This window comes from Bosea sp. 124 (genome assembly GCF_003046175.1).
GTDB lineage: Bacteria > Pseudomonadota > Alphaproteobacteria > Rhizobiales > Beijerinckiaceae > Allobosea.
On the sequence record NZ_PZZM01000001.1, the window covers coordinates 4,544,893 to 4,601,686 of the forward strand.

The 56,794-nt window shown below is 66.2% G+C and carries 51 protein-coding genes and 2 tRNA genes (2 of these 53 running past the window's edge); 32 read left to right on the forward strand and 21 right to left on the reverse strand.

The window, feature by feature from the left end:
* Together C8D03_RS21565 and C8D03_RS21570 are read right to left on the reverse strand one after the other, a co-directional pair.
* Window positions 1–936 carry the 5' portion of an ABC transporter substrate-binding protein gene (locus tag C8D03_RS21565; protein WP_108049561.1) on the reverse strand. It extends 657 nt beyond the left edge of the window, so 936 of the gene's 1,593 nt are visible here — the first part of the coding sequence; the start codon lies at window positions 934–936; its stop codon lies off the left edge, out of view.
* Entirely contained in the window at window positions 933–2,372 is a 1,440-nt protein-coding gene (locus C8D03_RS21570) for an amidase family protein (protein ID WP_108049563.1), read from the reverse strand. The genes C8D03_RS21565 and C8D03_RS21570 overlap by 4 nt, the downstream gene beginning before the upstream one ends.
* Window positions 2,373–2,492: 120 nt before the next feature.
* Here C8D03_RS21570 and C8D03_RS21575 point away from each other — a divergent pair, with 120 nt between their 5' ends.
* Window positions 2,493–3,116 carry a TetR/AcrR family transcriptional regulator gene (locus tag C8D03_RS21575; protein ID WP_108049565.1) on the forward strand — a complete coding sequence of 208 codons (624 nt, stop codon included), beginning with the start codon at window positions 2,493–2,495 and terminating at the stop codon, window positions 3,114–3,116.
* A 210-nt stretch (window positions 3,117–3,326) separates the two neighbouring features.
* Here C8D03_RS21575 and C8D03_RS21580 read toward each other — a convergent pair whose 3' ends face one another.
* Window positions 3,327–7,052, reverse strand: coding sequence for a vitamin B12-dependent ribonucleotide reductase (locus C8D03_RS21580; protein WP_108049567.1), 3,726 nt, complete (start codon window positions 7,050–7,052; stop codon window positions 3,327–3,329).
* A gap of 563 nt (window positions 7,053–7,615) precedes the next feature.
* Between C8D03_RS21580 and C8D03_RS21585 the strand changes: the two genes are divergently transcribed.
* From C8D03_RS21585 to C8D03_RS21595, 3 genes are all read left to right on the forward strand, one after another.
* Window positions 7,616–8,248, forward strand: a complete 633-nt coding sequence (locus C8D03_RS21585; protein WP_146170255.1) for a hypothetical protein — start codon at window positions 7,616–7,618, stop codon at window positions 8,246–8,248.
* An 89-nt stretch (window positions 8,249–8,337) separates the two neighbouring features.
* Window positions 8,338–8,748 carry an NADH:ubiquinone oxidoreductase subunit NDUFA12 gene (locus C8D03_RS21590; RefSeq protein ID WP_108049571.1) on the forward strand — a complete coding sequence of 137 codons (411 nt, stop codon included), beginning with the start codon at window positions 8,338–8,340 and terminating at the stop codon, window positions 8,746–8,748.
* A gap of 119 nt (window positions 8,749–8,867) precedes the next feature.
* Window positions 8,868–9,518 carry a DUF2155 domain-containing protein gene (locus C8D03_RS21595; protein ID WP_108049573.1) on the forward strand — a complete coding sequence of 217 codons (651 nt, stop codon included), beginning with the start codon at window positions 8,868–8,870 and terminating at the stop codon, window positions 9,516–9,518.
* A 10-nt stretch (window positions 9,519–9,528) separates the two neighbouring features.
* Here C8D03_RS21595 and aat read toward each other — a convergent pair whose 3' ends face one another.
* The 5 genes from aat to C8D03_RS21620 form a co-directional block, all read right to left on the reverse strand.
* Complete coding sequence (aat, locus tag C8D03_RS21600; protein ID WP_108049574.1) at window positions 9,529–10,209, reverse strand: leucyl/phenylalanyl-tRNA--protein transferase; 681 nt, start codon at window positions 10,207–10,209, stop codon at window positions 9,529–9,531.
* A 179-nt stretch (window positions 10,210–10,388) separates the two neighbouring features.
* Window positions 10,389–11,753 carry an acetyl-CoA carboxylase biotin carboxylase subunit gene (accC, locus tag C8D03_RS21605; RefSeq protein WP_108051877.1) on the reverse strand — a complete coding sequence of 455 codons (1,365 nt, stop codon included), beginning with the start codon at window positions 11,751–11,753 and terminating at the stop codon, window positions 10,389–10,391.
* Between the two features lie 26 nt (window positions 11,754–11,779).
* A complete protein-coding gene (gene accB, locus C8D03_RS21610; protein ID WP_108049576.1) occupies window positions 11,780–12,241 on the reverse strand; it encodes an acetyl-CoA carboxylase biotin carboxyl carrier protein in 462 nt (153 codons plus the stop codon).
* A gap of 85 nt (window positions 12,242–12,326) precedes the next feature.
* Window positions 12,327–12,785 carry a type II 3-dehydroquinate dehydratase gene (aroQ, locus tag C8D03_RS21615; RefSeq protein WP_108049579.1) on the reverse strand — a complete coding sequence of 153 codons (459 nt, stop codon included), beginning with the start codon at window positions 12,783–12,785 and terminating at the stop codon, window positions 12,327–12,329.
* Between the two features lie 114 nt (window positions 12,786–12,899).
* Window positions 12,900–13,736 carry a DsbA family protein gene (locus tag C8D03_RS21620; protein ID WP_248308565.1) on the reverse strand — a complete coding sequence of 279 codons (837 nt, stop codon included), beginning with the start codon at window positions 13,734–13,736 and terminating at the stop codon, window positions 12,900–12,902.
* 192 nt (window positions 13,737–13,928) lie between these two features.
* On the opposite strand from C8D03_RS21620, the gene C8D03_RS21625 reads away from it, so the two are divergent.
* Together C8D03_RS21625 and C8D03_RS21630 are read left to right on the forward strand one after the other, a co-directional pair.
* Window positions 13,929–15,131: a pyridoxal phosphate-dependent aminotransferase gene (locus C8D03_RS21625; RefSeq protein WP_108049582.1), complete on the forward strand. Its 1,203-nt coding sequence runs from the start codon at window positions 13,929–13,931 to the stop codon at window positions 15,129–15,131.
* Window positions 15,132–15,298: 167 nt separating this feature from the next.
* A complete protein-coding gene (locus tag C8D03_RS21630) occupies window positions 15,299–17,494 on the forward strand; it encodes a mechanosensitive ion channel family protein (protein ID WP_248308721.1) in 2,196 nt (731 codons plus the stop codon).
* A gap of 8 nt (window positions 17,495–17,502) precedes the next feature.
* Here C8D03_RS21630 and C8D03_RS21635 read toward each other — a convergent pair whose 3' ends face one another.
* Entirely contained in the window at window positions 17,503–17,856 is a 354-nt protein-coding gene (locus tag C8D03_RS21635; protein WP_108049586.1) for a hypothetical protein, read from the reverse strand.
* A 72-nt stretch (window positions 17,857–17,928) separates the two neighbouring features.
* Window positions 17,929–20,730 (reverse strand): ribonuclease E/G, encoded by a 2,802-nt coding sequence (locus C8D03_RS21640; protein ID WP_108049588.1) that lies wholly within the window; start codon window positions 20,728–20,730, stop codon window positions 17,929–17,931.
* Window positions 20,731–21,457: 727 nt separating this feature from the next.
* Here C8D03_RS21640 and C8D03_RS21645 point away from each other — a divergent pair.
* From C8D03_RS21645 to C8D03_RS21670, 6 genes are all read left to right on the forward strand, one after another.
* Window positions 21,458–22,678 carry an N-acetylmuramoyl-L-alanine amidase gene (locus C8D03_RS21645; RefSeq protein WP_108049590.1) on the forward strand — a complete coding sequence of 407 codons (1,221 nt, stop codon included), beginning with the start codon at window positions 21,458–21,460 and terminating at the stop codon, window positions 22,676–22,678.
* 141 nt (window positions 22,679–22,819) lie between these two features.
* Complete coding sequence (locus tag C8D03_RS21650) at window positions 22,820–25,267, forward strand: penicillin-binding protein 1A (RefSeq protein WP_108049592.1); 2,448 nt, start codon at window positions 22,820–22,822, stop codon at window positions 25,265–25,267.
* 180 nt (window positions 25,268–25,447) lie between these two features.
* Window positions 25,448–26,576 (forward strand): peptide chain release factor 2 gene (gene prfB, locus C8D03_RS21655; RefSeq protein WP_108049594.1). Its coding sequence is split into 2 segments (ribosomal slippage): window positions 25,448–25,516 and window positions 25,518–26,576, totalling 1,128 coding nucleotides; the frame shifts between segments, so codons are not numbered across the junction.
* A 209-nt stretch (window positions 26,577–26,785) separates the two neighbouring features.
* Window positions 26,786–27,316: a CDP-alcohol phosphatidyltransferase family protein gene (locus tag C8D03_RS21660; protein WP_108049596.1), complete on the forward strand. Its 531-nt coding sequence runs from the start codon at window positions 26,786–26,788 to the stop codon at window positions 27,314–27,316.
* Between the two features lie 113 nt (window positions 27,317–27,429).
* Entirely contained in the window at window positions 27,430–28,539 is a 1,110-nt protein-coding gene (locus tag C8D03_RS21665; protein WP_108049598.1) for an AI-2E family transporter, read from the forward strand.
* Window positions 28,532–29,242, forward strand: coding sequence for a P-loop NTPase family protein (locus C8D03_RS21670; RefSeq protein WP_108051878.1), 711 nt, complete (start codon window positions 28,532–28,534; stop codon window positions 29,240–29,242). Before C8D03_RS21665 ends, C8D03_RS21670 begins: the two co-directional genes overlap by 8 nt.
* 6 nt (window positions 29,243–29,248) lie before the next feature.
* Here C8D03_RS21670 and C8D03_RS21675 read toward each other — a convergent pair whose 3' ends face one another.
* A complete protein-coding gene (locus C8D03_RS21675) occupies window positions 29,249–30,499 on the reverse strand; it encodes an acyl-CoA desaturase (RefSeq protein ID WP_248308566.1) in 1,251 nt (416 codons plus the stop codon).
* Window positions 30,500–30,770: 271 nt separating this feature from the next.
* On the opposite strand from C8D03_RS21675, the gene C8D03_RS21680 reads away from it, so the two are divergent.
* Together C8D03_RS21680 and ppx are read left to right on the forward strand one after the other, a co-directional pair.
* Window positions 30,771–32,966 (forward strand): RNA degradosome polyphosphate kinase, encoded by a 2,196-nt coding sequence (locus tag C8D03_RS21680; protein ID WP_108049602.1) that lies wholly within the window; start codon window positions 30,771–30,773, stop codon window positions 32,964–32,966.
* On the forward strand, window positions 32,902–34,479 hold the full coding sequence (gene ppx / locus C8D03_RS21685) for an exopolyphosphatase (protein WP_282568604.1): 1,578 nt from the start codon (window positions 32,902–32,904) through the stop codon (window positions 34,477–34,479). The genes C8D03_RS21680 and ppx overlap by 65 nt, the downstream gene beginning before the upstream one ends.
* A gap of 50 nt (window positions 34,480–34,529) precedes the next feature.
* Here ppx and rnd read toward each other — a convergent pair whose 3' ends face one another.
* Window positions 34,530–35,669, reverse strand: a complete 1,140-nt coding sequence (gene rnd, locus C8D03_RS21690; RefSeq protein ID WP_108049604.1) for a ribonuclease D — start codon at window positions 35,667–35,669, stop codon at window positions 34,530–34,532.
* Window positions 35,670–35,825: 156 nt separating this feature from the next.
* On the opposite strand from rnd, the gene aspS reads away from it, so the two are divergent.
* Genes aspS through C8D03_RS21715 form a run of 5 tightly spaced genes read left to right on the forward strand, consistent with a single transcriptional unit; the run spans window position 35,826 to window position 40,282 of the window.
* Window positions 35,826–37,604 carry an aspartate--tRNA ligase gene (aspS, locus tag C8D03_RS21695; RefSeq protein ID WP_108051880.1) on the forward strand — a complete coding sequence of 593 codons (1,779 nt, stop codon included), beginning with the start codon at window positions 35,826–35,828 and terminating at the stop codon, window positions 37,602–37,604.
* Window positions 37,605–37,609: 5 nt separating this feature from the next.
* A complete protein-coding gene (locus C8D03_RS21700; protein WP_108049606.1) occupies window positions 37,610–37,981 on the forward strand; it encodes a hypothetical protein in 372 nt (123 codons plus the stop codon).
* A gap of 21 nt (window positions 37,982–38,002) precedes the next feature.
* Window positions 38,003–38,302 (forward strand): hypothetical protein, encoded by a 300-nt coding sequence (locus C8D03_RS21705; RefSeq protein ID WP_108049608.1) that lies wholly within the window; start codon window positions 38,003–38,005, stop codon window positions 38,300–38,302.
* 43 nt (window positions 38,303–38,345) lie between these two features.
* Window positions 38,346–39,230 (forward strand): glycosyltransferase family 2 protein, encoded by an 885-nt coding sequence (locus tag C8D03_RS21710; RefSeq protein WP_108049610.1) that lies wholly within the window; start codon window positions 38,346–38,348, stop codon window positions 39,228–39,230.
* A 5-nt stretch (window positions 39,231–39,235) separates the two neighbouring features.
* Entirely contained in the window at window positions 39,236–40,282 is a 1,047-nt protein-coding gene (locus tag C8D03_RS21715) for an acyltransferase family protein (protein WP_465246481.1), read from the forward strand.
* Here the strand turns inward: C8D03_RS21715 and C8D03_RS21720 are convergent.
* Window positions 40,254–40,865, reverse strand: coding sequence for a CatB-related O-acetyltransferase (locus C8D03_RS21720; protein WP_108051881.1), 612 nt, complete (start codon window positions 40,863–40,865; stop codon window positions 40,254–40,256). The genes C8D03_RS21715 and C8D03_RS21720 overlap by 29 nt on opposite strands.
* Window positions 40,866–40,969: 104 nt before the next feature.
* A complete protein-coding gene (locus C8D03_RS21725; RefSeq protein WP_108049614.1) occupies window positions 40,970–42,793 on the reverse strand; it encodes a hypothetical protein in 1,824 nt (607 codons plus the stop codon).
* A gap of 275 nt (window positions 42,794–43,068) precedes the next feature.
* Between C8D03_RS21725 and C8D03_RS21730 the strand changes: the two genes are divergently transcribed.
* From C8D03_RS21730 to C8D03_RS21760, 7 genes are all read left to right on the forward strand, one after another.
* Window positions 43,069–43,536, forward strand: a complete 468-nt coding sequence (locus C8D03_RS21730; RefSeq protein ID WP_108051882.1) for a DUF192 domain-containing protein — start codon at window positions 43,069–43,071, stop codon at window positions 43,534–43,536.
* Between the two features lie 87 nt (window positions 43,537–43,623).
* A tRNA-Pro gene (locus tag C8D03_RS21735) sits at window positions 43,624–43,700 on the forward strand.
* A 105-nt stretch (window positions 43,701–43,805) separates the two neighbouring features.
* A complete protein-coding gene (locus C8D03_RS21740) occupies window positions 43,806–44,111 on the forward strand; it encodes an ETC complex I subunit (RefSeq protein ID WP_108049616.1) in 306 nt (101 codons plus the stop codon).
* A gap of 38 nt (window positions 44,112–44,149) precedes the next feature.
* A tRNA-Arg gene (locus C8D03_RS21745) sits at window positions 44,150–44,226 on the forward strand.
* Between the two features lie 581 nt (window positions 44,227–44,807).
* The gene (gene istA / locus C8D03_RS21750; RefSeq protein WP_108045076.1) at window positions 44,808–46,307 is read left to right on the forward strand and encodes an IS21 family transposase; all 1,500 of its coding nucleotides are present in this window, start codon (window positions 44,808–44,810) and stop codon (window positions 46,305–46,307) included.
* Between the two features lie 20 nt (window positions 46,308–46,327).
* Entirely contained in the window at window positions 46,328–47,170 is an 843-nt protein-coding gene (gene istB / locus C8D03_RS21755) for an IS21-like element helper ATPase IstB (protein WP_108045077.1), read from the forward strand.
* Window positions 47,171–47,616: 446 nt separating this feature from the next.
* The gene (locus C8D03_RS21760) at window positions 47,617–48,684 is read left to right on the forward strand and encodes an NAD(P)H-dependent flavin oxidoreductase (protein WP_108049618.1); all 1,068 of its coding nucleotides are present in this window, start codon (window positions 47,617–47,619) and stop codon (window positions 48,682–48,684) included.
* 37 nt (window positions 48,685–48,721) lie between these two features.
* On the opposite strand, the gene C8D03_RS26260 is transcribed toward C8D03_RS21760, so the two are convergent.
* The 6 genes from C8D03_RS26260 to C8D03_RS21780 form a co-directional block, all read right to left on the reverse strand.
* Complete coding sequence (locus C8D03_RS26260; RefSeq protein WP_146170257.1) at window positions 48,722–48,982, reverse strand: hypothetical protein; 261 nt, start codon at window positions 48,980–48,982, stop codon at window positions 48,722–48,724.
* 145 nt (window positions 48,983–49,127) lie between these two features.
* Window positions 49,128–49,436, reverse strand: coding sequence for a hypothetical protein (locus C8D03_RS21765; protein WP_348981707.1), 309 nt, complete (start codon window positions 49,434–49,436; stop codon window positions 49,128–49,130).
* 73 nt (window positions 49,437–49,509) lie between these two features.
* Window positions 49,510–49,794 (reverse strand): hypothetical protein, encoded by a 285-nt coding sequence (locus C8D03_RS26540; RefSeq protein WP_181301365.1) that lies wholly within the window; start codon window positions 49,792–49,794, stop codon window positions 49,510–49,512.
* Between the two features lie 81 nt (window positions 49,795–49,875).
* A complete protein-coding gene (locus C8D03_RS26265) occupies window positions 49,876–50,148 on the reverse strand; it encodes a hypothetical protein (RefSeq protein ID WP_146170258.1) in 273 nt (90 codons plus the stop codon).
* 74 nt (window positions 50,149–50,222) lie between these two features.
* Entirely contained in the window at window positions 50,223–50,648 is a 426-nt protein-coding gene (locus C8D03_RS21775; protein ID WP_108049622.1) for a DUF1236 domain-containing protein, read from the reverse strand.
* Window positions 50,649–51,253: 605 nt separating this feature from the next.
* A complete protein-coding gene (locus tag C8D03_RS21780) occupies window positions 51,254–51,502 on the reverse strand; it encodes a DUF6894 family protein (RefSeq protein WP_146170259.1) in 249 nt (82 codons plus the stop codon).
* A 94-nt stretch (window positions 51,503–51,596) separates the two neighbouring features.
* Here C8D03_RS21780 and C8D03_RS21785 point away from each other — a divergent pair, with 94 nt between their 5' ends.
* The 5 genes from C8D03_RS21785 to tnpC all read left to right on the forward strand — a co-directional run bounded on the left by C8D03_RS21785 (window position 51,597) and on the right by tnpC (window position 55,257).
* The gene (locus tag C8D03_RS21785; RefSeq protein ID WP_108049626.1) at window positions 51,597–51,926 is read left to right on the forward strand and encodes a hypothetical protein; all 330 of its coding nucleotides are present in this window, start codon (window positions 51,597–51,599) and stop codon (window positions 51,924–51,926) included.
* Complete coding sequence (locus C8D03_RS21790; RefSeq protein ID WP_465246482.1) at window positions 51,923–52,162, forward strand: response regulator; 240 nt, start codon at window positions 51,923–51,925, stop codon at window positions 52,160–52,162. Before C8D03_RS21785 ends, C8D03_RS21790 begins: the two co-directional genes overlap by 4 nt.
* A 697-nt stretch (window positions 52,163–52,859) precedes the next feature.
* Entirely contained in the window at window positions 52,860–53,273 is a 414-nt protein-coding gene (locus C8D03_RS21795; RefSeq protein ID WP_282568616.1) for a transposase, read from the forward strand.
* Window positions 53,270–53,623, forward strand: a complete 354-nt coding sequence (tnpB, locus tag C8D03_RS21800; protein WP_108046502.1) for an IS66 family insertion sequence element accessory protein TnpB — start codon at window positions 53,270–53,272, stop codon at window positions 53,621–53,623. The genes C8D03_RS21795 and tnpB overlap by 4 nt, the downstream gene beginning before the upstream one ends.
* 68 nt (window positions 53,624–53,691) lie before the next feature.
* Complete coding sequence (gene tnpC, locus C8D03_RS21805) at window positions 53,692–55,257, forward strand: IS66 family transposase (RefSeq protein ID WP_108046501.1); 1,566 nt, start codon at window positions 53,692–53,694, stop codon at window positions 55,255–55,257.
* Window positions 55,258–55,799: 542 nt separating this feature from the next.
* Here tnpC and C8D03_RS21810 read toward each other — a convergent pair.
* The gene (locus C8D03_RS21810; protein WP_108049628.1) at window positions 55,800–56,066 is read right to left on the reverse strand and encodes a hypothetical protein; all 267 of its coding nucleotides are present in this window, start codon (window positions 56,064–56,066) and stop codon (window positions 55,800–55,802) included.
* A 395-nt stretch (window positions 56,067–56,461) separates the two neighbouring features.
* Here C8D03_RS21810 and C8D03_RS21815 point away from each other — a divergent pair, with 395 nt between their 5' ends.
* Window positions 56,462–56,794, forward strand: the 5' portion of a protein-coding gene (locus C8D03_RS21815) for a recombinase family protein (RefSeq protein ID WP_108051885.1). The gene runs 288 nt beyond the window's last position; only the first 333 of its 621 coding nucleotides appear in the window; the start codon lies at window positions 56,462–56,464; its stop codon lies beyond the right edge, outside the window.

Here is a 56,794-nt window from a genome sequence, read left to right on the forward strand (position 1 = left end):
CCTGATCGCCCCGAGCAGGGCCCGGCGCATCTCCGGTCTGTCGAAGGGCGGCTGGAGATGGTTGAAGCGGATCATCGCGACGGCGCCGAAGCGGTCGAGCACCTCGACCTTGAGGTTGCGATTGGCCTTGAGCGTCGGGATCAGATCGGAAATGGGTTGCTCCCACCAGTCGATCTCGCCGGTCTGAAGCGCGGCGGCGGCCGTGGCGGCGTCGGGAATCGTGCGCCATTCGATACGGTCGAAATACGCGACCTTGGGACCGGCCATGAAGCTCGGTTCGCCTTTGTCGCGCGGCGCGTAGCCGGCGAACTTCTCATAGACGTTGAGCGAGCCGGGCACGCGTTCATTCGCCAGGTAGCGGAACGGTCCGCTGCCGACCATTTCGGTGACCCGTTGCATCGGGTCGGTCAGCGCCAAACGTTCCGGCATCATGACGCAGACATTCGTCCCCGGCTTGCCCAGAACATCCGCCAGCAGCGGGAACGGGCGTTTCAGGCGGAAGCGGATTTCCGTATCTGACGGCGCCGAAATCTCGTCGACCACCGTCATCAGCGAGAGACCATAGGTGTCGCGCGCGCCCCAGCGCCTGATGCTGGCGACGCAGTCGCGCGCCAGCACGCGCTCGCCGTCATGGAAGCGCAGCCCGTCGCGCAAGGTGATGCGCCAGACGAGGCCGCCATTTTCGACCACATGGCCCTGCGCCATCTGCGGCTGCGGACGCAATTGCTCGTCGACGCCATACAGCGTGTCGAAGACCATGAGGGCGTGGTGGCGGATGACGAGCCCGGTCGACTGGACCGGGTCCAGCAAAGCGAGGTCCGCCTGCGGGACGAATTTGAGGATTCGTGCGGACTGGCTTGCCGCCAGTCGCGGTGCGGCAATCGTTGCAGCAGCGGTGGCGGCCGTTCGGGCGATCAGGCTTCGACGTGTAATCATGCGGCACCCCTCTCCTCATTGCGGTCCGCGAATTGCGGCCGGTGTTGCTGCCACGGGCGCACCGTCTCGAACCCTGCCGAGGCCTGAAGGACGCCGAGATCGTCGAAACGCGGGCCCACGATCTGGAGGCCGACAGGCAGCCCATCCGTGGTGAAGCCGCAGGGAATGCTGGCGGCGGGATTGCCGGAGAGATTGAAGGGGTAGGAAAATTCCGCCCACATCAGCCAGTCCCAGGGATGCTGCGGCCAGGAGGGCGGCTGCAGCAGATGGGCGGGGAAGGCGGGGGTGCTGACCGCCGGCGTCAGCAGCAGATCCCAATTCTGGAAGAAACGGTGGATCTGCTCGACATAGGCGAGCTTGCGAAGCCGCATCAGGTGGTATTCTTCGCCAGTGATGCTCTTTGCCTCGTCGAGCATCGCGACGAGGCCGGGGTCCATTCTGTCGCGCCATTGCGGTAGATAGGTCGCGCCGCGCGCGAGATAGCCCGCTTTCCAGAAGAAGCGCGCGAGCTCCGGGCCGAGCGGCCCCCAGCCCGGCGTCACGAGTTCGACGGTGGCGCCGAGGTCCTCGAAAGCTTTCACTGCCTTCGCGGTCAGTTCGGCGACCTCGGGGTCGACCCGCGCATGGCCGAGATCGGGACTGAAGGCGATGCGCTTGCCCTTCAGATCGGCGGCGAGCATTTGCGCATAGGGCTCTGGTTGAGCCTCACAGCTCGTATGGTCCCAGGGGTGTGGCCCGGCCATCGCCTCCAGCATCAGGGCGCTGTCGGCGACGGTGCGGGTCAGCGGCCCCATATGGGTGGCGTAGTCGTTGTTGGGCACCGGCCAGTAGGGAATGCGGCCATAGGTCGGCTTGAGGCCGTAGACGCCGCAGAAATGCGCCGGCATCCGGACCGAGCCGCCACCGTCGGAGCCGAGATGCAGCGGCCCGAAACCCGAGGCGGCCGCCACCGCCGCGCCCGCCGACGAAGCACCGGCATTGTAACCGCGCCGCCAGGGATTATGCGTGATGCCGCTGACCGGGCTCTGGCTCACGCCTTTCCAGCCGAATTCCGGAACCGTCGTCTTGCCGACGGTCACGCCACCTGCCTCGTAGAGGCGCGAGATCACGGGCGCGTCCGTGTCGGGCACCCAGTCGACCGTTGCCCAGGAGCCCTGCGACGTCCGCAGGCCGGCTGTCGGATGCATGTCCTTGATGGTGAGCGGAATGCCTTCCAGAAGCCGCGGCGGACGTTTGCCGGCATAGGCCTCCTCGGCGGCTCCGGCGGCCTTCAGAGCGATCTCGTGCGTGACCATCGTCATGGCGTTCAGCGGCGGGTCGATCGCCCCGATCCGATCGAGGACGGCGTTTGCGACCTCGACGGGTGACAGTTCCCGCCGCCTGAACAGGCTCTTGAGATCCGTCGCGCTCAAGAAGCCGAGATCCGTCTGGGGCATGGACACACCTGATCGTTCGCGACCACAGTGCTGCGGTCGCGGGAGGGACGTTGAGCCTGCAAGCGAGGCGCTGTAAGAGGACTTCCCTAACGCGAGATATTTCAATACGGAGCGTAGCGTATGTCAATAGGCGATCACGCCGGCCGCCCCCCGCCGCCGTCCGAAGCGAAGGCCGGCCGGCCCCGCGATCCGGCGGTCCAGCGGCAGATTCTGCAGGCGGCCTATGACATCGTGCGGGAAGGCGGATATGCCGCGCTCTCGATGGAGGGGCTGGCCGGGCGCGCCGGTGTCTCCAAGCAGTCGGTCTACCGGCGCTGGTCGTCGCGGGGGGATCTGCTGGTCGATCTCTACTTGGGAACAGCCGAACACCAGGAGGCTCCGCCCGAAGGCGAGACATTCAGGAGCCGGTTCGAAAATTATCTGCAGTGGAGTGTGCGCCGCCTCTTCGATCCGTCCCGCGCCAATATGCTGCGGGCGCTCGCGACGGAAGGGCAGGTCGATCCCGCAGTCAGGCGGGCGTTGCTCTCCCGCATCGTCGAGCCCCGCCTTGCATTGGGGCGTGACATCATCCTGCGGGGTCAGCAGGCCGGCGAGGTCCGGGCCGATCTGGACATCGACATGGCGCTCGATTTCCTGTTCGGCTCGGTTTGGTTCAGCCTGCTTGTCACCGGCCGGCCGCTCAACCAGGCGTGGCAGGATCGCAGCCTGAGTGCCTTCTTTCTGCTGACGGAGCAGGCGGGGTAGCTTCGTTCGGCGATCATAGGGCAGTCAGGGGAGGCGGGCCTCTTTGTCGGGCGAAAGCAGTGGTGGCGGTTTGCGTATCGGCGATTCATGATTTGTTCGAGTTGGCGCAGGGAGGCGGCAATTGATGCCGCCTCCCTGCTTTTGCGGAAGTCGAAGCTCAAAAACGGGGAACTTCGCCTCTCATTTCAGATCATTCTAACTAAGCCTGTCTTACGAGCACCCGGTCGTTGATCCGCACGTATTGCACTTCAAACACGTCCCGTTCCGGACCAGCGTAAAGTTTCCGCACTCGCCGCACGAGTCCCCGACATAGCCCTTCATGATCGCCTCGGCGCGGCGCTCCGAGGCGCTCGGCTGGGCGGCCGGGGCCGAGAAGCCGAGCTTGGCCATGTCGGCCTCGCCATAGGCGTCCGGCTCCTCCTTGAGGGCGGTCGGGCTCGTGGTGATCAGCGAGGTCACCGTTGCGCCGCCACGCGCCATCGTCTCGGTGCCGGCCGCCAGACCGCCACCGCCCTGGATGGCGTGGAAGTTCATCGGCTTGCCGCGACGGAAGCCGGTCGAGGCCAGCGGGCTCGAGGTGATCGGCGTGGCCGTCTCCGGGGCCTTGTCCTGGCCGACGCCGCCGCCGATCACGTCATGGCCGATCTCGCTCGGGTCGATATGGGCGAGGTCGTGCCGGCCGAGATACGAAATTGCCAGCTCGCGGAAGACGTAGTCGAGGATCGAGGTGGCGTTCTTGATCGATTGGTTGCCCTGCACGAAGCCCGAGGGCTCGAAGCGCGTGAAGGTGAAGGCCTCGACATACTCCTCCAGCGGCACGCCATATTGCAGGCCGAGCGACACCGCGATGGCGAAGTTGTTCATCATCGCGCGGAAGGCGGCGCCCTCCTTGTGCATGTCGATGAAGATCTCGCCGAGGCGACCATCGGCATATTCGCCGGTGTGGACATAGACCTTGTGGCCGCCGACGACCGCCTTCTGGATGTAGCCGGTACGGCGGGCGGGCATCTTCTCACGCTCGCGGACGACCTTCTCGACGATGCGCTCGACGATCTTCTCGGCGATCTGCGTGGCGCGGGCCGCCATCGGCTGCTGATAGAGTGCCTCGACGGCATCTTCTTCGTCGTCCTCGTCGGCGATCAGAGCAGAGTTCAGCGGCTGCGAGAGCTTCGAGCCGTCGCGGTAGAGGGCATTGGCCTTCAGCGCCAGCTTCCAGGAGAGCATATAGGCGCTCTTGCAATCCTCGACGGTGGCGTCGTTGGGCATGTTGATGGTCTTGGAGATCGCGCCCGAGATGAAGGGCTGGGCCGCCGCCATCATGCGGATATGGCTCTCGACCGAGAGGTAGCGCTTGCCGATGCGGCCGCAGGGGTTGGCGCAATCGAAGACGTTGTAATGCTCGACCTTGAGGTGGGGTGCGCCTTCGAGCGTCATCGCGCCGCAGACATGGACGTTGGCGGCCTCGATCTCGGCCTTCGAGAAGCCGAGGAAGGGCAGCAGCTCGAACGACATGTCGGCGAGCTTCTCGGCCGGTACCTTCAGCGTGTTGACGAGGAAGTCCTCGCCCAGCGTCCATTTGTTGAAGACGAACTTGATGTCGAAGGCGGCCTTGAGGTCCTTCTCGATCGCGTCGATCTTGTCCTGGGTGAAGCCCTTGGCCCGCAAGCTACCGTGGTTGATACCCGGCGCCTGCGCCAGCGTGCCATGGCCGATCGCATAGGCCTCGATCTCGGCAATGTCGCTCTCGCGATAGCCGAGCGCCCTCAGCGCATCGGGCGCTGCCGCGTTGATGATCTTGAAGTAGCCGCCGCCGGCGAGCTTCTTGAACTTCACCAGCGCGAAATCGGGCTCGATGCCGGTGGTGTCGCAATCCATGACGAGACCGATCGTGCCGGTCGGCGCGATCACGGTCGCCTGCGCGTTGCGGTAGCCATGCTTTTCGCCGAGTTCGAGCGCATGGTCCCAGGCGATGCGGGCGCGCTCGGACATCAGCGTCGAGGAGCCGCCGAGGCGGGCCAGCGTGCCATGGTCGAGCGGCACCGGCGTCACCTCCAGCCCCTCATAGCCCGAGGCCATGCCATGGGCGGCGGTGCGGTGGTTGCGGATGACACGCAGCATGTGCGCCGCGTTCTTCTTGTAGCCGGGGAAGGGGCCAAGCTCGCCCGCCATCTCGGCCGAGGTCGCATAGGAGACGCCGGTCATGATCGCGGTCAGGGCGCCCGCCAGCGCGCGGCCCTCGTCTGAATCGTAGCCGAGGCCCATGGTCATCAGGAGGCCGCCGATATTGGCGTAGCCGAGGCCGAGCGTGCGGTACTCGTAGGAGAGCTCCGCGATCTCCTTCGAGGGGAACTGCGCCATCGTCACCGAGATCTCGAGCACGACGGTCCAGAGCCGGCAGAGATGCTCATAGGCCGCGACATCGAAGCTCTTGGATTCGGTATCGTAGAACTGCAGCAGGTTGGCCGAGGCCAGGTTGCAGGCGGTGTCGTCGAGGAACATGTATTCCGAGCAGGGATTGGACGCGCGGATGCGGCCCGATGCCTTGCAGGTGTGCCAGTCGTTCATCGTGGTGTTGAAGTGCAGGCCCGGATCGGCCGAGGCCCAGGCGGCGTAGCCGATCTTCTCCCAGAGGTCGCGGGCTTTCAGCGTCTTCATCACCTTGCCGGTGATGCGGCTGGTCAGGTCCCAGTCGCCATCGGTTTCCACGGCGCGCAGGAAGTCGTCGGTCAGCGAGACCGAGTTGTTCGAATTCTGGCCGGAGACCGTAAGATAGGCCTCGGAATCCCAGTCGGTGTCATAGGTGTCGAAGGCGATGTCCTTGTAGCCCTGGCGGGCGAACTGGATGACGCGCTTGATGTAGTTGTCCGGCACCATGGCCTTGCGGGCGAGCTTGATCTCGCGCTTCAGGGCCGGGTTCTTCTCGGGGTCGAAGCAGGAATCGCCTTCGCCTTCACAGTTCACGCAGGCCTTGAGCACGGCCTTCATGTGCTTCTGGACCGTCTTGGAGCCGGTGACGAGGGCCGCGACCTTCTGCTCCTCCTTCACCTTCCAGTCGATATAGGTCTCGATATCGGGGTGGTCGACATCGACCACGACCATCTTGGCGGCGCGGCGCGTGGTGCCGCCCGACTTGATCGCGCCGGCCGCGCGGTCGCCGATCTTGAGGAAGGACATCAGGCCAGACGAGCGGCCGCCGCCGGCGAGCTTCTCGCCTTCGCCGCGCAGGTTCGAGAAGTTCGAGCCGGTGCCGGAGCCGTATTTGAACAGGCGGGCCTCGCGGACCCAGAGGTCCATGATGCCGCCCTCGTTGACGAGGTCGTCCTGCACGCCCTGGATGAAGCAGGCATGCGGCTGCGGATGCTCATAGCTCGACTTCGACTTGGTCAGCTTGCCCGTCTTGAAGTCGACGTAGAAATGGCCCTGGCTCGGGCCGTCGATGCCATAGGCCCAGTGCAGGCCGGTGTTGAACCATTGCGGCGAGTTCGGCGCGACGCGCTGGGTGGCGAGCATGAAGCGCAGCTCGTCATGGAAGGCCGCGGCATCCTCCTCGGAGGAGAAATAGCCACCCTTCCAGCCCCAATAGGTCCAGCAGCCGGCAAGACGGTCGAAAACCTGCTTCGACGAGATCTCGGAGCCGTAGCGCTCGCCCTCGGGCAGCGTCGCCATGGCCGCCTCGTCGGGCACCGAGCGCCAGAGGAAGGAGGGGACGTCGTTCTCCTCGACCTTCTTCATGCGCGCCGGCACGCCGGCCTTGCGGAAATACTTCTGCGCGAGCACGTCGCTGGCGACCTGCGACCAGGCGTCGGGCACTTCGATGCCCTCGAGCCGGAACACGATCGAGCCGTCGGGGTTGCGAATCTCGCTGACCGCCGATCGGAACGGGATCGCAGCATAGGGTGACTGGCCGGCCGAGGTATAACGGCGCTCGATGCGCATGATCTGTCGTCCCTTAAGATCTGGCGCGGGCGGATGACGCCTCGCGCGGCCGGTTGATCACCGGCTCCTGATTCAGCCCAACTCGGTTTGATGCCCCGTGGACGTCTCGGCGTTGTCACCCGCCTCGCTTCGTCCGGTTGCGGCCAGCCGGACCGCGCGCGCCTTCCCGACGCCACCGTCGCCGGTGTGCCGCGTAAGATCGCCTCGACCCCTCTGGAAACTCTTGCGCGGGTGTCGATTGGCGTTTCCGCCGGCCGTCACGCGACTGTCAAAACCTAGTCCCGGATGGGGCTTTCAGTCAAGGATTAGTGCCGCACAAAGCCTGTGGGCACGACATCTGGTAGGGATGTGTGGGTTATGGGGATAAGTTTCAAGGCGCCTGCTAAGCCTTGGGAATCGCGGGAGGATTTCCGCAATGCTGCGAGATTGCCACAATCCCCGGCCGAATAAATCCCTCAAATGCCGTCGATCCTGGTTAACCGGCGGTTGCCGGGGCGCGGCGGCAGGGGATAGCGAAGGCTGCATCTGCGCCGGCGCGATCAAGTGCTTGAAACCATGCGAGGTTGAACCCCGCCGGGTCATCGTTGGCGGCAAAGCGAATCGAGGCCGAATCGTGGCGGTTTGGTTTCTGCGATCGCTGGAATGCGCGCGCCGTCACAAACCGGATCTTAGGGGCGGGCATGGCATCGTCCCCGGCGAAGGGATTGTCAGCCATGCGCCACCTCGCCTTGGCCGGGTTCGCCCTGGCTGTGCCGATCCTGCTGGCGGCGTGCACGCCGGCCGAGGAGCCGCTTGCGCCTGCCTTCGCCGGCTGGTGGCGTCCCGTGGACAGCCCGTTCGGCTGTGAATCCCGCGCCTTCCGGTTCGACAGGACGAGCGTGCAGTTTCGCCGCGATGCCCGGACCATCGCGACCTTCGACATCGTCGATGCGCGAATCGAGCGAAACGAGGTGCGGCTGACACTGCGTGTCGCCAATGAGGCCGCCACCCTGGCTGCAATGGAGACCAGGAAGCAGGCGATGCGGACAGAGCTGCCGAAGACGGAGATCGTGCTCAGCCTGCAGCGATCGGGCGACCGTCTCCTGCCGGGCAACATGCTGATCCGCGAGGACGGGCCGCGCGGCCTGCGCACCCCGCGCCGTGGCGAAGATGGCGCGATGCGCAAGTTCTTCACGATGGAAGCATGCCGGATCTGAACCCAGCGCTGCCGGCGAGGCGGCTGCGGACTGGACAGCGCAGCCACGCCTCTTCATAAGTCGGGCAGATAAACCGACCGGATACTCCCATGAAGCCCTGGCTGCTGCAGATCTTCACCTGGTGGAACGGCCAGACCATCGGCACGCGCTTCCACACCTGGCGCTTCGGCGAGCGCGTCGGCGCGGACGAGTTCGGCAATGTCTATTACCGCACCAAGGGCGGGGTGAAGGACAAGGCGCTCGGCTTCCAGCGCCGCTGGGTCATCTACAACGGCGAGGCGGAGGCCTCGACGATTCCGGCAGGCTGGAACGGCTGGCTGCATCACACCGTCGATGTCGCGCCCTCCGAGGAGCGCTACGAGCCGCGCGAGTGGCAGCAGCCGCACCAGCAGAACTGGACCGGGACGGCGCTGGCCTACCGGCCCAAGGGCTCGACCCTGGCGGAGGGCGAGCGCCCGGCCGCGACGGGCGACTACGAAGCCTGGACCCCGGGCCGCTGAGACTTCGCCGGGTGGCGCGGCCACCCGTCCTTGCCCCGCGCCCTTTTTCCGCTGCGATTGACGTGTTACTGCGCGCGTCGCGGCTTGCCCGCGCCCTCGCAGAGATTCGCAAGGCTGCCATGCCGTCGCCCCATCGCTTTCCGGTTCTGGCCGGCCTGGTCTCGACCACGCTTCTGTCGCTCGCGCTGACCGGCCCGGCCGCCGCCGACCGCATCCGCAACCCGACGGCGGTGTTCGCCGGGCTCGACAAGATCACCGGCCGGATCATCTCCTTCGAGGTCGCGGTCGACGAGACGGTGCAGTTCGGTGCGCTGCAACTGACACCGCGCGTCTGCTGGACGCGGCCGCCGACCGAGGCGCCGCAGACGACGAGCTTCACCGAGGTCGACGAGGTCACCTTCACCAACGAGTACCGGCGCATCTTCACCGGCTGGATGTATGCGGCGAGCCCAGGCCTGCACGGCGTCGAGCACGCGATCTACGACGTCTGGCTGACCGACTGCAAAGGCGGCACCGAACTCGTCGTCGATCCGAAGGAGCCGGAGGCTCCGATCGCGGACGAGCCGCGCCGGCCGCGCACGGCGCCGGCCCGCGACGTGAACCAGCAACCCGGCCTGCCGCCTCCGGGCGGTCGCGACGATATCCTGACGCCGCCGGGAGGGCGCATCGACGTGCTGCCGCCGCAGGGCGTGCCGGTGGCGCCGCGTCAGGCGCCGCGGCAGCGCTTCTTCCCGACCAATCCCGGCCGTGACCCGACCGGCGGCAATTGAGGTCCGCACTTCAGTCCGGCTGGAGCGCGGCCAGGGCCTGCGCGCCGCCGACGCGCTCGCGGGGCGGCCAGACGTCCCAGTCGCCCGGCACCACGATCGCGCGTTCGAGCAGGCCCTGATAGGCGGCGCGCGGCACCTCCTGCGTGCCGAACTGGGCGAGATGGGCCGTCTGGAACTGGGCGTCGAGCAGGCTGTAGCCACCTTGCCTCAGACGCGCGACGAGATGGACCAGCGCAACCTTCGAGGCATCGGTCACACGGTGGAACATGCTTTCACCGAAGAAGGCGCCGCCGAGCGACAGCCCGTAGAGACCGCCGACGAGGCGATCGTCCTGCCAGCACTCGACCGTATGGACGTGGCCGAGCCGGAACAGCGCCCCGAAGATTTCGCGGATACGGTCGTTGATCCAGGTCTCGGGCCGATCCGGCCGGGCTTCGGCGCAGGCGGCGATGACCGCCTCGAAAGCGCTGTCGACCCTGATCTCGAAGCGGTCGGCACGCACGGTGCGCGCCAGCCGCGCCGGCAGATGGAAGCGGTCGAGCGGGATGACGCCGCGCAATTCCGGTTCGACCCAGAACAGGTTCGGATCGTCCGCAGTCTCCGCCATCGGGAAGATGCCGGCGGCATAGGCGCGCAGCATGATCTCGGGCGTGATGTCGGGCGAGCGGACGGGGATGGCGCGGGCCTTCATCGGGGCAGGGGAGCGCGGCGCAGGTTTTGAGTCAAACGGATAAAGCCGCCGCCCCCGTCATGGTCGGGCCGGTCCCGACCATCTACGCCTTCGCTGGTCGAGCGTCGAGTTCAGACGTGGATGCTCGCCACAAGGGCGAGCATGACGGGTGACGCCCGACCGTGACGTCGCCCTGCCTCTCAGCCTTCGCTCGTCTCGTCCATCCCACCGGCCGCGAGGAATTTCTCGAGCCAGTGGATGTTGTAGTCGCCGTTGAGGATGTCCTGGTTGCGGACCAGCGTGCGAAACAGCGGCAGGGTCGTGTCGACGCCGTCGACGACGAACTCGTCGAGCGAACGGCGCAGGCGCATCAGGCATTCGGCCCGGTTGCGGCCATGCACGATCAGCTTGCCGACCAGCGAATCGTAATGCGGCGGAATGACATAGCCCTGATAGGCGGCGGAATCGACGCGGACGCCGAGGCCGCCGGGCGTGTGGAACGAGACGATCCTGCCAGGCGACGGGCGGAAAGTCGCCGGATGCTCGGCATTGACGCGGCATTCGATGGCATGGCCCTCGATGACGACGTCCTTCTGCTGGATCGAGAGCGGCGCGCCGGCAGCGATCCGGATCTGTTCGTTGACGAGGTCGATCCCGGTGATCATCTCGGTGACCGGATGCTCGACCTGGATGCGCGTGTTCATCTCGATGAAGTAGAACTCGCCCTCCTCGTAGAGGAACTCGATCGTGCCGGCGCCGAGATAGCCGAGCTTGGCCATCGCGGCAGCGCAGATGTTGCCGATCCGATCACGTTCGCCGGCGTTGAGCGCGGGCGAGGGGCCTTCCTCCCAGACCTTCTGGTGGCGCCGCTGCAGCGAGCAGTCGCGCTCGCCCAGATGGATCGCGTGGCCCTTGCCGTCGCCGAGGACCTGGATTTCGATATGACGGGGCTTCTCGAGATATTTCTCGATATAGACGGCGTCGTCGCCGAAATTGGCCTTGGCCTCGGTGCGTGCGGTGGAGAGCGCGACGGACATCTCGTCCTCGTTGCGCACGACCTTCATGCCCTTGCCGCCGCCGCCCGAAGCCGCCTTGATGATGACGGGGAAGCCGATCTCGGCGGCGATGCGCAAGGCCTCGCCATCGTCGGTGACACCGCCCTCGGAGCCGGGCACGCAGGGGATGCCGAGCGCCTTGGCCGTGCGCTTGGCCTCGATCTTGTCGCCCATGCTGCGGATATGCTCGGCCTTGGGGCCGATGAAGGTGATGTTGTGCCGCTCGAGGATCTCGGCGAAGCGTGCGTTCTCCGAGAGGAAACCGTAGCCGGGATGGACCGCGTCCGCGCCCGTGATCTCGCAGGCTGCGATCAGGGCCGGGATGTTCAGATAGCTCTCGCGCGCGCTTGGCGGGCCGATGCAGACGCTCTCGTCGGCGAGGCGCACATGCATGGCATTGGCGTCGGCGGTGGAATGGACCGCGACGGTGGCGATGCCGAGTTCCTTGGCGGCGCGCAGGACCCTCAGCGCGATCTCACCCCGGTTGGCGATCAGGATCTTGTCGAACATCTTGAAGGTGCCGTCTCGCGCGCCGCTCACTCGATCACCAAGAGCGGCTCGCCATATTCCACAGGCTGCCCGTCCTCGACCATGATCGCAACGATCTTGCCGGCGCGCGGGGCGACGATGTCGTTGAAGGTCTTCATCGCCTCGACGAGGAGCACGCGCTCGCCCGCCTTCACCACCGAGCCGATCTCGACGAAGGGCTTGGCGTCGGGCGAGGGCCGGCGATAGGCGGTGCCGACCATCGGCGAGGGCACAGCACCCGGATGGGCGGCCGGAGGCTTGCCGTCGACCGGCGCGGCGACGGCCGGTGCGAGCGCAGCGGCAAGAACCGGGGCAGCAGCGGCGGGAACCTGGACGGTCGCGGTGATGGTGCGCGCCACGCGGACGCGCAGATCACCCTTCTCGACCTCGATCTCGGTGAGATCGGTCTCGTTCAGGAGCTGCGCGAGTTCGCGGACCAGTTCGGGGTCGATCGGGCTCTTGGTCGCCATGGCGGGGTCACCGTCTTCGTGGTCTTGGATCGGGGTGGTCTTGAAACGGGTGCTGGATGCGCCCGCTGTGAACGGAATCCGCGGATCAGGCCGCAGGTTTGGCCGCGCGCTTCTGCAGAAGCGGCACGATCGCGTCGAAAGCAAGGTCGTAGCTCGCCACGCCGAAGCCGCAGATCACGCCGACGCAGACCGGCGCCATGTAGGAATGGTGCCGGAATTCCTCGCGGGCATGGACGTTGGAGACGTGGACCTCAATGGCGAGCGCCTCGGTGCCCTTGATCGCGTCGCGCAGCGCCACCGAGGTGTGTGTGTAGGCGCCGGCATTGATGATGACGCCGGCACCGGCGAGGCCTGCCTCCTGGATGAAGCTGACCAGCTCGCCTTCGTAATTCGTCTGCCTGAACGAGAGTTCGACGCCGGCGGCCGTCGCCCGGGCCTTCAGCCGCTCCTCGACGCCGGCCAGCGTCACCGCGCCGTAGGTGGCGGGTTCACGGGTGCCGAGCAGATTGAGATTGGGTCCGTTGAGAACGTGGACGGCGACCATGGCGCGGGTTGTTTCCAGCGCCGCGCGAAGGCGGCAGACGCCGCCCTCATAGACGTTGCGGGCCGGCAGGGGAAGCCTGCCGGGATTCCCGCAGCCCCTCGCGCGGGAGGGTCTTCAGCCGTTGCAGGTGGCCTTGCCGCATTTGCGGACGGATTCGATCTTCTGCTTGAGGGCGGCCTGGCCGACCGCGCCGAAGATCACCTCGTCACCCAGAATGAAGGCCGGCGTGCCGGTGAGGCCGAGCCGGTCGCCGAGCGCGACCGTATCCTCGATCACCGCCCTGGTCTGGGCCGACTCCATCTCCTTCTTCAGCCGCTCGATGTCGGCCCCCGATTCCTTGGCGACCTCGAGCGCCTTGGCGCCGTTGATCCGGCCCTTGGTGGCCATCAGCTTGTTGTGGAAATCGAAATATTTGGGACCGGTGAGCTGAGCCATCGCCGCAACCGCGACGCGGCTCGCCTCAACCGAATCGGGGCCGAGGATCGGGAAGTCCTTGATCACGACCTTCAGCTTGGGGTCTTCCTTGGTGAGCGCGCGGACATCCTCCAGCGCCCTTTTGCAGAAGCCGCAATTGTAATCCATGAACTCGACGATGGTGACGTCGCCTTGCGGGTTGCCGACGATCGCGGAGGTCGCCGGGTCGAGCAGGCGAGCCTTCTCGGCCGTGACGGCGCTGCGCTGTGCATCGGCCTGGGCGACCGTGTTGCGGCGCTCGAGTTCGACCAGCGCCTCCTGGATCAGCTCCGGGTTCTGCAGCAGCGTCTCGCGAATCAGCGCGACCACAGCCTTGCGCTGCTCCGCCGTGAGGCCCGACGCCGGCGTTTGCGTTTGCGTTTGCGTTTGCGTCTGGGCCAGCGCAGGAGCGTTTGCCACAGCAAGGCCGAGGCAGAGCGCGAGGCCCAGCGGCCGGAGCATGCCACTCAATCGGCGGGGCAGGGTGGGGAGGGCCATCTGGTTATCCTTTCGGTTCCGGCGGCGCAGCCGGAGACGGCAGGCTGTCTCGACTGCCGGGTTCTTGAACACTGCTTTGTCCCGCTTCTCGGCTGTCACGTGACGGGCGTCAATTCACAGCTTTGCCACTGGTTGCGAGCGGAGGACGGGTCGGCTACGCCCGCCGGCACAGATCCATTGCCGGACGAGACAATGCCAGACCCCAATCTTCCGCTTGCGCTCGCGCCGCAGGAGACGCTGCTGCCGGCGGCGCGAGCCGCCCGCGTCCAACCCTTCATCGTGATGGATGTGATGAATCAGGCCGCCGCGATCGAGCGCCGCGGCGGTTCCGTCGTGCATATGGAGGTGGGGCAGCCTTCGGCACCGACGCCGGCGACGATCCGCGCCGCCGCCGCGCGGGCGCTGGAGGATGGCCGGATCGGATACACCCAGGCGCTGGGCACGGATTCGCTGCGGGAGCGCATCGCCCGACATTACGGGGAAGCCTATGGCGTCGATGTGGCGGCAGAGCGCGTCGTCGTCACCACGGGCTCGTCGGGCGGCTTCATCCTGGCCTTCCTGGCCTGTTTCCAGCCGGGCGCGCGCGTCGCGATCACGGCGCCGGGCTATCCCGCCTATCGCAACATCCTGATCGCGCTCGGCCTCGAGCCGGTCGCGATCGAGGTCGGGCCCGAGACCCGTTTCGCGCTGACGCCGGAGCTGATCGCACGCGCGCATCGCGAGAAGCCGCTGGCCGGCGTGCTGACGATGAGCCCGGCCAACCCGACCGGCGTGGTGATGACGCCCGAAGCCATCGCGGCCGTCGCGGCCGAATGCCGGCGGCTTGGCCTCTGGTACATCTCCGACGAAATCTATCACGGGCTGACCTACGACCAGCCGGCGACGACGGCACTCTCTGCCGATCCCGACGCGATCATCGTCAACTCCTTCTCGAAATACTATTGCATGACCGGCTGGCGCGTCGGCTGGCTCGTCGTGCCCCAGCGGTTGGTCAGGACGATCGAGCGGTTGCAGCAGAATTTCTCGATTTCGGTACCCTATCTCAGCCAGGTCGCGGGCGAGGCGGCATTCGAGGCCACCGCCGAATGCGAGGCGATCAAGGCCGGTTATGCCGAAAACCGCGCCTATCTGCTGAAGGCACTGCCCGAGATCGGGCTCGGCGATTTCCTGCCGGTGGACGGGGCCTTCTACATCTATTGCGACATCGGCCGTTATTCCAACGATTCCATGGCGTTCTGCCGCGATGTTCTCAACGGAGCCGGCGTCGCGATCACGCCTGGGCTCGATTTCGACGAGGGCCGGGGGGCGCGCACGATGCGGCTCTCCTTCGCAGGGTCGCTGGGCGAATGCGAGGAGGCGGTCGCGCGTCTCGGTGGCTGGCTGAAGCGGCGCTGAGCGGCATCCGCAGATCCGCACTTGCAAAGGTCGCGGCCTCGTCCGCATTCTCCCGGCAGGCGGCCGGCACGCCGCGACGATCGGGGCGGGAAGCGATGCTGCAGCACGGTGTTCGACGGTGGGCGCTGCCCGCAGCGCCGCGATGGCTGGCAGCCTTTGCATTGGCAGTGCTGTGCTGGTTTCCCCCAGTCCCGGTATCGGCACAGGCGGATGCGCCGGTCACGCTGACGCTGCGCGGCGACGAGACGCCCGAGACCGTCCGCAAGCTGGTCGATGCGCTCGCCGCCGGCGGGCGCAGGGTCGAAATTCGGGTTCTCGGCGCGGAAGCTGCGGTGCCGGCGCCGGCCAAGCCAGCGTCCGCCGCACCGGCCGTGCCGCCTCCAGCCGTGCCCGCTCCGGCCGATTCACGGATCGAGGAACTCTGGGATCATTTCGTTGATGGTTTCGACCATGGCAACGCGGCCATCCCGCATGTCGTGGACCTGCCGACGGATTGGTGGCGAGGCTGGGCCGCCAACCGCAACGGCGCGACCGGGCCCTCGGCGGGCTTGCGCATTCTGGCCGGGGTGGCGATCGCGCTCGCCGGCGCGCTGCTGTTTCGCCTCGCGACGGCGGGATGGTTCGCGCGGCGCATGCGCCCGACCGGACCGGAGCTGACGGCACGGCTGGTCGCATCGGCCTATGGCCTGCTGCAGGATTTCGCCTGCATCGCGTTGGCACTGGCGCTGGCGCGCCTGACGCGGGTCTTCTGGCTTCCCGATGCCGACCTGGCCATGAGCACCTTCCGCACCGCAGCGAACGGGGCGGCCATCGGCGCCGCCTACATCGCCGTCGGCCGCTTCCTGCTCTCGCCCGGTGCGCCGGATCGCAGGCTGCTGCCGCTGCCGCGCGCGGAACGGCATTTCGCCATCCTGACGATCTATGCCGTCGTGACCCCGATCGTGGTGACGAGCGCCTTGCTGATCCAGGACGTCGCCATCAACCGTCAGGCCCTTGCCGGGCTGGTCGCAATCACCAGCCTCGCGGTCACGCTGTTCAAGGTCTGGTGGTTCTTCGATGCGCGTCATGACCTGACGACGCTGATCTTGCGCTACGAGCCCGTGCCGGGACCGGGCCTGCGCCTGCTGGCGCTGGGCGCGCCCTGGTTCTACATCGCCAGCGCCATCGCGATCTGGATGGTCGGCCGGGCGGCGCCGATGATGTCGGGCGGCGGGCGCTTCGTCGAGGCCGCCAGCCTGACCCAGATCATCATCGTGCTGGCCCCGGTGCTGGCGGTCGGGGTGACCGGCCTGATCGCCTGCCGCCAGGCCATGCGGGCGGCGATCGCGCCGCCGTCCCCGATGGCGCAGGCGGCAGGCTCCGCGCTCCGGGCGGCGGCGGGCGGCCTGATCTGGGTCGGCGGGCTGTATGTGATGGCGCGGCTCTGGGCCAGCTTCCTGCTCGGCGTCAGCTCGGCACAGTTCGCCGAGTTCACGCGCCAGGCGGCGGGCCTTGCGATCCTCGTCTTCCTCGGCTGGGTCGCGATCGTGTTCCTGCGCGCCTTTTTCGATGCCTATACGCCCCGGCGCGGCACGAGCGGGCCCATCGACGAGGATGCCGCGGTGGAGGAAAGCGTGCCGTCCCGGCTGGCGACGGTCATGCCGGTGCTGCGCGGCGTCGTGCTGGCTGCCGTCTTCGGTTTGACCGGCCTCGTCGTGTTGTCCCGGATCGGCGTCGATATCGGCCCTCTGCTCGCCGGCTTCGGTATTCTCGGCCTCGCCATCTCCTTCGGCTCGCAGGCGCTGGTGCGCGACATCGTCTCCGGCTTCTTCTTCATGCTGGAGGATGCCTTCCGCGTCGGCGAATATGTCGATACCGGGCGGCTCAAGGGCACGGTCGAGAAGATTTCCCTGCGCTCGATGCAGATGCGCCACCAGAGCGGGCAGATCCATACCGTGCCCTTCGGGCAGATCCAGTCGCTGACCAATGCCAGCCGCGACTGGGCGACGGTGAAGTTCAACATCCGGCTCGACCACTCCGCCGACATCGAGTTGGCCCGCAAGACGATCAAGAAGGTCGGGCTCGCGCTGCTGGAGGATCCGGAGTACGGGCCGAACTTCATCGCTCAGCTCAAGATGCAGGGGGTCGCCGACATCACGGACATCGCTATCGTGATTCGGCTGAAATTCACGTCCAAGCCAGCCTATGCTTCGAGCTTGCAGCGCGAGGCGCTGAAGCGCGTCTACCGCGCGCTGAACGAGGCCAAGGTGCCGTTCGCGTCGAACGCCGTCACGGTGCGCGGGGGTGAGGGCGCTCCGGCGTCAGGGGCGGCCGCGATCACGGCGCTGCCACCGCCGAGCCCGCTGGCGCCGGCGGCGGGCTGAACGGCGGCTCAGGCCAGGAACAGCATGCCGAAGCCAGCGGCAATCAGCGTCGCTCCGGCCAGCATGCCGAGCCGCGTGGCCGACATGAGGGCGGCGACATCGAACCGCCGCGATGCCCGATCGCGCTCATTCGCCAGCGCCTCGGCGCGGTACTGGCTGGCATGGAGGTCAGGCGTCATCTGCGGGCCGACGGGTCGGTCCCGTTCCAGGTCGATGCGGATGGCAACGAACAGAACGAACAGCCCGAGCGTGCCGACGCCGAGCCAGCCGACGATGCCGAAAGCCAGCCAGGCCAGTCCGGCCAGAGCGATCAGGCAGGCCCCTGTCAGAATCGGGCCTTCCGGGGTGCGGGGTGGCGGCATGGCAATCCATCCTCCCGAGCAAATCGTCCAAGAAAAAGGCCGCTGCGGTTTTCCGCAGCGGCCTTTTGTTCGTCAGCCTCGTCCGGCCAGCTTGTTCCACCAGCCGCCACGCTTGGGGCGGTCCGGGTCGGGCGGGGTCAGCACGACTGCGACCGGCTCCTCGACCACACGCGGTGCCGGAGCGGGCTCGGGAGCGACTTCCGGGGCCGCGGCTTCCGGGGCCACAGCTTCGACCGGCGCAGGGGCAGGGGCAGGAGATTTGGGCTCCGGCGCGGCGGCGACGGGCTCGGAGGCTTCGCCGCCTTCCGTGATCGGGACGACCTTCTTGCGCGAACGGCTGCGCTTGGGCTTCTCGGTCTCGGCGGGAGCCGCTTCGGCCGGGGTCGCTTCGGCTTCGGGCGCAGGGGCGGAGACCGTCTCGGCGACAGCTTCCAACGGTTCCGCCGGGGTTGCCTCGTCGGCGACCTTGGGCTTGCGGCCGCCACGGCGAGCACGCTTGGGCTTCTCCTCGGCGGCCGCTTCGGGCGCTTCGGCTGCGACCGGCGCGGCCTGCTCGGGTTCGGCTGCGATCACGGCGCCGTCGCTCGAAGCATCGCTGCCCTGCTCGTCGCCGTCCTCATCGCCGTCTTCGTCACCGTCCGCATCGTCGCTGCCGCCGTCGAGACGGACGCCATTGGCGTCACGCTCGCCGCCACGCCGCCGCCGGCGACGGCGACGGCGCTTGCGCCCGCCTTCGCCGCGGGCCTCGCCCTCGGGTCTGGCCTCGCGCGGATCGTCCTCGGCCGTTTCGACCTCGACAGGACCATTCTCGGCATCGAGCGCCTCGGCTTCGGCGGCTGCGTCGAGAGCCTCGTCGTCGACATCGGAGATCACGGCCTCGGCCTTGATGCCGCTGGGAACGATCCGGCCCTCATTACCGACGAACTCGCCGCGCTCGACCTCGAAATAGCGGGTGCCGAGCAGGGTGGCGTCGACCGTGACGCTGATGGCGATGGCAAAGCGCGCCTCGAGATCGGCGAGATGGGCGCGCTTCTGGTTGAGCACATAGAGCGCGACCTCCGGACGGGTCCGGACGGTGAGGTTGTGCGAGGCGCTCTTGATCAGCGTCTCCTCCAGCGCGCGCAGGATCTGCAGCGCGACCGAAGAGGAGGAGCGCATCATGCCGGCGCCGGCGCAATGCGGGCAGGGCACGGAGGAGCTCTCAAGAACGCCGGTGCGGATGCGCTGGCGCGACATCTCGAGCAGGCCGAAGGCCGAGATCCGGCCGACCTGGATGCGGGCGCGGTCGTCCTTGAGGCAGTCCTTCAACTTCTTCTCGACGGCGCGGTTGTTGCGGTTCTCCTCCATGTCGATGAAATCGATCACGATGAGGCCGGCAAGGTCGCGCAGGCGGAGCTGGCGGGAGATTTCCTCCGCCGCTTCGAGATTGGTCTTGAGGGCGGTGTCCTCGATATTGTGCTCGCGGGTCGAGCGCCCCGAGTTGATGTCGATCGCGACCAGCGCCTCGGTCTGGTTGATCACGATGTAGCCGCCGGATTTCAGCGTGACGGTGTTGGAGAACATCGCGTCGAGCTGGCTCTCGATGCCGAAGGAGGCAAAGAGCGGCGTCTGCTCGCGATAGGCCTTCACGCTCTTGGCATGGCTCGGCATGAGCATGCGCATGAAGTCCTTGGCCTCGCGATAGGCCTCGTCGCCGGCGACGTGAACCTCGTCGATGTCCTTGTTGTAGAGGTCGCGGATCGAGCGCTTGACGAGGTTGCCCTCCTCATAGACCAGCGCCGGGGCGACGGAGGCCAGCGTCAGCTCGCGCACGCTCTCCCACATCCGCATCAGGTATTCGTAATCGCGCTTGATCTCGACTTTCGTGCGGGACGCACCGGCAGTCCGCAGGATCAGGCCCATCCCCTCGGGAACCTCGAGCTCCTGGGCGATCTCCTTGAGGCGCTTGCGGTCCTCGGTGTTGGTGATCTTGCGCGAGATGCCGCCGCCCTTGCCGGTGTTGGGCATCAGCACCGAATAACGGCCGGCGAGCGAGAGATAGGTGGTCAGGGCCGCGCCCTTGTTGCCGCGCTCCTCCTTGACGACCTGGACCAGGATGATCTGGCGGCGCTTGATCACCTCCTGGATCTTGTACTGGCGGCGCGAGCTGCGCTGCGGGCGCTCGGGCATGTCGTCGAGGGCGTCGCCACCGCCGAGCTGCTCGGGCTCGTCCTGCTCGGCGTCGTCGCCGTTCTCGCCGGAATCATCGTCGTCCGAAGGCTTGCGGGCTTCCGCATCCTCGGTCTCGGCGGTTTCAGTCTCGTCGCCGCGGGTCTCGAAGGTCAGGGGCGCGGCGTTCTCCGCCACCTCTTCGCTTGCCGACTCGGCGACGGCCGGAGCGAATTCCTCGCCAAAGGCGGGAGCGCCCTCGTTGACCATCGCGGCTTCCTTGCCGTCGGTCTCGACCGCGCCATTCTCGTCGACCTCGGCGCTGACGGTCTCGTCGGCGGCGGCCTTCTTGGCGCGCCCGTCACGATCGCCACGGCGGCCGCGATCACGACGGCCGCGCTTCTCGCGCTTCTCCTCGTCGCGCTCGTCCTCACGCTCGGCACGGGCCTCGTCGGCAAGCAGAGCCTGACGGTCGGCGACCGGGATCTGGTAGTAGTCGGGGTGGATTTCGGAGAAGGCGAGGAAGCCGTGGCGGTTGCCGCCATACTCCACGAAGGCAGCCTGGAGCGAAGGCTCCACGCGCGTCACCTTGGCGAGATAGATGTTGCCGCGGAGCGGCTTGCGGCTTGCGGCCTCGAAGTCAAATTCCTCGATACGCGATCCGCGGACCACCACGACCCGGGTCTCTTCCGGGTGGGTGGCGTCGATAAGCATCTTGTTGGCCATATGAATTTTCCAAGGGCGCGGCCGCCAGCGATACCCGCCGGGCTGCGGACAACAATCCGCTGCCGCGGGCAGGGGCGCCGCGCATAGGCCGGCGGAAGCCGGCATGTTGCAGGAGCAAAAGCCGGCGCGAGCCGGCGTCTGGGACGGGGAAGTGTTCAATCGAGACAGAAAAGCGGCTCGGGAAATCCGGCTGGGCGAAAAGCCCGGCGCAGTCCCGCAGGTATTGACGATTCACCGATGATCTATGCGGCGTCGTATGCCCCGACATCTGTCCTGACCTGCGGCGCGCCTGCCCAAAAAAGACGAAGCACGCCGCGTTTGCACGCTCGCGAGACGTTGGCCTGATGCTGAAAAACACGGGCACCTGGCTCCGGCCGTCTGCGGACGATCCGTTGCAGTTGACCTCATGCCGCCGAACCCGGATGGGCCGGCCGGCCAGGCATGCCCCGGACGCCGACGGATCCTCGGATCCGGATGCGCACCATGGGCGGCCCTGTAAGGCAACCATCCCCATTACAGACAGGTGACAGTGATTTGCAAGTCACATCGCGCCGGGATCGACCTGCCCTTCGCGCCGGCCGGTTCACCGGCAGGTGCCGGCGTGGTAACCGACTGTTAGGATGTCGCGTCGCTATGGTTAAGCTTTGGTGACGACAGCTCGGGATTCATTGACCTGACGCCTCCCTCAATCCTTTTCCGGATCCGCCCGAGGCGTGCGGGGGCGTCCGTGCCGACATGGTTCGCCGCCTGCCTCTGGCTGGGGCTCGCGGGCGCCGCGGTCGCGCAGGGCAATGGCCGTCCGCAGAGCGAATTCCCGGTCGCGACCGATGCCAGGCTCGAGCAGTCGGGCGAGACGGTGCGGCTGACGATGGCGCTGTCGCGCCCGGTCGAGGTCGGTGCCTCGGTCCTGGCGGGGCCGGACAGGGTCGTCATCGACATGCCCTCGACCAATTTCCAGGTGCAGCCGGCCGCGGCGCGCAAGAGCGCAGGCGTCGTCAGCGCTTTCCGCTTCGGGCTGTTCACGGCGGACAGGGCCCGCATCATCATCGACCTGGCGCAGCCGGCTGTCGTGGTGAAAGCCGAATCGCGGCCGGTCCGTGGCGGCTTCGGCGAGCTCGTGATCGAACTGCGCCGCGCGACGCGGGCAGAGTTCCAGGCTGCCGTCGCGAAGACGCCGTCGCGCAATCCCGAGGCCACGGCTGCCATCCCCCCGCCGGCCAAGCCCGCGGGCGAGAGCCGCCAGACCATCGTCATAGATCCCGGCCATGGCGGCATCGACCCGGGCGCCGTCGTGGCGTCGATCGCCGAGAAGGCGGTCGTGCTCGCCTTCGGCGCCAAGCTCAAGAAGCAGCTCGAGGCGAGCGGACGCTACCGCGTGCTGATGACGCGCGACGACGACCGCTTCGTGCCGCTGGCCGAGCGCGTCGGCATCGCCAGGGCGGCCGGGGCCGATCTCTTCATCTCGATCCATGCCGATTCGTTGACGCAGGCGCAGGAGGTGCGCGGCGCGACGGTCTATACCGGTTCGGAGCGGGCGACCGACGCCGAGGCTGCGAGGCTTGCAGCGAAGGAAAACCAGGCCGACGCGGTGGCGGGGCTCGAGGCCAGCGAAGACATGCAAGATGTCGCCGGCATCCTTATGGACCTTGCCAAGCGCGAGACGCGAACTTTCTCGGCGGTGTTCGCACGCAACCTCGTCGAGAAGCTCGGCGGCTCGGTGAAGATGCACAAGGTGCCGCTGCGCTCGGCCGGATTTCGTGTGCTGAGCGCTCCCGACGTGCCTTCCGTGCTTATCGAGCTCGGCTACATGTCGAGCCCGAAGGATGCCGAACTGCTCAATTCGGCGGAATGGCGCGGCAAGGCCGTCGAGGCCGTCGCCACCGCCGTGGAGGGCTATTTCGGCGGCCCGCGCGCGCCTGTCGGCAAGGCGGCGGCGAACGGGCGCTGACGGCGCCTGCCGCGATGTCGCGCGCTGCGAAATGTGGTCTCAAGGCCACGGTTCCGCCATGTCCGTGATGCTATAGACGTGATTTGCGAAACGCTGCTTTCGGGAGTACCGGGGCGGTAACGGCAAGGGCCAGGGCCTGAGATGCGCTTTATCCTGCGAATGTTCGGATGGTTGTTCGCCGCCGGCGCGATCGTTTTCGTGATCGGCGCGATCGGCGCGGCCGGGTTCCTCTGGCACTACTCCAAGGACCTGCCGGATTCCGCGCAGCTGCGGAACTACGAGCCGCCGGTGATGACGCGCGTCCATGCCGGCGACGGCTCGCTGATCGCGGAATTCGCCCGCGAAAGGCGGCTTTATCTGCCGATTCAGGCCGTGCCGAAGCTGATCATCGACGCTTACCTCTCGGCCGAAGACAAGAACTTCTACAAGCATGTCGGCGTCGATCCGGAAGGGCTCGTGCGCGCGGCCATCACCAATTTCCGCAATCGTGCCGCCGGCCGCCGGCCGCAGGGCGCCTCGACCATCACCCAGCAGGTGGCGAAGAACTTCCTCGTCGGGTCCGAGCAGAACATCGAGCGCAAGATTCGTGAGGCGCTGGTCGCGCTGCGAATCGAGGCGACCTATTCCAAGGACAAAATCCTCGAGCTCTACCTGAACGAGATCTATCTCGGCGCCCCGGCGCCGGGGCAGGGCAGCTACGGCATCGCGGCGGCCGCGCTGAACTATTTCGGCAAGTCGGTGCATGAGCTGAACCTGCAGGAAGCCGCCTATCTGGCCGCGCTGCCGAAGGCGCCGACCGATCTACACCCGTTCCGCAACCGCGAGCGCGCGATCGAGCGGCGCAACTACGTCATCGACCGCATGGTCGAGAACGGCTTCGTCGCGCGTGCTGCCGGCGATGCGGCCAAGAGCCAGCCGCTCGGCGTCAATCCGCGCACGGTCTCGCCGAACAACATCGCAGCCGGCTACTTCGCCGAGGAGATCCGGCGCGAGCTGCAGGACCGCTATGGCGAGAAGAAGCTGCTCGAAGGCGGGCTTTCGGTGCGCGCCACCGTCGATCCCAAGATGCAGTTGATGGCGCGCAAGGCTCTGGTCGACGGGCTGGTGCGTTTCGACGAGGCGCGCGGCTGGCGCGGCGCGATCCAGAAGCTCGAACTCTCGGCCCGCGACTGGGGTCTGGCGATCGGCGAGCTGCCGGTGCTCGGCGATGTCGCGCCCTGGCGACTGGCCGTGGTGCTCGACGTGGCGGGCGACACGGCTCGTCTCGGCCTGCATCCGCTGCGCGAGACCTCCGGCCACCTGAAGAGCGACCGCGAAACGGTCGCGCTGGGCGCCGAGGGCATCAAGTGGACGCGTCGCGCGCGCGTTTCGCAGGCCGTTTCGGTCGGCGACGTCGTTTATGTCGAGCCCATGGACAACCGTCCGGGGCAGGTCCGGCTGCGGCAACTGCCCGAGGTCAACGGCGCGATCACCGTGATGGACCCGTTCTCCGGCCGTGTGCTCGCCATGGTCGGCGGCTTCAGCCACGATCAGTCGGAGTTCAACCGGGCGACGCAGGCGCTGCGCCAGCCGGGATCGTCCTTCAAGCCCTTCGTCTACGCCACGGCGCTCGACAACGGCTACACGCCGTCCAGCATCATCCTCGATGCCCCGATCGAGATCGATCAGGGAGGCGGGCTCGGCATGTGGCGGCCCGACAACTACGACGGCAAGTCGACCGGGCCGCGCACGCTGCGCTACGGCATCCAGTTCTCGAAGAACCTGATGACGGTGCGCCTCGCCAAGGATGTCGGCATGCCGCTGATCGCGGAGTATGCGCGCCGCTTCGGCGTTTATGACGACATGCTGCCGGTGCTCTCGATGTCGCTTGGCGCGGGCGAGACGACGGTCATGCGCATGACGGCCGGCTATTCGATGCTGGTCAATGGCGGCCGGAAGATCCGGCCGACGCTGATCGACCGTATCCAGGACCGCTGGGGCTCGACCATCTTCCGTCACGACCAGCGCATCTGCGAAGGCTGCAATGCCGAGAAATGGGCCGACCAGCGCGAGCCGCGCCTGATCGACAATCGCGATCAGGTGCTCGACCCGCTGACCGCCTACCAGATGGTCTCGATCATGGAAGGCGTGGTCAATGCCGGCACCGCGACCGTGGTCAAGTCGGTCGGCAAGCCGCTCGCCGGCAAGACAGGCACGACCAACGACGCCAAGGACGTCTGGTTCGTCGGATTCTCGCCCGATCTAGCGGTCGGCGTCTATATGGGCTTCGACAAGCCGAAGTCGCTCGGCACCTCGGCGACGGCCGGCCAGTATGCCGCGCCGATCTTCCGCGACTTCATGATGGCGGCGCTGAAGGACAAGCCGGCGACCCCGTTCCGCGTGCCGGCAGGCATCAAGCTGATCCGGGTCGACCCCAAGACCGGCATGCGCTCGGGCGGCGAGGGCGGCATCCTCGAAGCCTTCAAGCCGGGCACGGCACCGCCGGACAGCTATTCGGTGATCGGCGTGGCGGGCGACGGCACGACGCCGTTCAGCGTCGCGCCGGGCGGCGGTCGTGGCGTCGGCTCCGGAACGGGCGGACTGTACTGACGGTTTCGTCCGTTTTGGTCGGGCTCGCCGCGACCAGGTGCGTCCTCGCCGATCCCATGCGGTGTTCAAGACAGGAATGCTCGCCCCAAGGCGAGCATGACGGGTGACGGCGCCGGCCGGTTTACAGCCGGGCTGTTCGCCCCTATCCCAGCCTCTCGTATTTTGACCAAGGCTCTTCGCATGCGCCCAGAAATCCAGACCCAGCTCGACAACGCCAAGCAGTCGATCGGACTGCTGAGGAGGCATCTTTGACTGGGATGTCGCGCAACGCCGCCTCGCGGAACTGAACGCCCTCTCCGAAGGCCCCGATTTCTGGAACGATGCCGACGCCGCGCAGAAGCTGATGCGCGAGCGGACCTCGCTCGAGGACCAGATCGAGGGCATCACCAAGCTCGAACGCGATCTCGAAGACGCGCTGACCTTCATCGAACTCGGCGAGATGGAGGATGACGCTGCCTCGATCAGCGAGGGCGAGGCGGGTATCAAGGCGGTGGAGGTCGAGGCGGCACGCCGGCAGGTCGAGACTCTGCTCTCGGGCGAAGCCGACATGCTCGACACCTATCTCGAAATCCACCCCGGCGCTGGCGGCACCGAAAGCCAGGACTGGGCCGAGATGCTGCTGCGCATGTATCGGCGCTGGGGCGAACGGCGGAAGTTCAAGGTCGAGACGCTGGAATACCAGGACGGCGACACGGCGGGCATCAAGTCGGCGACGCTGCAGTTCAAGGGCCATAACGCCTATGGCTGGCTGAAGACGGAGAGCGGCGTGCATCGGCTGGTGCGGATTTCGCCGTTCGATTCGAATGCCAGGAGACAGACGTCGTTCGCGTCGGTCTGGGTCTATCCGGTGGTCGACGACCGCATCGTCATCGACATCAACGAATCGGATTGCCGGATCGACACCTATCGCGCGCAGGGCGCGGGCGGGCAGCATATCAACACGACCGATTCGGCCGTGCGCATCACTCACATCCCGTCGGGGATCGCGGTGTCGTGCCAGCAGGAGCGCTCGCAGCACAAGAACAAGGCCAAGGCCTGGGACATGCTGCGCGCGCGCCTCTACGAGGTCGAGCTGAAGAAGCGCGAGGACAAGGCGAATGCCGAGCAGGCCTCCAAGACCGATATCGGCTGGGGCCACCAGATCCGCTCCTATGTGCTGCAGCCCTATCAGCTGGTGAAGGACTTGCGGACCGGCGTCAGCTCGACGGCGCCCTCCGAGGTGCTCGACGGCGCGCTCGACCCGTTCATGGAAGCCTCGCTGGCCCAGCGGGTCTATGGCACCGAAGTCGAGGTCGAGGACATCGACTGACGCGGCGTCGTCAGGCACGTCATGCTTGGGCTCGGCCCGAGCATCTCGCGACACGAAGGCTCCTGCCTGAAACGGGCGCCTCCCTCGGCAAGAGATTCCCGGGTCTGCGCTTCGCTGGGCCCGGTAATGACGCGCCCGGGTGCATCCGGGTTTCCGCTTTCCGGCCCGATGGTCTAGCGTCGCGCTCCGCCCGTCGCGAAGCCGCCCGCATGACGCTGCCCAACCTGATCACCATCGGCCGGCTGTTCCTGGTGCCGCTCGTGATCGTCATGATCCTGAACGGGCGCTGGCAGGCGGCCTTCATCATCTTCGTGGTCGCCGGGGTTTCTGACGCCGTGGACGGTGTGCTCGCCAAGCGTTTCGGCATGGCGAGCGAGCTCGGCGCCTATCTCGACCCGATCGCCGACAAGGCGCTGATCGTCTCGATCTATCTCACCCTGGCGATCTCCGGGGCGATCCCGTCCTGGCTCGTCATCCTCGTGGTGTCGCGCGACGTGATGATCGTCTCGGCCGTGATCCTGTCCTGGGTGATGGGCAAGCCGCTGGCGATGGCGCCCTTCGTCGTCAGCAAGCTGAACACGGGCGCGCAGCTCATCTTCGCCGCGCTGCTGCTGGCCTCGCGCGCCTTCGGGGTCGATCCGGGCCAGGCCGTGGCGGTCGGCCAGCTTCTGGTGGCGGTGTTGACGGTCGCTTCGATGACGGCCTATCTGGCCTTCTGGCTGCGCCACATGGCGGCGTGACCTCATGCGCAGGCCGCTGACGTCGCCGGGCAAGACGATTCGCCGGTTGGACAAATCAACGCCTGCCCCTATCTGAATGACCGCGCGCCGCCGGATCCGCGAAAGGCCAGAACATGACCCTGCAACGCCAAATCGGCTTCTGGCTGCTCTCGCTCGTCGTCTTCGTGCTGTTTCTCGTGGTGCTGCGCGACGTGCTGCTGCCGTTCATCGCGGCGCTGGCGCTGGCTTATCTACTCGACCCGCTCGCCGACCGCCTCGCAAAGCTCGGGATGAGCCGGCTGACCGCGACGATCGCGATCCTCTTCGTCTTTCTGCTGATGTTCGTGATGGCGCTCGTGCTGCTGGCGCCGCTGCTCGGCCAGCAGCTCGCCGGGCTGATCGCGCGTCTGCCGGCCGATGCGGCCAAGCTGCAGGCGCTGGTGCTGGAGCAGGGCGGTCCCTGGCTCGAACGTTTCGGCGGTGCCAAGCTGACCGAGGAGGCGCAGAACTCGCTCGGCGAACTCGTCGGCCAGGCGACGAAATGGGTCGGCAGCGTCTTGCAGTCGCTCTGGACCGGCGGCACCGCCATCATCGGCGTGTTTTCGCTGCTGGTGCTGACGCCGGTCATCGCCTTCTACCTGCTGGTCGACTGGGACCGGATGTGCGCCACGGTCGATAGCTGGCTGCCGCTCGATCATCGCGAGACGATTCGCGGGCTGCTGCACGAGATGGATGTTGCGATCGCGGGCTTCCTGCGCGGGCAGGCGCTGGTCTGCCTGCTGCTCGGCATCTTCTATGCGGTGGGCCTGAGCCTGCTCGGCGTCAATTTCGGCGCGCTGATCGGCATCATCTCGGGCTTCCTGTCGTTCATTCCCTATGTCGGGTCGCTGACGGGGCTCGTGCTCTCGGTCGGCGTCGCGATCGTGCAGTTCTGGCCGGACTGGACCTGGCCGCTGGCGACGCTCGCGGTGTTCTTCGCCGGGCAGTTCCTCGAGGGCAACATCTTCCAGCCGAAATTCGTCGGCGATTCGATCGGTGTGCACCCGGTCTGGCTGATGTTCGCGCTGCTCGCCTTCGGCTCGCTGTTCGGCTTCGTCGGGCTGCTGCTGGCGGTGCCGCTGGCGGCCGTCATCGGCGTGCTCTGCCGCTTCGCGCTCAGGCAGTACCTCGCCAGCAACATCTATCATGGCGGCGACGCCACGCGCGCGGCGGAGGCGCGGGCGCGTATCGATGCCGATGGCTGAGCCCCCGGCGCGTCCGCGCCAGCTCGCCTTCGACCTGCCGGTCGACAGCCGCTACGGCGTCGAGGACTTCCTGGTCGGCCCGTCGAACGAGGCGGCCTATGGCCTCGTCGAGGCCTGGCCGGCCTGGCCGGACGCCTGGCTGCGGCTCGTCGGGCCGGAGGGCGCCGGAAAGACCCATCTCGCCGCGATCTGGGCCAAGGTGGCCCATGCCTGGACGGTACCGGCGGCCGAGGTGGTCGAGGGCAACGTGCCGCATCTGGTCTCGGGCGGTGCGCTGGTCGTCGAGGATTGCGACCGGGGACTGCGCGACGAGGCGGCGCTGTTCCATCTGATGAACGCGATCAAGGCGCGCGGCGGCCATCTGCTGCTGACCGCGCGCGAGGCGCCGGACCTCTGGGGGCTGCGCGTGCCGGACCTGCTGTCGCGGCTGCGGCTTGCGCCGCATGCCACGATCGATCCGCCGGACGATGCATTGCTGCGGGCGGTTCTGGTCAAGCTCTTCATCGACCGGCAGCTCATCGTCGACACCGGCACCATCGAGATGCTGGCGCTGCGGATGGAGCGCTCCTTTGCCGCTGCACGGGCGCTGGTCGACGCGCTCGACCGGCTCTCGCTGGAGCGCGGGCGCCGCGTGACGCGGGCGCTGGCGAGCGAGGCGCTGGCGGGCCTGTCCGTACAGGCCGGGCTCTCGGCGGAGGAGTAGGCCCGCTCAGCGCGGGCCGGGCGAAGCCTCGACCGGCAGCGCCACCAGGCGGGCATGCATCGCCTCGACCAGAAGCTCGTGGGCACGCGCTGCGATCGCGTCGAGCGAAGGCGTCTTCACGAACATCGCGGCGGCCTTCTCGCTCAACTGCTCGCGGCTGGGCAGGACCGGCAGATGCCAGCTCGATGCATCCCAATGCGCCAGCACGTCATGGGCCTGCTGCTGAAGCGCGGCCAGCCCGTCGCTGGCGCGGTTCTGGAGTTCGGCCAGCGCCGCGCGCAGCTCGGCTGCGGTCAGGGTCGGCAGGTGGAGCTCCGGCAGCGAGGGCGTGGCGGCATAGGCCTCGCGGAAGGCCGCCACCACCCGGTCGAGCGGGACGGAAGCCGCGAGCCGCTCGGCCGAGCGCTCGATGACGCGCGGCGGCAGGGCCTGCGAGCGTTCGATCACGGCCTGCGGCGGCTGCTTCAGGTCCCAGACGAGGCGGAGCTTCGAAAGCCCGACGATGATGTAGTAGGTCGGGTCGATCTGCCACCAGCGGAAGCCCTGGCGGACGCTGTACTGATAGGCGTGGTGGTTGTTGTGCCAGCCTTCGCCCATGGTGATGATCGCCAGCCACCAGTTGTTGCGGCTCTCGTCGCCGGTGACATAGTCCTTGTCGCCATGCACATGGGCGAGCGAGTTGATGCAGAACGTCGCGTGGTAGACCGCGACCGTCGACCAGAAGAAGCCGACGAACAGGCCGGCCCAGCCATCGATCGCAAAGCAGATCAAGGCGAGCAGGATCGCAGGCGCGATCTCGAAGCGATGCAGCCAGCGCAGCTCCGGGAATTTCGTCAGGTCCTGGATGCTCGAATCGTCGAAGACATGATGGTCGCGGCTGAAGATCCAGCCGACATGGGAATAGGCGAAGGAGTTCTGCACTGGCGAATGCACGTCATGCTCGGTGTCGGAATAGCGGTGGTGATGGCGGTGCTTCGAAGCCCACCAGAACACGCTCTTCTGCGCTGTCGACTGCGCCAGCACGGCGAGCAGGAACTGGCCGAGCCGGCTGGTCTTGTAGGTGCGATGCGAGAAATAGCGGTGATAGCCGCCGGTCACCGCGAACATGCGCAGCCAGTACAGGCCGATGGCGAGCCAGACGGAGCTTGCGGTCACGCCGCTCCAGATGGCGCCGAAACAGGCGATATGCGCGAGAACGAAGGGGATCGCGGACGGATAGACGATGTCGCCTTCGTCATGGTGGGGCGTGCTGCTCAAGACGGCCTCTGTCGGATCGGGATGGCGGCCATTGCAGCCGCCGGGGAGGGCTCTCCCGCTACGCATACGAAACAGGACCGCAGCAGCCCGTGCAAGGGGACCGCTCGACGCAGGCAAGCGACCGCCAAGGCGTATGGTGGCAAATGATTCGGCCGCAAATGACATGGCCGCAAATGGTCTCGCGTGTCATCGAAACGTCACGCTAGGATGGCTCAAGACCGGCGAGGAGACCAATGTGGCGAAAGCAGCGACCGTAACAAGAGCCAAGGGCATGAACACGAAACCCGGCGTCATCGAAGCCTCGGAAGCCGTTCCCGCCGCCGAGGCCGCCTCGCTGCGGGATTCGCCGGCGCGCTTCATGAATCGCGAGCTGTCCTGGCTGCAGTTCAACCGCCGCGTGATGGAGGAGGCCTCCAACCGCCATCATCCGCTGCTGGAGCAGCTGCGCTTCCTGTCGATTTCGGCGGCCAATCTCGACGAGTTCTTCATGGTGCGCGTCTCGGGCTTGCGCGAACAGCTCAAGGCCGGCGTCGTCACGCCTAGCCAGGACGGGCTGACCCCGGCTGAGCAGCTCGTCAAGCTCGGCAAGGCGGTCGCGGCGCTGACCGACGACCAGCAGGCGCGCTGGGTCGAGCTCAAGCGCGACCTGCACGAAAACCGCATCCATCTGCTTGGCCCCGGAGACATCGGTCCGCAGGAGCGGGTCTGGCTCGAGGATTATTTCCTCAACTACATCTTCCCGGTGCTGACGCCGCTGGCGATCGACCCGGCGCATCCGTTTCCGTTCATCCCCAATCTCGGCTTCACGCTTGCGCTGGCGCTGGAGCGGGTGAGCGACGGCCGCCAGCTCGATGCGCTGATCCGCGTGCCGATCAAGATGGACCGCTTCATCGAGCTGCCGGACCTGGCGCGCGAGGGGCTGCGCCGCTTCATCACGCTCGAGGATGCGGTCTCGCTGTTCATCGGCAAGCTATTCCCGGGCTACGACGTCAAGGGCACCGGCTCCTTCCGCGTCATCCGCGACACCGATCTCGACATCGAGGAGGAGGCGGAGGATCTGGTGCGCGTCTTCGAGACGATGTTGAAGCTGCGTCGGCTCGGCGTCGTCATCCGCCTCGAGATCAGCCGGGGCATGCCGCCCCATCTGCGCAAGCTGATCGTGCGCGAGCTCAAGGTGGACGAGGACGAGGTCGTCGCCATCGACGGCATGATCGGCCTCAGCGAACTCGCCCAGCTCGTCGGGGTCGACCGGCCTGACCTCAAGTTCAAGCCCTACAACGCCCGCTTCCCCGAGCGCATCCGCGAGCATGGCGGCGATTGTTTCGCCGCGATCCGCCAGAAGGACCTGCTCGTCCACCACCCCTATGAGAGCTTCGACGTCGTCGTGCAGTTCCTGCAGCAGGCGGCACGCGACCCCAACGTCGTCGCGATCAAGCAGACGCTCTACCGCACCTCCTCGAACTCGCCGATCGTCAAGGCGCTGACGGAGGCGGCCGAGGCCGGCAAGTCGGTGACGGCGCTGGTCGAGCTCAAGGCGCGGTTCGACGAGGAAGCCAATATCCGCTGGGCCAAGGAGATGGAGCGCGCCGGCGTCCAGGTGGTCTACGGCTTCATCGAGCTGAAGACCCACGCCAAGCTCTCGCTGGTGGTGCGGCGGGAAGCCGGGCAGCTCGTCAGCTACTGCCATATCGCGACCGGCAACTACCATCCGATCACGGCGCGCATCTATACCGACGTCTCGTTCTTCACCGCCGATCCGGTGATGTCGCAGGATGTCGCGCGCGTCTTCAACTTCATCACCGGCTATGCCGAACCGGCCGAGCTGGAGAAGATGTCGGTCTCGCCGGTGGGGCTCAAGCAGCGCCTGCTAGACGACATCGCCGAGGAGGTCGCGAATGTGAAGGCCGGCCGCAAGGGCGCGATCTGGGGCAAGTGCAATTCGCTGGTCGATCCCGAGATCATCGACGCGCTCTATGATGCGAGCCAGGCCGGCGTCGAGATCGATTTCGTGGTGCGCGGCATCTGCTGCCTGCGTCCGGGCATTCCGGGGCTGTCGGAGAACATCCGGGTCAAATCGATCATCGGCCGCTTCCTGGAGCATACGCGGGTCTATGCCTTCGGCGCCGGACATGGCATGCCTTCGCCCAAGGCCAAGCTCTACATCTCCTCGGCCGATCTGATGCCGCGCAACCTCGACCGGCGCGTCGAGGCGCTGACGCCGATCCTGAACCCCACCGTCCACCAGCAACTGCTCGAGCAGATCATGCTCGCGAACTTCCTCGACAATGAACAGAGCTGGACGATCTTGCCCGATGGCGGCTCCCGACGCATTGTCCCGGCGCCGAACGAAGAGTCGTTCAACGCCCATAAGTACTTCATGACGAACCCGAGTCTGTCAGGACGTGGAAAATCTCTCTCCAATTCCAGCCCCCGCTCCCTTTCGCGTCGAGGCGGACGCAAGGGCTGAGGTCCTGAACGCGCCCGGCCGTCTCGGGCTCGGCGCCGGCACGCTGGCGATCGTCGACATCGGTTCGAACTCGGTGCGTCTCGTCGTCTACGAGATGGTGGCGCGTGCGCCCGCCCAGGTCTTCAACGAGAAGGAGATGGCGGGCCTCGGCCGCCAGGTCGCGACGACCGGGCAGCTTGCCAAGGACGCGATGGAGAAGGCGATCGCGGCGCTGGTGCGCTTTCGCATCCTGTGCGAGGCCATGCATGTCGGTGAAATCCGCGTCATCGCCACCGCTGCCGCGCGCTATGCCAGCAACGGGCCTGAGTTCATCGCGCGCGCCGAGGAGGCGATCGGCCAGCCGATCGAGCTGATCTCGGGCGACCGCGAGGCGGTTCTGTCGGGGCTCGGCGTGGTCTCGGGCTTCGACAACCCGGACGGCGTCGTCGGCGATCTCGGTGGCGGCAGTCTTGAGCTGATCTCGATCGCGCGCGGCGGGGTCGGGCAGGGGGCGAGCGTCCCGCTCGGCGGCCTCGCCTTGCTGGACCGCTCGAAGAACTCGCTCAGGCTGGCCGAGAAGATCGTCAAGGACGAGCTCGACAGGCTGCCCCAGATCGCCGCCATGAAGGGGCGCGACTTCTATGCCGTCGGCGGCACCTGGCGGGCGCTCGCGACGCTGCACCAGCACCAGGTGCACTACCCGCTCAACGTCATGCACGGCTATACGCTATCGGCGCGCGATGTCGCCGATTTCGTCAAGCTGGTGGAGAAGGCCGATCTGACGGGGCTCGACTCGATCGATTCCGTCTCCTCGGCGCGGCGTCCGCTGCTGGCCTATGGCGCGCTCGTCCTCGACGAACTGATCAAGCGCGGCAAGCCGCGCGCCGTGATCATCTCGGCGCAGGGCGTGCGCGAGGGGTTGCTGCACGAGCAGCTTGCTCCGGAGGAACGGGCGGCAGACCCGCTGCTGCGCGCGGCGCGCGACTACAACCATCTGCGGGCGCGCGATCCGCGCCACGCCGCCGAGCTGATCGCCTGGAGCCGCGCCATCCTCGAGACGGCGGGTCTCCCAGAGGACGAGCCGTCAGCGCGGCTGACCGAATCGGTCTGCTTGCTCTCCGACATCGGCTGGCGCGCCCATCCCGATTATCGCGGCGAGCAGAGCATGAACGTGATCGCGCATGCCTATTTCACCGGGATCGACCATGTCGGGCGCGCTTTTCTCGCACTGGCGATCTTCCACCGCTATGCGGGACTGAAATCGACGTCGCCGACGGCCCTGGCGCTGCGCGCGCTGCTGCCACAGCCCATCCTGGAGCGGGCCCTGCTGCTGGCAGCGATCTTCCGAGTCGCCTATCTGCTCTCTGCCGGCATGGCCGGGCTGCTGCCGCGTATGCCGGCGACCTGCGTCGACGGCCGGCTCATCCTGCGTTTTCCCGACGATCTGCGCGCGCTGGCAAGCGACCGCGTGATTGGCCGGCTGAAGCAGCTCGCCAAGCTGCTCGGGCGCGAGGTCGAGATCACACGAGCCTGAGGCGAGCGTCCAGGAAACGGGGCCGGTTCTTCCGAGACCCTGCGCGAAACCTAGCCCACCACGACGCGGCCGCGCACGACACGCAGGCCTAGCGTGCCGCTTTTCAGCGCCAGCGCCTTGTCGCCGAAGACGCTGCGCCGCCAGCCTTGCAGGGCCGGCACGTCGGCCTCGTCGTCGGAGGCGATCGCCTCGAGATCGTCGGCGGAGGCGATGATCTTCGGCGCGACACGCTCGGCTTCTGCCACAGCCTTGAGCAGGACCTTGAGCAGGTCGAGCACGGCGCCGTTGCCGCCGCGGCCGCGTTCCCGCTCGAGCCGGGGCAGGGTCTTGGGATCGAGCGCCAGGCCGCGCTCGATCGCCGCCAGCACCTCGCCGCCGGAGCGCGAACGCTCGAAACCGTTGGGCACCGAGCGCAATTCCGCCAGCGCCTCGACCGAGCGCGGCGCACGCTGGACGATGTCCATCAGCGCGTCGTCCTTGAGCACGCGCTGGCGCGGCACGTCACGGTGCTGCGCCTCGCGTTCGCGCCAGGCCGCCAGTTCGATCAGGGCGGCGAGTTCCTTCGGCTTGCGAATGCGGCCCTTGAGGCGCAGCCAGGCGTTCTCGGGCTTGACCTCGTAGGTGCCGGGCGAATTCAACACCGCCATCTCCTCCGCGACCCAGCTCTCGCGACCGCTCTGTTCGAGATCGGCCTTGAGGGCGAGATAGATGTCGCGCAGATGGGTGACGTCGGCCTCGGCATAGACGAGCTGAGCGTCGTTGAGCGGCCGGCGCGACCAGTCGGTGAAGCGCGACGACTTGTCGATGCGAGCCTTGGCGAGGTCGTTGGCGAGCTGTTCGTAGCCGACCGAGTCGCCATAGCCGCAGACCATGGCTGCAACCTGCGTGTCGAACAGCGGCGTCGGCAGCACCCGGCCGAGCATCCAGACGATTTCCAGATCCTGCCGCGCGGCATGGAAGACCTTGACCACCGCTTCATCGACCATGAGGCCGAAAAACGGTGCGAGGTCGAGATCGGGCGCCAGCGGATCGACCAGCACGGCCTCGTCGGGCGAGGCGAGCTGGATCAGGCAGAGCTTCGGATAATAGGTCGTCTCCCGCAGGAATTCGGTGTCGACCGTGACGAAGGGGTGCAGGGCCAGCCGCGCGCAGGCGTCGGCGAGGTCGGCGGTGGTGGTGATGAGGTTCATAGGCCCGGCTCATAGCAGACGGAGCAGCGCCATGTCGCGGGCGTTCTTGACAATCTGCTCCCCTGCGTGTGCTTACCCGGAAAACCGCCCGCGCGATCATGCCCGCGTGCGCGCCATCGCGGCCGAATGAATTCCGAAAAGAGCAGTTCCGTGACCCTGCATCGCTACCGTTCCCACACCTGCGGCGCCCTTCGCGACAGCGACATCGGCTCGCAGGCCCGCCTCTCGGGCTGGTGCCATCGCATCCGCGACCATGGCGGCCTGCTCTTCATCGACCTGCGCGACCATTACGGCATGACGCAGGTCGTGATCGATCCGGATTCGCCGGCCTTCGCCATGGCAGAGACGCTGCGCTCGGAATGGGTCGTGCGCATCGACGGCAAGGTCAAGGCGCGCCTCGCCGGCACCGAGAACGCCAATCTGCCGACCGGTGCGGTCGAGGTTTTCGCGACTGCCATCGAAGTCCTGGGCGCGGCGGGCGAGCTGCCGCTGCCGGTGTTCGGCGATCTCGAATATCCGGAAGATACCCGGCTGAAATATCGCTTCCTCGATCTGCGGCGTGAGAAGCTGCACAACAACATCATGCTGCGCACCAAGGTCATCGACTCCATGCGCACGCGCATGAAGGCCTCGGGCTTCTCCGAATTCCAGACGCCGATCCTGACCGCTTCCTCGCCGGAAGGCGCGCGCGACTTCCTGGTGCCGAGCCGGCTGCATCCCGGTAAATTCTACGCGCTGCCGCAGGCGCCGCAGCAGTACAAGCAGCTGATGATGATGGCGGGCTTCGACCGCTATTTCCAGATCGCGCCCTGCTTCCGCGACGAGGACCCGCGCGCCGACCGGCTGCCGGGCGAGTTCTACCAGCTCGATGTCGAGATGAGCTTCGTCGAGCAGGAGGATGTCTTCGCGACGATGGAGCCGGTGATCGGCGGCATCTTCGAGGAATTCGGCAACGGCAAATCCGTCACCAGGAACTGGCCGCGCATTCCCTATGCCGAGGCGATCGCGAAATACGGCTCCGACAAGCCGGACCTGCGCAACCCGCTGGTGATGCAGGACGTCTCGGAGCAGTTCCGCGGTTCGGGCTTCAAGGTCTTCGCCCGGATCCTCGAGGACGAGAAGAACCGCGTCTGGGCCATTCCCGGTCCGAAGGGCGGCAGCCGCGCCTTCTGCGACCGAATGAACTCCTGGGCGCAGGGCGAGGGCCAGCCCGGGCTGGGCTATCTGATGGTGAAGGAAGACGGCGAAGGGCAGGGGCCGATCGCCAACAATATCGGGCCTGAGCGCGTCGCCGCGATCATCGCACAGATGGGGCTGAAGCCGGGCGATGCCTGCTTCTTCGCCGCCGGCAACCCGGACAAATTCTACAAATTCGCAGGCAGCGCCCGCAACAAGGTCGGCCAGGAACTCGGGTTGATCGACGAGAACGCCTTCGCCTTCGCCTGGATCGTCGATTTCCCGATGTTCGAGTACAATGAGGACGAGAAGAAGGTCGATTTCTCGCACAACCCCTTCTCGATGCCGCAGGGCGGGCTGAAGGCGCTGACCGAGGAAGACCCGCTCTCGCTCAAGGCGTTCCAGTACGACATCGCCTGCAACGGCTTCGAGCTCGCCTCCGGCGGCATCCGCAACCACAAGCCGGAAGCGATGGTGAAAGCCTTCGAGATCGCCGGCTACGGCGAGGAGACCGTCATCGAGCGTTTTGGCGGGATGTATCGTGCCTTCCAGTATGGCGCGCCGCCGCATGGCGGCATGGCGGCCGGTGTCGACCGCATCATCATGCTGCTGGCGGGTGCGACCAACCTGCGCGAGGTCGCGCTGTTCCCGATGAACCAGCAGGCCGTCGATCTTCTGATGGGCGCGCCGGCCGAAGCCTCCCCGAAGCAGCTTCGCGAGGCGCATCTGCGCATCAACGTGCCCGAGAAGAACGGCTGATCCAAATGTCCGTCGTCTCCGTCGCGCGGCCCTTCGCGCTCGCCTGCCTCGTGGCTGCGCCGCTCGCCGCCTGCGTCTCCGGCCCGGCCAATCCGAGCGCGGGGCGTGCTTCCGAGCTCGCGACGCTGGTCTCGCGCTCGGTCGCCTGCCGGGCGGGCGCGCCGCGCGCCAGCACGCTGGAGCGCTTCCTCGCCTCGGAGCGCGAGCGCGGTGCCACGCCGGAGCAGCTTGCGAGCGCGCGCTCGACCTATCTCACGGTCTCCGAGGCCGAGACGATCAATCAGGGGGTCAAGCCTGAGGCTTGCGACCGCGAGGAGCGCGCGGCGGTCAAGGAAAAGATGGCGCGGGTCCGCGCCGGCGATTTCAGCGCGTTCTGATTTCCGACCGCTGCCGCTGCGATGCCCGTCCTGAAACGCTGTCTGGCCCTGTCCGTACTGCTCGGCCTCGCCGCCTGCACCACGGCCGGGCCGGTGCCGGGAACCCCCGAATTCGCGGCGGCGCAGGTTTCGCGCGCCTATGATTGCGGCGTGCGGGTCGATCGCGGGCGGGTGATGGCCAGGCTTCCGCGCGAGGAGCGGCAGCGCTTCATGACGGCCAATGCCAGCTTCGCGGTGAAATCCTACAAGGCGCCACGCTCCTGCGACGCCTCCGAGCGCAGCAGCGTCCAGCGAGACGTCGCAGTTCTGGGCCGGCGCTGAATTTCGCTTGCGTCGGGTGAGCCATCGCGGTCACAAGGCGCCGATGCCCGCCGCCAGCCCGATCACCGCCATCGTCGTCGCCTATGACAGTGCCGAGGTGCTGCCGGCCTGTCTCTCGGCGCTGGCAGGCGAGGGCGTGCCGGCGATTGTCGTCGACAATGCCAGCGGCGATGCGAGCGCTACGCTGGCTCGCGGCCTTGGCGCGACCGTCATTGCGAATGCGCACAACGAGGGCTATGGCCGCGCCAACAACCGGGGCGCAGCGTCTTGCGCCACGCCTTACGTGCTGATCGTCAACCCGGATGTCGAGATCAGGCCGGGTGCGGCCGAGGCGCTGCTGGCCGCTGCCGAGCGCTATCCCGACGCCGGGATGCTGGCGCCGCGCATCGTCGAGCCCTCCGGCCGCGTCTTCCTGCAGCCGCGCTCGCTGCTCTCGCCGCCGCATCTCAATCGTTCCGGAGCGATCGCGGTGCCGACGGGCGATGCCTGCCTGCCCTTCCTGTCGGGCGCCTGTCTGCTGGTCCGGCGCGAGCTGTTACTGTCGCTCGGCGGTTTTGATCCCGCGATCTTTCTGTTCTACGAGGATGACGATCTGTGCCGGCGGATGCGCGACGCGGGGCATGCGCTGGTGCATGTGCATGAGGCGGAGGCCGGGCATGGTCGTGGCCGCTCCACCGCTCCGTCGCCGGGGCGCCGCTTCAAGGCGCGCTGGCATCTCGCCTGGTCGGAGGGATATGTCGCCGGCAAATACGGGCTGCCGCGGCCGGCCGTCGCGAAGATCCTCGAAAATCTCGCCAAGGCAGCGGGTTACGGGCTGCTGCTGAAGAGCGAGAAGATGTTCGCCCATGCCGGTTCAGCAGCGGGCGCGCTGGCCTGGCGTCGCGGCCGGACGGCTATGGCCCGCGAGGGGCTGGAGGCGCTTTCGTGACGGGGTTGCGCAGCATCAGCGTCGGCGGGGCTATGTCCGGCGGCCACAACAATTTCGGCCTGCTGCGGCTGGTGCTGGCGCTGGCCGTTGTGGTGTCGCACGCCTTCAGCGTCGCGACGGGGCGCGTCGAGGACGAGCCCTGGGCGCAGTCGACCGGCTTCACGCTGGGCGAGCACGGGGTGAACGGCTTCTTCGCGATCTCAGGCTTCCTGGTGACGATGAGCTATGACCGGCGTGGCTGGCGAGACTATGTGCTGGCCCGCACCTTGCGGATCGGGCCTGGGCTCGTCGCCGCGACGCTGGTCGTGGCGCTGCTGCTTGGCCCGGCGATGACGCGGCTCGATCTCTCCGCCTATCTCGCCCACCCGCAGCTCTGGCGCTTCATCACCGGTACGCTGACGACCTTCAAGAGCGCGACCTTCCTGCCCGGTGTCTTCGAGGACAATCCGCTGCGCTCGCCGATGGGCACCGTCTGGACGCTGAAATACGAGACGCTGTGCTATCTCGGCGTGCTGGTCGCAGGGCTTGTGGGCCTGCTTGGGTGGCCGAAGCTGGCGCTCGGGATCGGCGGCGTGCTGCTGGCGGCGACGGTGCTGCGCGAGATCGTGACGCCCGATGGCCCCAAGGGCGTCGAAACGGCGCTGCGCCTGCCGCTGATCTTCCTGACTGGGGGACTGATCTATCTGTTCCGCGCGCGCGTGCCCGTGTCGCTGCCCGGCCTTGCGGTCGCGCTGGTCGCTCTGGCATTGCTGTCGCCGACGCCGCTCTACAAGGCGGGGCTCTATCTGGTCACTGCCTGGGGCGCCCTGGTGCTGGCGCTCGCCCCGGCACTGACGCGCTGGCGCACCGACCCGCCGGCCGATCTGTCCTATGGCGTCTATCTCTATGGCTGGCCGGTACAGCAGGCGAGCCATGCGCTGTTTCCGACGATCGGCGCCTTCGCGCTGTTCTGGCCGGCGCTGGTGGTGACGCTGGTCTTGGCGATGCTGTCCTGGCTCCTCGTCGAGAAGCCGGCTCTCGCTCTCAAGCGCCGGTTGTTGCGCGGCTCCTGAGCGCGGCGAGCAATGCGTCGATCCGCTCCGACATCAAGAGCGGCATCAGTTCGTTCACGGTCTCGCGCGGGAGCTCCCACCAGCGCGTCGCGAGCAGAGCCGCAATCGTCTCCTCGCCGAAGCGCAGCCGCAGCACCCTGGCCGGGTTGCCCCCGACGATGGCGTAAGGCGGCACGTCACGGGTGACGACGGCGCGGGCAGCGATCACGGCGCCGGTGCCGATGGTGACGCCCGACAGCACCATGCATTGCGAGCCGAGCCAGACGTCGTGCCCGATCGCGACATCGCCGCGCGTCGTATGGCTGCCGGCGATCCCGGTGGCGTCAGGCCAGAGCCGCGCCAGTTCGGGGAAAGGATAGGTGGTCGCCCAATCCGTGCGGTGGTTGCCGCCAAGCAGGATTTCGACGCCGTCCGCGATCGAGCCGTAGCGGCCGATCGTCAGCTTCGCGCCGCTTTCGGGGAAGCGCACCTTGGGGCGGCCATAGGTCCAGGCCCCGACCGCGACCTGCCCGGGCCGCCGCGCGATCAGCTTCGCCAGATGCAGCCGCGTCTGGTTGTCGGGATTGAAGCGCTTCCGCAGCAGGCCGTTCGCCGCCGGTGCGAGCCCCGCCCACCAGGCGACGAGCGGGCCCGGCCGCCAATTCGTGTCCTCCGGCGGTAGAGCGCCCGCCGGATCAGTCTCCCGGCTCACTGCGCATTGGCCTTGAGGTCGATCTTGTCGAGGATCTCGGTCGGGTCGGTGATCGCGATCACGTCGGCGAGGCCGAGTCCGCTCGCCGATCTGGCGCTGGCCTCGACCGTGAGCGTGCCGGGCTTGGCGGCAAAGCGCGACACCGCCGCCGTCAGCGTCTTGGCCGCGTCGGAGGGGCCGAGGATCGAGGCGAGGCCGAGGCTCGCGATCATCGCGAATTGCTGGCGCATCTCGTCGGGCTTGCGGCCGGCCTTGCGGGCCTCGTTGGCGATCAGCTTCTCGACCAGCCCGAAATTCTCAAGCCTGGCGGTGAGGCCGCGCGCGGTCGCACCCAGCGCCGCGACCTGGGCGAGCGCGGTGTCGCTCGAGAACAGGTCCTTCGTGACGTTGCCGAGCGTGGCCGAGGCCTCGAGCCGGGCGAGGCCGGCGCCGCCGAAAGCGATCTGGCGAATCGCGAGCTCGTTGCGCGCGGCCTCCCAGGCGAGGTCGAGCTTCGCCGAGAGATCGAGCGAGCGGATCCCCATCGCGATCATGTCGCGGGCAGCCGGGTTGCCGGCGCCTTCGATGATCGGTGCGACGAGCTTGTCGATGGTCAGGACGAGGCTGGTCGGGATGCCGTTGAGCTGTTCGCCGGCCTTCAGCTCGAAAGTGCCGAGTCCGATCTTGATCGGCTGGCCGCCTGGCAGCATCGGCGGGGCATCGACCGAGAGACCGGCCAGCCGGATGGTGCCGAGGATCGGGATGTAGCGACGCCAGTCGATCGTGTCGTTATCCGTCTCGGGCTTGGCCAGCGCGGCCTGGAGTTCGCGAATCACGGGTGTGAAGGAGAAGCCGGAATAGCTGATCGAATCGATCAGCCCCTTGCCGCCGCCGCCCCCGAACTGCAGCCCTTCGAGAGCAAAACCGGATTTTGCCGCGGTGTCCTCGCCATAGGCGATGCGGGCGATCTTCACCTCGACCGGGTCCGGCTTCGCGCCAGGCTTGCCATCGGGCTTCGGGTTGACGACGTTCATCGTCATGTCGCGGATTTCGCCGCTGCCGTAATCGATCCGGTCGTAGAGTGCGAGCAGGGACAGGCCCATGCGCTTCTCGGCCTCGCGCCTTGCGGGGTCCTGCTTGTCGCCGGGAGTGTTGACCTCCTCGGACGTCGCCATGACGCGGTTGAGCACCTCGCCCAGCGGCTCTTCGCCGACGCGGGCGGCGAAGTCGCGGCCGACCATCCGGCCGAAGCTCACCTTGCCGGCCGCGCCCATATCGACCGTGTAACCGTCCTGCTCGAAGCGCCGGAACAGCGGCTTGGCCGGCTCGCTGGCGCCCGGCGGTGTGCGCTCGGTCACGACCCGGGCGGTATGACGCAGGTCGAGCCCCTCGAAGCCGAGACGCTTCAGCGTGCCGGTCATCTTTCCGGCGGCCGGGCTCTCGCCGGTCAGCGTGCCGCCGGTCGATTCGCCGCGCGCGACCTTGCCATCGCGGATCTCCGAGAAACGGACGTCGCGATAGGTCGTGACCTGTCGCTGCTTGCCCTGGCTGTGCTCGAAGACGAGCTCGGGGGCGGTGATCTCGGTGGCGTTCAACCGCCCGATGCGCGCGACCGCGCTCTCGCCGCTGCCGGTGTTCAGCAGCGTGGCGAAGGCCTCGCGCTCCAGCGCCGAGCCCTTGACGAGCAATTTGGGCGCCGAGATCACCATCGCCCCGAAATCGAGCCGGACATTGTCGAGCTGGAAATCGGCCGCCGCCACGGGCCGCGCCAGAACCAGCAGGGCGAGTGCGAGGGCGGCGGTGGCGCAAGGGGCCGGCCGGCGAAGGCGCGGAGCGGTCATGACGATCTCCTGTTCTGTGGGCGCGACCCTGCCGCAAGCAGGCCGCCAAGGAAAGACGACAACGCCGAAGATGCTGACGAAAAGCTTGACCGGCGGGCTGCCTTGGCCGGTATCTGTCGAAGAAATGCCATCTCCGGCGTCATAGGATCGGAGGATGCAGCGTCATGGAGCTGAGACCGATGCAGGCCCATATCCGGCAAGCCAAGACCCCGCGGGCCAAGCCCCCGCGGACCAAGACCCGTTTTTCCGCCGCCGGCGTCGCGGCGGCCTGCATCATGCTCGCCGGCACCCTGGCGATTCCCGTTCCGGCGCTCGCACAGCCGCTGCGACTGGCGCAGGCCGCGCCGGCAGGGCAGGCGGCCTCGGCCCTGGAAACACTGTCGATCCTCAGCGGCGACAAGCGCCACGCCTTCCAGGTCGAGGTGATGCGCACCCCCGAGCAGCGGGCGAGGGGCTTGATGCATCGCCGCTACATGCCGGCCGATCGCGGCATGCTGTTCGACTTCGCGCGCGTCGAGCCGGTGGCGATGTGGATGGAGAACACTTTCATTCCGCTCGACATGCTGTTCATCCGGGCGGACGGCACGATCGCGCGCATCGCCGAGAACACCGAGCCGCTGTCGCAGCGCACGATTCCCTCGGGCGAGCCGGTGCTGTCGGTGCTGGAGATCAATGGCGGCGTCAGCCGGACGCTCGGAATCAAGCCGGGCGACCGCGTCGAGCACGTGCTGTTCAAGCGCTGAGCCCAGTCAAACGCCGGGCTTGCCGGCTTTCGCTTGCGGCGCAGGCGCGTGACGTGATAGCCAACCGCGACGCGTGGAATGACAAGTCGGGGTATAGCGCAGCCCGGTAGCGCATCTGCTTTGGGAGCAGAGGGTCCCAGGTTCGAATCCTGGTGCCCCGACCATTCCGGGTGTTTCGCAAGGCCCGCGCGAGCGCGGGCGGCGAGGAATTCGAGACCGTCCAGCGGATCAGATGATCCGGGATATCAGGTGAGGGCCGAGCGAGAGCCATGACCGCACGCATCTACCGCCCCGCCCGCACGGCCATGCAGTCCGGCACCGCCAAGACCGAGCGCTGGCTGCTCGAATATGAGCCCGAGCAGCCGCGCCAGATCGAACCGCTGATGGGCTGGACCTCGTCCGGCGACATGAAGAGCCAGCTCAAGCTCTGGTTCGACAGCGAGGCCGAGGCTGTCGCCTATGCCACGCGCAACGGCATCGCCTATCGCGTCGAGCAGCCCAACGAACCGGCGCGCCGGACCGTCGCCTATTCCGACAATTTCAAGTATTCGCGTCTGGGACAGTGGACGCACTGAATTTTTGAGACAGGCGAGGGCGCCGCGCCTTCGCTCACGGGCCCGTAGCTCAGATGGATAGAGCAGCAGCCTTCTAAGCTGCTGGTCGCTGGTTCGAATCCAGCCGGGCTCGCCACTATTGTTTTTATTAAGGAATTTCGCGTTTTAGGACTGGTTTGCCGAGGTCGTTAGGACCGGTTTTTAGGACCGCTTTTCGCGGCATGAAGTCGGCCAGCACTACGGTCTTCGAGGCCGTTCGGTTCGCCAAGACGCTCGTGGTCTCGTCGTGGTCGATGATGGTCAGCGGCAGCTTCGGCCACTCACGTGGCCCGCGCCGATCGTCGCCGGATGGTCGAGGAGACGCTCGGGGAACTGCCGGGCGAGCCGCCGAGCACAGCGGTCGAGATGCTGAGCTTAGAAAATGGGACGGTGCGCATATCGCGTGGGACGCTGCGCATAGATGCGCTGTGCCGGACTAAGAATGCTCGCATGATCGACGAGGGGTGAGCGCGTCGCGCCCACCCGGCTCGCGTCGGATGACCGGGCCGGGCAACTTCGGCCGCTGCGCGACCTCGACCCGCCCGCTCACCCGCCGATGCCTTCGTCATGTGCAGGGCGGTGACAAAACCATCCAATGAAGCGCCGTCGTTTGTGCTGGCGCGGGCGGCGTAAAAGCCATCCATTTGGATAGGCTGATCCCTTTTGGGGTTGGCGGGGATGTTCGCGGTGGAGGTCTACGCGGCGGTTCGGCAGTTCGTGTTCAATCAGGGGAAGAGCCGCCGGGAGGCGGCGCGTGTTTTTGGTCTGAGCCGCGAGACGATTGCGAAGATGTGCCGGTTCTCGCTGCCGCCGGGGTACACGCGAACGAAGCCTGCCGGGAAGCCGAAGTTGGGTCCGTTGCTGCCGGTGATCGACGCAATCCTGGAGGCTGACCGGAGCGCGCCGGTGAAGCAGCGCCATACGGCCAAGCGGATCTTCGAGCGCCTGCGCGACGAGCATGGTTTCGCTGGCGGCTACACGGTGGTGAAGGATTACGTGCGGATCGGCCGGGCGCGTGGGCGCGAGACCTTCGTGCCGCTGGCGCATCCGCCGGGACACGCCCAGGTGGATTTCGGCGAGGCGATCGCGGTGATTGGCGGGGTTCGGCAGAAGATCCATTTCTTCTGCATGGACCTGCCGCAGTCGGACGCCTGCTTCGTGAAGGCCTATCCCCGCGAGACGACGGAAGCGTTCCTGGACGGCCATGTCTCGGCCTTCGGCTTCTTCGAAGGGGTGCCGCTGTCGATCCTGTACGACAACACGCGCATCGCGGTGGCGAAGATCTGCGGCGACGGCAAGCGCGAGCGAACCCGCGCCTTCACCGAGCTGGTCAGCCATTATCTGTTCCGGGATCGCTTCGGCCGTCCAGGCAAGGGCAACGACAAGGGCAAGGTCGAGGGCCTGGTGAAGTACGCCCGCTCCAACTTCATGACGCCGATCCCGGTGGTGGCAAGCTTTGAGGCGCTGAACGCCAGGCTGGCTGAGCGTTGCCGTCTCCGGCAGGGGGAACGAGCCGGGCGGCATGCCGGGACGATCGGAGAACGGCTTGTCGCCGATCTGGCGGCGTTGCGCGACCTGCCGGCCGTGCCGCTGGAGCCGTGCGAGAAGCGCAGCGCGCGGGTCTCCTCGACCGCATTGGTGCGCTACCGCTCAAACGATTACTCCGTGCCCACAGCTTACGGCTTTCAGGATGTCGTGGTGAAGGGCTTCGTCGATGCGGTCGTGATCCTGTGCGGTGGCGCCGAGATTGCCCGTCACCCGCGCTGCTATGGCGAAGGCGTGTTCGTCTCCAACCCACTGCATTATCTCGCCCTGATCGAGACCAAGCCCAATGCGCTCGACCAGGCGGCGGCGCTCCAGGGCTGGGATCTGCCCGAGGCCTTCCAGCACCTGCGCCATCTGCTGGAGGCGCGCATGGGCAACCGTGGCAAGCGCGAGTTCATCCAGGTGCTGCGGCTGATGGAGGCGATGCCGCGAGATATGGTGACCTTCGCGGTGACCGAGGCGATCCGCCTCGGTGCCATCGGCTTCGACGCGGTCAAGCTGATCGCGCTGGCGCGGATCGAGCGCAGGCCCGCCCGTCTCGACCTGTCGGCCTATCCCCATCTGCCGAGGACGACGGTCAGGACAACCGCGGCCGCCGACTATGCCGTGCTCCTGCCGGAGGAAGCGGCATGACCAGTAACACCAGCGACGCGATGCCGGCGGGAACGACCAGCGGCACGCCGCAGGTCCTGCTGGCGCATCATCTCAAGCAGCTGAAGCTGCCGACGGTGCTGCGCGAGTACGACAAGGTCGCCCGCGAATGCGCGCGCGATGGCGTCGATCATCCGCGCTATCTGCTGCGCCTGATCGAGCTCGAACTGATCGACCGCGAGCGCCGCACGGTCGAGCGGCGCATCCGGGCGGCGCGCTTCCCGGCGGTGAAGAGCTTCGACACCTTCGACTTCGCCGCCATCCCCGACCTCAACAAGATGCTCGTCCTGGAGCTGGCACGCTGCGGTTATCTCCTGCGCCGGGAGAACATCATCGCGCTCGGCAATAGCGGCACCGGCAAGACCCATGTCGCGCTCGCACTTGGCCTGGCGGCTTGCCAGAAAGGCTTCTCCGTCACGTTCACGACGGCGGCTTCTCTGGTCAACCAGTTGCTGGAGGCCCGCGACGAGCGCCGCCTGCTCAAGCTTCAGCGCGATCTGCAGGCGGTCAAGCTGCTCATCGTCGACGAACTTGGCTACGTGCCGTTGTCGCCGACCGGAGCCGAGCTCTTGTTCGAGACCTTCTCGCAACGCTACGAGCGCGGCTCGACCATCGTCACCTCGAACCTGCCCTTCGAGGACTGGACCTCGGTCCTGGGATCGGAGCGTCTCACCGGCGCACTGCTCGACCGGCTCACCCACCACGTCAGCATCCTGGCCATGAACGGCGACAGCTACCGGCTCAAACAATCCGCCGGCCGACGCCGCGCTATCGCCGCGGCGGAGCAAAACCAGGCCACCGTCGAGCACATCGATCCAAACACCGGCGAGATCACCGAAAGCTGATCAGAAACGAACGCGACGATAAGCCAAGGGCCCCGATCGGGGCCCTTGGCTTATCGTCCTCCGGCGCCATCGCTGGCCTGGTTTTGCTCCGCCACGCTGGCCTGGAAACCGACCGCCGTTGACAGCGTTCACATTAGTCTGTGTCGATCCGGTCGTGTGCGATGCCACACGACCCTGCCCCTGTGGCGCGGCGTGGCTTTGGGCTCAGATGCCCGGAAATCCGTGGCAAATAGCTTTGGTTTCGAAATGGCTGACCCGTGCAAACGTTTCTTAGTACGGAATGGCACGGGACGAACTGGATGTAGATCGGACTGGCCCGAACATCGACCTTGCGCCGTCACCAGAGCGCCGAGGGCATGCAGGTCGTTCTCATTGACACGCGCGGAAATCGCACCCGGAATGTCGGAATAAGCCGAGAGCTATCTCGCGACGATGGGACGTAGATCATGAAGTTCGACCGCCGCATCCAGGACCTGTTCGGCATCGACCTACCGATCATCCAAGCGCCGATGGCGGGCTCAGTGGGCTCTGAAATGGTCATCGCAGTTTCCGAGGCCGGGGGGATGGGCTCGCTCCCATGTGCGATGCTTTCGGTCGAACAGGCGCGCGCGGAGATCGGCATCATTCGGCAACGCACATCCCGCGCTATCAACCTCAACTTCTTCTGCCATACCCCGCCGCTACCAGCCCCCGAGCGCGAGATAGCCTGGAAAGCGCACTTAGAGCCTTACTACCGGGAACTCGGGCTTGATCCTCAAGCACCAATACCCAATGCGGCCCGAACGCCGTTCAACAGCGAGATGTGCGATGTCATTGCTGAGTTCCGGCCGGAGGTCGTGAGCTTCCACTTCGGGCTGCCCGAGGCCGGTCTCGTCGATCGGGTGAAGGCGACCGGCGCTAAAGTCATCTCTTCAGCAACGTCCGTCGATGAAGCGCGGTGGCTCGAGGGCCAAGGTTGCGATGCGATCATTGCCCAAGGTTACGAGGCCGGTGGGCATCGCGGAATTTTCCTTTCCGACGACATACGTACGCAAGCCGGAACCATGGCTCTTGTGCCGCAGGTCGTAGACGCAGTGCGAGTGCCGGTCATCGCGGCAGGCGGGATAGCCGACGCACGTGGAATAGTTGCCGCGTTCGCGCTTGGAGCTTCGGCCGTGCAGATCGGGACGGCGTTCCTTCTATGCCCTGAGGCAAAGACCAGCGCCGTCCATCGCGCTGCGTTGAAGACCGCGAAGGACAACAGCATGGTGCTAACAAACGTTCTTACAGGCCGACCCGCGCGAGGCATCCTAAATCGCTTACTGCGCGAGGTCGGACATCTCTCCGATCTTGCTCCCGCCTTTCCACAAGCGGGTAGCGCGGTTGCGCCGCTCCGGGCCAAAGCGGAAGCGGCCGGATCGGGGGACTTCTCGCCATTGTGGGCAGGGCAGTCAGCAGCGTTGGCGCGGGAGATGCCAGCGGGTGATCTGACACGCCAACTCGCTGATGGCATGCTCGCTGCATTGCGGAGCTAGAGGTAGAGTGACAAGCTCCAAAAGGCGCTACCTCAGATTAGGTCTTTGACTTTCCGGTATCTGAAACTCGTGCTCCTCGGCTTCGGCTGACGTTTTCCACATGCGTTCCCTGAATTCCAGGAGCCATGTCGGTCGGATCGACCTGGGCCTTTTGCACGCCGCCCTCGTGCGATGTCCGGTGTTCCGGGGTTGTCGTCTGTGATCCGGCGTCGTTCTTCATTCGCAATGCCTTCGCCGCGTTCTTTTCCAACTCGGTTGCCCCGCCGGGCTGTTTCGACCATTTTTTAGGATCGAGCATGGTTATCCTCCCTTATTTTCGGCCGATGCGATTCTATGCGCGTTGCCTGTGGGACAACTCGCCAACGCGGTCTTTGTGCCGGTGGGCACGAAAGCTACGACATACAAGCGGCAGCAAGGTCCAGACCCGAATAGTGATCAGCCCGCTATTTACTTGCGACCCACTTTCGAAACCGAGCCCATCGATCAGCGCCTGATAACGTAAAGCGCGCCACCGGCTTCTGGAGAAACGGAACATCGGCGGCGAGCAACAGGAGCCCAAGCGGCAACATCCAGATACCAAGTCCCGGCAGAATTGAAAAAATGCCGCCCATCATGAGCAGAATACCGACCGGTAAGCGAAGCCATCGCGAAGCAGGGTGGCGAAGCCAGCGCAGGCCAGCGCCGAGCCAAAGCGGCACCTCCTGCTCGAAGCGTCTGAAAGCCTGCCGTAGGGCCTGCTTGCCTTTGGGCATTGTGCCTATTCCTATCATTTTCAGCGCAACAAGCGCGACGATCTCGGCCGACCGAGACCGTCGCGGCGCAAAGTCACCAGGAGCGGTAGTAGCCGAAGTCGCGGGCGCGCCGCCCATAGGCCCGAGCGTGCGGCGGGGGACCTCCATAATAGCGACCGTAGCCACGCCCCTGGTCCCAATGACGGGACTTTCCCCAACCCTTATGGCCCTTGTAACCGTGACCACCTTTTTTGATCTGCTCAATGTGATCGGGCGTCTCAATGGTTGTCAGGCTCGCTACCGGGGAGGCGCGGGAAGTCGATGGCATGATGGAGCCCAAGCCCATCATGGTCACTGCGATAAGAACGAATGTGCGCATTGGTCTCTCCTTCGGTTGCACCGGTTTGAAGAGCAAGCGGTTGGGTCTGCGACCAAATCCAACCGCTGAAAAAATGCTGTGTCAGTCGCAGATTCGCATCCGGCGAACGACGACCTCGCCGTAGCGATTGACGCGACGCTTGATGACCATGCGGCAATCGTCATCGTCATCGTAGACGGGGCCACGGAAGCCACGTCGTTCTCCCGCAAAGCGGTAGCCACGGGGCTCGTGATAGCGTGGACCATCATAGCCGGGCCGGTCGATCCCAAGCTCGAACTGGACCTGTGCTTGGGCCGGAGCGGTGAAGGCGGCGGTAGCCGCGACAGCAGCGGCGATCAGGATTGGCCTTAACATGGCGTCTCTCCTTAAGTTGATCAGATGAGCCCGATCGAAAGAAGCCCACCCCGTGAGGGGTGGGCTTCCGCTGATCACTCGATGATCTGAACGATCTTGCGCGTCTTCGGCTCGACCAGGACCGTCTGGTCGTTGACGACCGTGTAGCGGTACTCGGTCTTGCCGTACTTGGTCGGGACTTCGCGATACGTGACAGTCTCGGGCAGGGTCGCGCCGACCACGACCTTCTCGCGATACGCCACCGAAGGCACCTTCTGCTCCTTCACGTAGGTGCGGAACTCGGTGCGGTTGTCGGCGGAAATGCCACCGACGATCGCGCCAGCCGCAGCACCACCAACTGCGCCGACAGCGGCACCGGCCGGACCGCCGACAATCGCGCCACCGACAGCGCCAGTCGCAGCGCCGCCCGCAGCACCACCGGCTGCACCGGAGCTAGACTGAGCGAAGACAGTTGCGGGGGCTAAGGCGAGGGCCGCTACAAGAGCAATGTGCTTGATCATGATCTTCTCCCTTTTTGACCGGGCTTCATGCCCTTTAGTCGAATTAAAAACTGCGGACAAAGCCGTCAGTTCCATGAATAACCGTTCATAATGAGAGGCTTAGCGAGAACCGGCGGGAGCTAGATCGCTCAGGGTTGTGCCAGTACTCGCAGGAGGTTCGGCGCACGTGCGGATTTTGCCCGCAGGAACTTTGCTGAGCCCGCAACGTATGAACTGAACAAGGCAGCGTTTTGGGGAGGCCGCGATGATATCGCAATTGGCAGTGCTGATGATCCCGAGCGCGATATTGCTGGCAAACCACGCACAGCCCGATGCGGACGTGTCTTACACCTGTAAATTCGAGGCCGGTGTGATCGTGATTGATCATCCTCAGGCAACGGGCCGGGCGACCGTCCAAATTGGTGGAGATGCCCGGCCCTACATTGTGGACGAGCAAAAGCTGGTGCCCATGGAAGCGGGCTTGCCGACCTATTATTTCCAGTCAGAACTGAAGCGATGGAAGAGGCTCAATCAGAGCGGCGAGACGGTCGAAACGACGGTCTGCAAATCGGCCATCTCCTCATCCAAAGCTGACGCGCGAACCCCTCCCGCCGTGACGAACAGTCCTAATGGCGATCGGGCGTCAGAGGTCGGATTTCAAGCTCCATCCCATCCACCACCGTCCCCGCTTCATCACGCACGATGAGAGCGACCTTAGCTGGTCCAGGTGGGAGTTCAGCGACCATTTCGCGCAAGGCTTCGTCTGCAACTTGGCGCGCCGCTTCGACGCTCGGCAATTCGAGCGCCGCGTCCGGCTTTAGCATGTTCTGACGTTTATCGGCGTGCCGGATCGCCGCAAAGTGAAATCGCTTCATGGTCACCTCCATCATCTAGCCAACTAGCCGAGCAACGTGACGGAACTTGGGAAGGCGCGGGGCGTAGTAGAGTGGCGGGAATCTGGAGAACGTTATGATCTCACACATTGCGGTTCTTTTCGCGCCGATGGTTTTTGCCTTAGTCGCAGATACCGATCCCGTCACTAACCCGGTTTATACCTGCCCATTCAAGGCCGGTCAGGTCGTCATTGAGCAGGCCGAGCCTTCGGGTGACGTGATAGTCCAAGTCGATGGGCAGGCCCGGCCGTATGTCATGGACAAGCTGAAACTCGTCCCGAAGGATCGGGGTCTGCCCTCCTTCCTGTTCCAGCCGGACCTGAAGCGCTGGCAATGGCTCAACGACCAGGGCGACCCCACAGAGAGTGTTGGATGTACCGAGAAGCCATCACTTAAAACGGGCTGACGGACAACGGCGAGAATACCTTCGATCTTGTGATCACGGATCAGGCGATGCCACGCATGACAGGCGTGCAGTTCGCCTCTGAGGTGCGGGCAGTCCATCCCGATCAACCGATCTTGATTGCCACGGGCTATGCAGAGTTGCCCCCCGGCGTAGACCTGCCTCGGCTGAACAAACCATTCGACCAGACGGCGTTGACCCGAGCGATAACGGCTTGCCTGGAGGCTCACGGTCGATGAGGCGGGCGCGACGCTTGTAGAGTGTCCAGACGTTAAACGGATTTCTGCGCAACCCGCCTCTTATCCCTCACCCCCCAAGGGCAGGTCTTTTAGCCGCCGAGCCAAGAGTATGCCCAAAAAGTACCGTAAACGAGCAGAGCAAGCCAAGCCACTATGACTATACTCAAAACCGAGGCAAATGACCGCTCATGAACGGGCGCTAGTTGACTGATGGAAGCGTCCGCCTCTGCTGGATCGGTATTCTCTCCAGCGTCCAAGGGCCGGTGTGATCGCTTGGTAGATGTCATCTTCTCCTCCCGAAATGACGTGAAAAACGTCGCAGCGGAGGAAAGTTTCCAGGCACGTTAGAAAAAATCTAAACTCATGCCTAGCTGCGACGGAGCGCTTTTGCTGGTCGTCTGGGAGAGCCCGCTGACCGAATAACTCGGGCGTCAGTCGATCTCATAGACCGCCTTGCGCATGGCAGGAGGTAGAGGACGCCAATGAGTCGGCTGCCATTCTAGGTCCCGCCCTATGTCGTCGATCCAGGCCGCACTGCTCTTCGAAGCGTCACCATCGAGAATTTTCCGCAATCGGGCATTCTGGACGAGATTACCGTAAGCGCCACGCCGGTCCCCTCGTGTGGGGCGGGAGGTGAATGTGCCAAGAGTCCTCTGATCGCGAGAGACGGAGGGCTTGGGTGGGAGCGGACGGCAAAATGGACGTCCATTTGGACGTCTCGACACCTGGCTACGTAGGCCGACTTGAGGTTGTTGAGGGTCCGACGGGTCGGCGGGTTCGCTCGGCGTCGGAGAAGGCGCGGATCGCGGCGGAGAGCCTGATGCCGGGGTCGCAGGTGACGGCGGTTGCCCGCAAGCATGGCGCGACGCGCTGGCAGGTTTATGATTGGCGGCGTCGCCTTCGTCAGGGACAGTTGGCCCTTCCGGAGAGCCGGGAGCCGCTGTTCGCGCCGCTGCTGGTGGAAGAAGCGCCGTCGCCCCGACCGCCGACGAAGCCGCCGAAATCGACGCTGGCGAAGGTTGAGATCGTGATCGACGGCATGGTGATCCGCACGACGGTCGAGGTCGAGCGGTTGGCGCAGGTGATCCGTGCGGTGCGGGCCTCGCGATGATTGCGCCGGGCGCCGATCTGAAGATCTACATGGCGACGCGACCTGTCGACTTCCGGCGCGGCCTCGACGGGCTGGCCGCGGCGGCGCAGGAGGTCCTCGGCCTTGATCCCTATAGTGGCGCGGCCTTCGTCTTCCGCGCCAAAAGGGCCGACCGGATCAAGATTTTAGTCTGGGATCGCACCGGGCTGGTGCTGGTGCACAAGCGCCTGGAGGGCTCGAAGTTCGTGTGGCCGCAGGTTCGCGACGGCGTGATGAGACTGTCACCGGCGATGTTTGCGGCGTTGTTCGAGGGGCTGGATTGGCGCTTGGTTCGGCCTGAGAGAGTTCGGCGTCCGCAGCTCGCCGGGTGAGTGCGGCAGACTGACTCAGGTCCGTGCCAGGCATGGCGCAGACGGCGGATCCGTGCTCGAAATAGTGGATGAACGTCGCAGTTCTCCATGGTGAGGTCGAGCGTCTGAAGGCCGAGCTGGCGCAGACGCAAGAGGCCCTGGCTCAGTCCGAGGAAGCGCGGCGGCGGCTGGAGAGCATCGTCAGCGACCTCCAGCGCGAGAAGTTCGGCTCCCGATCCGAGAAGCTCTCCGGCGAGCAATACCATCTACCGCTGGAGGACGTCGAAATCGCCCAGGGCGTGCTCGATGCCGCCCATGAGAAGGCGCAGCGGATCATCGAGGGCCGCCCGGACGGCGCCTGTGCTTCTCACCGGCGCAACCGCGGTCACCTGCCGGCCCATCTGCCGCGGGTGGAGCGGATCATCGAGCCGCAGAGCAGGCTGTGTCCGTGCGGCTGCGGCGAGATGTCCAGGATCGGCGAGGACGTCAGCGAGCGGCTGGACGTGGTGCCGGCGCAGTTGCGCGTGCTGGTCACCCGCCGCCCGAAATATGCTTGCCGCCGCTGCTCGGGCGCGGTCGTGCAGGCCCATGCTCCCGAGCATGTGGTGCCGGGCGGCCTGCCGACCGAGGCGCTGATCGCCCAGGTCATCGTCGCCAAGTTCGGCGATCACCTGCCGTTCTATCGGCAGGCCGAGATCTATGCGCGCCAGGGCATCCGGCTCGATCGCGCGACACTGGGCAACTGGGCCGGCCGGGCCTGCTTCCATCTCAAGCCCATCGCCGAGCGCATGCGCTGGCATCTGGCCGCGGCGGGTCGTCTGTTCATGGACGAGACCACCGCACCGGTGCTCGATCCCGGACGCGGCAAGGTCAGGAAGGGCTTCTTCTGGGCGATCGCTTCCGATGACCGCGGCCATGGCGGCCAGGGCCCGCCCATCGTGCTGTTCCACTATGCGCCGGGACGCAGTGGCGAGCATGCCGAACGCTTCCTTCAGGGCTTCCGCGGGCAGTTCCTGCAGGTCGACGCCTATGAGGGCTACGATCGGCTGACGCGCCTGGAGAGGCCGCAGGGGCCATGGAGGCTCGTCCATTGCTGGGCTCATCTGCGCCGACGCTTCGTCAAGCTGGCGCGCAACACCAAATCGCCGATCGCCGAGGCGGCGATACGCCAGATCGCGGCGCTCTATGCCATCGAGGCAACGGTTCGCGGTGTCTCGCCGCAACTGCGGCTTGCCGCCCGGCGGGAGCATTCCACGCCGATCATCACCGCCCTGAAACCGTGGTTCGAGAAGCAACTGTCGCTGATCTCCTCCGGCTCCAGGCTGGCCGAAGACATCCGCTACGGGCTCGCCCACTGGGAGGGGCTCACCCGCTTCCTTGACGATGGCCGCCTCGAGCTCGACACCAACCCGGTTGAAAACGCGATCAGGCCCGTCTGCCTGACCCGAAAAAATGCTCTGTTCGCCGGCCACGAGGTCGGCGCCGAAAACTGGGCACTGCTCTCGTCCCTCGTCGCCACATGCAAGCTCAACGACGTCAATCCCGTCGCCTATCTCGCTGAAACCCTCGACGCCGTCATCAACGGCCACCCACAAAGCGCCGTCGAAGATCTCATGCCATGGCGCTTCCGGAAAACCTCAACCCCAAATCCGTAGGGCCCCGGCAGGGCGCTTACAGATTACCGTCAGTCACCTCCACTACGTCGCTGTACGTCTTCGGGAGTGGCGGCCCGCCTAATTTCCAACCGGTCATAAGTCCTCTTTATCGCCATCGCGTCGGGCTTGGAGCAGGCGGCACAATGGCTCGCAACTGTGACGCACTGTCCTGATGCGCGGCCACGAATTTCTTTGCTTCGCTCACAAACAACAGCCACGTGGGAACATCGCTGCTCATCAGGCTATCAATGAATGGCCTAGCGCCAGTGATTGCCGGTAGCGCCCCATCCAGGGGCTGGTCGGGGTCCAATCGCCGCGATCGACACATGGCACACGCGATCCGAATGATCCGGGCATGGCCGCTTCCCTCCGGCCGATAAGCGTACACATCGTCCTTTACCGGCGGAACGGCAAAGATGAGACAGGGTGGGGAGCGGTCTGCCCGTTAAGGGACGCCCCCTACCAGCGCGCAAGAGGGCCTAAAGTCCCGTTACGTCAGTAATCTGAACAGAATAGAACCAACGCGGGACTGAAATAGGAATTCAAATCCGGCCGGGCAGCATTGTGCCGGACTGGCCGGTGGCCTGATTTCGGTCGGCGGTCGATATGAACCTCTCCAAAGCCAGCCGGGCGAGATCGGTATCGGTCTTTGCGTGCGGGAATAGTGCCGCGACTGCGTACGCCAGCCGCGTCCGTTCGCGAGTGCGATCTTCCTCGGCGATTGTGTCGCGCACCTCAGCCCAAACGGCGTCGAGCGCGCCTTGGACCCGCGCCAGATCGCTGGGATCGTTGAATGACGAGAACGGCATTGTGGTCCCCCCGGAACCGCGCAACGCACCTACTATTCAACAAGGCATCCGCACGACGCAACCGTATCTGCGGCTACATGCCAGCCGTGGCCATTCCTATGCCGAGCATCCCAAGGGATGTGCTCACCGCTCCGACGGGATCGGTCGCGGCCAAGGAAATCTCTGGCCTAGTCTCGGTGGTTTTCGTCTCTTTCGCATTCAGATCATCCGGCCAGACGTTCCCCACCCCTCCATTCACCGCTGTACCAAAAACCCTCCCGCTCCCGCAGACCTCGCAGGTCCCATAAACCTCTGCAAACACGGGCCTGACGCTCGGCCGCGAGAGCCGTGCAGACCGTAGCTAGAACCATCTGTTTTTGATTGCGGTCTGGACGATCCATGAGAGGGTCGAGACCATGAAGCGCGTCGCCCTCTACGCCAGGGTCTCGGTCGCCCGCAGCAGCCAGACCACCGAGAACCAACTGCGCCTGCTCCAGGATGCCGCTGCGCGCCTGGGCTGGACCATCGTCGCCGTCCATACCGACGAAGGCATCAGCGGCGCGAAGAGCCGGGAGAAGCGGCCGGGCTACGACGCCTTGTTGAAGGGCGTCACCCGAGGTGAGTACGACCTCGTCGCAGCATGGTCGGTGTGCAGGCTGGGCAGGTCCCTCCAGGACCTCGTCGCTTTCCTCGCCGATCTCCAGAGCCGAGAGACGGGGCTCTACCTGCACGTCCAGGGCCTCGACACC

Coding starts and splice junctions, on each gene's coding strand:
- C8D03_RS21710 (WP_108049610.1), top strand. CDS start 38,346: ATGCCCGCCGCCAGCCCGATCACCGCCATCGTCGTCGCCTATGACAGT.
- C8D03_RS21575 (WP_108049565.1), top strand. CDS start 2,493: ATGTCAATAGGCGATCACGCCGGCCGCCCCCCGCCGCCGTCCGAAGCG.
- C8D03_RS21670 (WP_108051878.1), top strand. CDS start 28,532: ATGGCTGAGCCCCCGGCGCGTCCGCGCCAGCTCGCCTTCGACCTGCCG.
- C8D03_RS21785 (WP_108049626.1), top strand. CDS start 51,597: ATGATCTCACACATTGCGGTTCTTTTCGCGCCGATGGTTTTTGCCTTA.
- C8D03_RS21740 (WP_108049616.1), top strand. CDS start 43,806: ATGACCGCACGCATCTACCGCCCCGCCCGCACGGCCATGCAGTCCGGC.
- C8D03_RS21680 (WP_108049602.1), top strand. CDS start 30,771: ATGAACACGAAACCCGGCGTCATCGAAGCCTCGGAAGCCGTTCCCGCC.
- C8D03_RS21665 (WP_108049598.1), top strand. CDS start 27,430: ATGACCCTGCAACGCCAAATCGGCTTCTGGCTGCTCTCGCTCGTCGTC.
- C8D03_RS26265 (WP_146170258.1), bottom strand. CDS start 50,148: ATGTTAAGGCCAATCCTGATCGCCGCTGCTGTCGCGGCTACCGCCGCC.
- rnd (WP_108049604.1), bottom strand. CDS start 35,669: ATGAACCTCATCACCACCACCGCCGACCTCGCCGACGCCTGCGCGCGG.
- C8D03_RS21635 (WP_108049586.1), bottom strand. CDS start 17,856: ATGCCGCCACCCCGCACCCCGGAAGGCCCGATTCTGACAGGGGCCTGC.
- C8D03_RS21765 (WP_348981707.1), bottom strand. CDS start 49,436: ATGCCCAAAGGCAAGCAGGCCCTACGGCAGGCTTTCAGACGCTTCGAG.
- C8D03_RS21625 (WP_108049582.1), top strand. CDS start 13,929: ATGCCAGACCCCAATCTTCCGCTTGCGCTCGCGCCGCAGGAGACGCTG.
- C8D03_RS21810 (WP_108049628.1), bottom strand. CDS start 56,066: ATGCCGTTCTCGTCATTCAACGATCCCAGCGATCTGGCGCGGGTCCAA.
- aat (WP_108049574.1), bottom strand. CDS start 10,209: ATGAAGGCCCGCGCCATCCCCGTCCGCTCGCCCGACATCACGCCCGAG.
- tnpC (WP_108046501.1), top strand. CDS start 53,692: ATGAACGTCGCAGTTCTCCATGGTGAGGTCGAGCGTCTGAAGGCCGAG.
- C8D03_RS21620 (WP_248308565.1), bottom strand. CDS start 13,736: ATGGCCCTCCCCACCCTGCCCCGCCGATTGAGTGGCATGCTCCGGCCG.
- istB (WP_108045077.1), top strand. CDS start 46,328: ATGCCGGCGGGAACGACCAGCGGCACGCCGCAGGTCCTGCTGGCGCAT.
- tnpB (WP_108046502.1), top strand. CDS start 53,270: ATGATTGCGCCGGGCGCCGATCTGAAGATCTACATGGCGACGCGACCT.
- C8D03_RS21760 (WP_108049618.1), top strand. CDS start 47,617: ATGAAGTTCGACCGCCGCATCCAGGACCTGTTCGGCATCGACCTACCG.
- accC (WP_108051877.1), bottom strand. CDS start 11,753: ATGTTCGACAAGATCCTGATCGCCAACCGGGGTGAGATCGCGCTGAGG.
- C8D03_RS26260 (WP_146170257.1), bottom strand. CDS start 48,982: ATGCTCGATCCTAAAAAATGGTCGAAACAGCCCGGCGGGGCAACCGAG.
- istA (WP_108045076.1), top strand. CDS start 44,808: ATGTTCGCGGTGGAGGTCTACGCGGCGGTTCGGCAGTTCGTGTTCAAT.
- C8D03_RS21595 (WP_108049573.1), top strand. CDS start 8,868: ATGCCGTCGCCCCATCGCTTTCCGGTTCTGGCCGGCCTGGTCTCGACC.
- C8D03_RS21660 (WP_108049596.1), top strand. CDS start 26,786: ATGACGCTGCCCAACCTGATCACCATCGGCCGGCTGTTCCTGGTGCCG.
- C8D03_RS21725 (WP_108049614.1), bottom strand. CDS start 42,793: ATGACCGCTCCGCGCCTTCGCCGGCCGGCCCCTTGCGCCACCGCCGCC.
- C8D03_RS21590 (WP_108049571.1), top strand. CDS start 8,338: ATGAAGCCCTGGCTGCTGCAGATCTTCACCTGGTGGAACGGCCAGACC.
- C8D03_RS21730 (WP_108051882.1), top strand. CDS start 43,069: ATGCTCGCCGGCACCCTGGCGATTCCCGTTCCGGCGCTCGCACAGCCG.
- C8D03_RS21795 (WP_282568616.1), top strand. CDS start 52,860: ATGGACGTCCATTTGGACGTCTCGACACCTGGCTACGTAGGCCGACTT.
- C8D03_RS21640 (WP_108049588.1), bottom strand. CDS start 20,730: ATGGCCAACAAGATGCTTATCGACGCCACCCACCCGGAAGAGACCCGG.
- C8D03_RS21580 (WP_108049567.1), bottom strand. CDS start 7,052: ATGCGCATCGAGCGCCGTTATACCTCGGCCGGCCAGTCACCCTATGCT.
- C8D03_RS21705 (WP_108049608.1), top strand. CDS start 38,003: ATGCCCGTCCTGAAACGCTGTCTGGCCCTGTCCGTACTGCTCGGCCTC.
- C8D03_RS21700 (WP_108049606.1), top strand. CDS start 37,610: ATGTCCGTCGTCTCCGTCGCGCGGCCCTTCGCGCTCGCCTGCCTCGTG.
- C8D03_RS26540 (WP_181301365.1), bottom strand. CDS start 49,794: ATGCGCACATTCGTTCTTATCGCAGTGACCATGATGGGCTTGGGCTCC.
- accB (WP_108049576.1), bottom strand. CDS start 12,241: ATGGCGACCAAGAGCCCGATCGACCCCGAACTGGTCCGCGAACTCGCG.
- C8D03_RS21570 (WP_108049563.1), bottom strand. CDS start 2,372: ATGCCCCAGACGGATCTCGGCTTCTTGAGCGCGACGGATCTCAAGAGC.
- C8D03_RS21650 (WP_108049592.1), top strand. CDS start 22,820: ATGCGCTTTATCCTGCGAATGTTCGGATGGTTGTTCGCCGCCGGCGCG.
- C8D03_RS21775 (WP_108049622.1), bottom strand. CDS start 50,648: ATGATCAAGCACATTGCTCTTGTAGCGGCCCTCGCCTTAGCCCCCGCA.
- C8D03_RS21780 (WP_146170259.1), bottom strand. CDS start 51,502: ATGAAGCGATTTCACTTTGCGGCGATCCGGCACGCCGATAAACGTCAG.
- aroQ (WP_108049579.1), bottom strand. CDS start 12,785: ATGGTCGCCGTCCACGTTCTCAACGGACCCAATCTCAATCTGCTCGGC.